44 protein-coding genes, 1 tRNA gene and 2 pseudogenes (1 of these 47 running past the window's edge) are annotated in these 57,671 nt (G+C 62.2%); 19 read left to right on the top strand and 28 right to left on the bottom strand.

The window, feature by feature from the left end; genetic code table 11:
* From BM244_RS16960 to BM244_RS16920, 9 genes are all read right to left on the bottom strand, one after another.
* A protein-coding gene (locus BM244_RS16960) for a siderophore-interacting protein (protein ID WP_254784517.1) crosses the window boundary here: on the bottom strand, positions 1-269 show its start. It extends 493 nt beyond the left edge of the window; the window shows 269 of its 762 coding nt (coding positions 1-269); the start codon lies at positions 267-269; the stop codon falls past the left edge of the window.
* Between the two features lie 4 nt (positions 270-273).
* Positions 274-1,164 (bottom strand): substrate-binding domain-containing protein, encoded by an 891-nt coding sequence (locus BM244_RS16955; protein WP_093400121.1) that lies wholly within the window; start codon positions 1,162-1,164, stop codon positions 274-276.
* Between the two features lie 10 nt (positions 1,165-1,174).
* Positions 1,175-2,725: an acetolactate synthase large subunit gene (locus tag BM244_RS16950; RefSeq protein ID WP_093400120.1), complete on the bottom strand. Its 1,551-nt coding sequence runs from the start codon at positions 2,723-2,725 to the stop codon at positions 1,175-1,177.
* The gene (locus BM244_RS16945) at positions 2,725-3,582 is read right to left on the bottom strand and encodes an HpcH/HpaI aldolase family protein (protein WP_093400119.1); all 858 of its coding nucleotides are present in this window, start codon (positions 3,580-3,582) and stop codon (positions 2,725-2,727) included. Before BM244_RS16945 ends, BM244_RS16950 begins: the two co-directional genes overlap by 1 nt.
* Positions 3,583-3,631: 49 nt before the next feature.
* Entirely contained in the window at positions 3,632-4,654 is a 1,023-nt protein-coding gene (locus BM244_RS16940; protein ID WP_093400118.1) for a VOC family protein, read from the bottom strand.
* 12 nt (positions 4,655-4,666) lie between these two features.
* A complete protein-coding gene (locus BM244_RS16935; protein ID WP_093400117.1) occupies positions 4,667-5,950 on the bottom strand; it encodes an MFS transporter in 1,284 nt (427 codons plus the stop codon).
* A complete protein-coding gene (locus tag BM244_RS16930; protein ID WP_093400369.1) occupies positions 5,950-6,804 on the bottom strand; it encodes an amidohydrolase family protein in 855 nt (284 codons plus the stop codon). The genes BM244_RS16935 and BM244_RS16930 overlap by 1 nt, the downstream gene beginning before the upstream one ends.
* A 104-nt stretch (positions 6,805-6,908) precedes the next feature.
* Complete coding sequence (locus BM244_RS16925; protein ID WP_093400116.1) at positions 6,909-7,931, bottom strand: amidohydrolase family protein; 1,023 nt, start codon at positions 7,929-7,931, stop codon at positions 6,909-6,911.
* Between the two features lie 16 nt (positions 7,932-7,947).
* Entirely contained in the window at positions 7,948-8,934 is a 987-nt protein-coding gene (locus tag BM244_RS16920; protein WP_093400115.1) for an ABC transporter substrate-binding protein, read from the bottom strand.
* A 310-nt stretch (positions 8,935-9,244) separates the two neighbouring features.
* Here BM244_RS16920 and BM244_RS16915 point away from each other — a divergent pair, with 310 nt between their 5' ends.
* From BM244_RS16915 to BM244_RS16905, 3 genes are all read left to right on the top strand, one after another.
* Positions 9,245-10,477, top strand: a complete 1,233-nt coding sequence (locus tag BM244_RS16915) for a LysR family transcriptional regulator (RefSeq protein WP_093400114.1) — start codon at positions 9,245-9,247, stop codon at positions 10,475-10,477.
* A 60-nt stretch (positions 10,478-10,537) separates the two neighbouring features.
* Positions 10,538-11,323, top strand: coding sequence for a dienelactone hydrolase family protein (locus BM244_RS16910; protein WP_254784516.1), 786 nt, complete (start codon positions 10,538-10,540; stop codon positions 11,321-11,323).
* A 68-nt stretch (positions 11,324-11,391) separates the two neighbouring features.
* On the top strand, positions 11,392-12,876 hold the full coding sequence (locus BM244_RS16905) for a DHA2 family efflux MFS transporter permease subunit (RefSeq protein WP_175518267.1): 1,485 nt from the start codon (positions 11,392-11,394) through the stop codon (positions 12,874-12,876).
* Here BM244_RS16905 and BM244_RS16900 read toward each other — a convergent pair.
* Together BM244_RS16900 and BM244_RS16895 are read right to left on the bottom strand one after the other, a co-directional pair.
* Positions 12,849-14,612 carry a tannase/feruloyl esterase family alpha/beta hydrolase gene (locus tag BM244_RS16900; RefSeq protein ID WP_217649145.1) on the bottom strand — a complete coding sequence of 588 codons (1,764 nt, stop codon included), beginning with the start codon at positions 14,610-14,612 and terminating at the stop codon, positions 12,849-12,851. The two genes, BM244_RS16905 and BM244_RS16900, sit on opposite strands and share 28 nt — an antisense overlap.
* A gap of 37 nt (positions 14,613-14,649) precedes the next feature.
* Positions 14,650-16,527, bottom strand: coding sequence for a PD40 domain-containing protein (locus BM244_RS16895; protein WP_093400113.1), 1,878 nt, complete (start codon positions 16,525-16,527; stop codon positions 14,650-14,652).
* Between the two features lie 215 nt (positions 16,528-16,742).
* Here BM244_RS16895 and BM244_RS16890 point away from each other — a divergent pair, with 215 nt between their 5' ends.
* Entirely contained in the window at positions 16,743-19,133 is a 2,391-nt protein-coding gene (locus BM244_RS16890) for a TonB-dependent receptor (protein ID WP_093400112.1), read from the top strand.
* A 130-nt stretch (positions 19,134-19,263) separates the two neighbouring features.
* On the opposite strand, the gene BM244_RS16885 is transcribed toward BM244_RS16890, so the two are convergent.
* The 7 genes and pseudogenes from BM244_RS16885 to traA all read right to left on the bottom strand — a co-directional run bounded on the left by BM244_RS16885 (position 19,264) and on the right by traA (position 31,233).
* The gene (locus BM244_RS16885; protein WP_175518266.1) at positions 19,264-20,409 is read right to left on the bottom strand and encodes a lactonase family protein; all 1,146 of its coding nucleotides are present in this window, start codon (positions 20,407-20,409) and stop codon (positions 19,264-19,266) included.
* 80 nt (positions 20,410-20,489) lie between these two features.
* Positions 20,490-21,974, bottom strand: coding sequence for a prolyl oligopeptidase family serine peptidase (locus tag BM244_RS16880; protein ID WP_217649144.1), 1,485 nt, complete (start codon positions 21,972-21,974; stop codon positions 20,490-20,492).
* 147 nt (positions 21,975-22,121) lie between these two features.
* On the bottom strand, positions 22,122-23,555 hold the full coding sequence (locus BM244_RS16875) for a neutral/alkaline non-lysosomal ceramidase N-terminal domain-containing protein (protein ID WP_093400109.1): 1,434 nt from the start codon (positions 23,553-23,555) through the stop codon (positions 22,122-22,124).
* 14 nt (positions 23,556-23,569) lie between these two features.
* Positions 23,570-25,840: a TonB-dependent receptor gene (locus BM244_RS16870; protein WP_175518265.1), complete on the bottom strand. Its 2,271-nt coding sequence runs from the start codon at positions 25,838-25,840 to the stop codon at positions 23,570-23,572.
* Between the two features lie 283 nt (positions 25,841-26,123).
* Positions 26,124-27,380: pseudogene (locus BM244_RS16865) on the bottom strand (IS3 family transposase).
* Positions 27,381-27,633: 253 nt separating this feature from the next.
* Entirely contained in the window at positions 27,634-28,287 is a 654-nt protein-coding gene (locus BM244_RS16860; RefSeq protein ID WP_139226960.1) for a DUF6118 family protein, read from the bottom strand.
* Between the two features lie 9 nt (positions 28,288-28,296).
* Entirely contained in the window at positions 28,297-31,233 is a 2,937-nt protein-coding gene (gene traA, locus BM244_RS16855) for a Ti-type conjugative transfer relaxase TraA (protein ID WP_093400106.1), read from the bottom strand.
* A gap of 171 nt (positions 31,234-31,404) precedes the next feature.
* Here traA and BM244_RS16850 point away from each other — a divergent pair, with 171 nt between their 5' ends.
* Positions 31,405-31,731: a conjugal transfer protein TraD gene (locus BM244_RS16850; protein ID WP_093400105.1), complete on the top strand. Its 327-nt coding sequence runs from the start codon at positions 31,405-31,407 to the stop codon at positions 31,729-31,731.
* Positions 31,709-31,984 carry a conjugal transfer protein TraD gene (locus BM244_RS23385; protein ID WP_254784515.1) on the top strand — a complete coding sequence of 92 codons (276 nt, stop codon included), beginning with the start codon at positions 31,709-31,711 and terminating at the stop codon, positions 31,982-31,984. Before BM244_RS16850 ends, BM244_RS23385 begins: the two co-directional genes overlap by 23 nt.
* A 5-nt stretch (positions 31,985-31,989) precedes the next feature.
* Here the strand turns inward: BM244_RS23385 and BM244_RS16840 are convergent, their stop codons facing one another.
* Entirely contained in the window at positions 31,990-32,640 is a 651-nt protein-coding gene (locus BM244_RS16840; protein WP_139226959.1) for a hypothetical protein, read from the bottom strand.
* A 466-nt stretch (positions 32,641-33,106) separates the two neighbouring features.
* Between BM244_RS16840 and BM244_RS16830 the strand changes: the two genes are divergently transcribed.
* Positions 33,107-33,316 carry a helix-turn-helix transcriptional regulator gene (locus tag BM244_RS16830; protein ID WP_093400102.1) on the top strand — a complete coding sequence of 70 codons (210 nt, stop codon included), beginning with the start codon at positions 33,107-33,109 and terminating at the stop codon, positions 33,314-33,316.
* A 489-nt stretch (positions 33,317-33,805) separates the two neighbouring features.
* Positions 33,806-34,027 (top strand): annotated as a pseudogene (locus BM244_RS23810) (zincin-like metallopeptidase domain-containing protein); the annotation flags it as partial.
* An 89-nt stretch (positions 34,028-34,116) separates the two neighbouring features.
* Here BM244_RS23810 and BM244_RS16820 read toward each other — a convergent pair.
* Complete coding sequence (locus BM244_RS16820) at positions 34,117-35,025, bottom strand: LysR family transcriptional regulator (protein ID WP_217649143.1); 909 nt, start codon at positions 35,023-35,025, stop codon at positions 34,117-34,119.
* 225 nt (positions 35,026-35,250) lie between these two features.
* Between BM244_RS16820 and BM244_RS16815 the strand changes: the two genes are divergently transcribed.
* From BM244_RS16815 to BM244_RS16780, 8 genes are all read left to right on the top strand, one after another.
* Positions 35,251-36,267 (top strand): NADP-dependent oxidoreductase, encoded by a 1,017-nt coding sequence (locus tag BM244_RS16815; protein ID WP_093400101.1) that lies wholly within the window; start codon positions 35,251-35,253, stop codon positions 36,265-36,267.
* 31 nt (positions 36,268-36,298) lie between these two features.
* The gene (locus BM244_RS16810; protein ID WP_093400100.1) at positions 36,299-36,718 is read left to right on the top strand and encodes a hypothetical protein; all 420 of its coding nucleotides are present in this window, start codon (positions 36,299-36,301) and stop codon (positions 36,716-36,718) included.
* A gap of 53 nt (positions 36,719-36,771) precedes the next feature.
* Positions 36,772-37,635, top strand: coding sequence for an N-acyl homoserine lactonase family protein (locus BM244_RS16805; RefSeq protein ID WP_093400099.1), 864 nt, complete (start codon positions 36,772-36,774; stop codon positions 37,633-37,635).
* 124 nt (positions 37,636-37,759) lie between these two features.
* Complete coding sequence (locus BM244_RS16800; protein ID WP_093400098.1) at positions 37,760-38,329, top strand: DsrE family protein; 570 nt, start codon at positions 37,760-37,762, stop codon at positions 38,327-38,329.
* 72 nt (positions 38,330-38,401) lie between these two features.
* Positions 38,402-39,208 carry an alpha/beta fold hydrolase gene (locus tag BM244_RS16795; RefSeq protein ID WP_254784514.1) on the top strand — a complete coding sequence of 269 codons (807 nt, stop codon included), beginning with the start codon at positions 38,402-38,404 and terminating at the stop codon, positions 39,206-39,208.
* Positions 39,205-40,128 carry a CPBP family intramembrane glutamic endopeptidase gene (locus tag BM244_RS16790; protein WP_175518263.1) on the top strand — a complete coding sequence of 308 codons (924 nt, stop codon included), beginning with the start codon at positions 39,205-39,207 and terminating at the stop codon, positions 40,126-40,128. Before BM244_RS16795 ends, BM244_RS16790 begins: the two co-directional genes overlap by 4 nt.
* Positions 40,129-40,171: 43 nt before the next feature.
* On the top strand, positions 40,172-41,392 hold the full coding sequence (locus BM244_RS16785; RefSeq protein ID WP_217649142.1) for an alpha/beta fold hydrolase: 1,221 nt from the start codon (positions 40,172-40,174) through the stop codon (positions 41,390-41,392).
* Between the two features lie 117 nt (positions 41,393-41,509).
* Positions 41,510-42,412: a fumarylacetoacetate hydrolase family protein gene (locus tag BM244_RS16780; protein WP_093400095.1), complete on the top strand. Its 903-nt coding sequence runs from the start codon at positions 41,510-41,512 to the stop codon at positions 42,410-42,412.
* Positions 42,413-42,431: 19 nt separating this feature from the next.
* On the opposite strand, the gene BM244_RS16775 is transcribed toward BM244_RS16780, so the two are convergent.
* The 6 genes from BM244_RS16775 to BM244_RS16750 all read right to left on the bottom strand — a co-directional run bounded on the left by BM244_RS16775 (position 42,432) and on the right by BM244_RS16750 (position 49,409).
* Complete coding sequence (locus BM244_RS16775; protein ID WP_093400094.1) at positions 42,432-43,547, bottom strand: epoxide hydrolase family protein; 1,116 nt, start codon at positions 43,545-43,547, stop codon at positions 42,432-42,434.
* Between the two features lie 214 nt (positions 43,548-43,761).
* Positions 43,762-44,190, bottom strand: coding sequence for a helix-turn-helix domain-containing protein (locus BM244_RS16770; protein ID WP_093400093.1), 429 nt, complete (start codon positions 44,188-44,190; stop codon positions 43,762-43,764).
* A gap of 25 nt (positions 44,191-44,215) precedes the next feature.
* Positions 44,216-44,623, bottom strand: coding sequence for an ester cyclase (locus tag BM244_RS16765; RefSeq protein ID WP_093400092.1), 408 nt, complete (start codon positions 44,621-44,623; stop codon positions 44,216-44,218).
* 559 nt (positions 44,624-45,182) lie between these two features.
* Positions 45,183-45,839 carry an HNH endonuclease gene (locus BM244_RS16760; RefSeq protein WP_093400091.1) on the bottom strand — a complete coding sequence of 219 codons (657 nt, stop codon included), beginning with the start codon at positions 45,837-45,839 and terminating at the stop codon, positions 45,183-45,185.
* Positions 45,832-47,031, bottom strand: a complete 1,200-nt coding sequence (locus tag BM244_RS16755) for an ATP-binding protein (protein WP_217649141.1) — start codon at positions 47,029-47,031, stop codon at positions 45,832-45,834. Before BM244_RS16755 ends, BM244_RS16760 begins: the two co-directional genes overlap by 8 nt.
* A gap of 740 nt (positions 47,032-47,771) precedes the next feature.
* A complete protein-coding gene (locus tag BM244_RS16750) occupies positions 47,772-49,409 on the bottom strand; it encodes a CHAT domain-containing protein (protein WP_175518262.1) in 1,638 nt (545 codons plus the stop codon).
* A 95-nt stretch (positions 49,410-49,504) separates the two neighbouring features.
* Here BM244_RS16750 and BM244_RS16745 point away from each other — a divergent pair, with 95 nt between their 5' ends.
* The 3 genes from BM244_RS16745 to BM244_RS16735 all read left to right on the top strand — a co-directional run bounded on the left by BM244_RS16745 (position 49,505) and on the right by BM244_RS16735 (position 55,718).
* On the top strand, positions 49,505-50,686 hold the full coding sequence (locus BM244_RS16745; RefSeq protein ID WP_139226958.1) for a hypothetical protein: 1,182 nt from the start codon (positions 49,505-49,507) through the stop codon (positions 50,684-50,686).
* Entirely contained in the window at positions 50,676-54,347 is a 3,672-nt protein-coding gene (locus BM244_RS16740) for an ORC-CDC6 family AAA ATPase (RefSeq protein WP_139226957.1), read from the top strand. Before BM244_RS16745 ends, BM244_RS16740 begins: the two co-directional genes overlap by 11 nt.
* A gap of 111 nt (positions 54,348-54,458) precedes the next feature.
* Complete coding sequence (locus BM244_RS16735; RefSeq protein WP_217649140.1) at positions 54,459-55,718, top strand: DNA cytosine methyltransferase; 1,260 nt, start codon at positions 54,459-54,461, stop codon at positions 55,716-55,718.
* 424 nt (positions 55,719-56,142) lie between these two features.
* Here BM244_RS16735 and BM244_RS16730 read toward each other — a convergent pair whose 3' ends face one another.
* Entirely contained in the window at positions 56,143-57,390 is a 1,248-nt protein-coding gene (locus BM244_RS16730) for a tyrosine-type recombinase/integrase (RefSeq protein WP_093400087.1), read from the bottom strand.
* Between the two features lie 186 nt (positions 57,391-57,576).
* Positions 57,577-57,653, bottom strand: a tRNA-Met gene (locus BM244_RS16725).
* Positions 57,654-57,671: the final 18 nt, after the last annotated feature.

Here is a 57,671-nt window from a genome sequence, read left to right as displayed (position 1 = left end):
TCGCCGTGCAGCGCGAACTCGATGGCGAGCGTCTGCGCTGCCGCGTCGAACCGGCGAGGCGTGTAGTCGCGGGCCACGACGCCGCCTTCGCCGTCGGGCAGGAACAGTTTGACGTGGTCGTCCGGCGCGTCGCTGACGAAACCCGCCAGATCGTCGCCGACGAACCAGATGCGGAGCAGGATGTCGCCGCGCGGTTCGACGCTGGCGACCGTCAGCGTCCTGCGTCGCGTCTCCCGCCGGACTCGCGAGATCAGGTGCCTGTCCGCCACGACGTCAGTTCAGCGCGCGCGTGGTGTCGTCGAAAAGTGACTCGACGCTCACCTTTTCAGGGATGATCTTCTGTTCGAACGCCCAGTCGATCGCGAGCTGGATACCCTTCCGATTGGCCTCGAAGCCCATCGGCGGAAAAGGATCGGGCACGCCCCCCTCGGCCAGCGCCCTGCTCTCGCCGATCATCCGGTAGATCTCGCGAACGATATCCGGCCGCTCGCGCGACAGGTCCTGGTGGACGACGAACAGGTGATTGATCGGCACGACGCCTTCGCGCGCATACCAGTCCTTGGCCGCCTGGTGCGGGTCGGGAACGAGATGCTGGACCCGCGGATCCTTGGGCAGGTCGACGCCCTGCAAGGTAGCGGCAAGCTCGCCGTCGAGCATCATCTGGCCGATGTCGGAGCCCTTGGGCAGCCGTTCGCAATTCGACGGATCCGCGTATTCGGCGAGATGCCCCTCTCCCACCGTGCACCACGTCACCTTGTCGAGATCGACGCCGTATTCGTGTTGCAGGATACCGCGGATCCAGAGCCCCGTCGTCTGCGCGTAGGTTCGCACGCCGATGCGCTTGCCCTCGATGTCCTTGGGATCCAGGTGCCCCAGCTCGCGATTGAAACCAGCGCAATGGTGCTGGAACCGGCCCGAGATCGGCGCCGGCAGCGCGACGTACGGTTTTCCGTAGGCCCGCGCCTGAAGGTAGGTGACGATCGCAAGCTCGCCCGCATCGAACTTGCCCTCGCGCAGCATCGCCTTGAAGCCGTTATGCGCCTGGTCCGGGCCACAGATATCGAGCGTGACGAGGTCCGACGTGACGCGCCCGTCGCGGATCGCGCGCGTGACGGGATAGTCGGCCAGGTTGGTCTTGAGCGTGGTGGGGGGTGTCGTTGCCATCTGCACGTCCTTAATAGAGTCTGACTTCGATCAGCGATGGACCGGGTTCCTGCGCGGAGCGGGCCAGCGCCTGGTGAAACCCTTCGGCGGTGTCGACGCTGACGCCGGGGACGCCCATCGACTTTGCCATCGCCACCCAGTCGATCGTCGGGCGATCGATATCGATCATCGCCATCGCCTGCGGTCCGGGCGTCGTCCCCGCCCCCATGTTGGCGTATTCCGCCTTCAGGATCGCGTACTGGTTGTTGGCGAAGATGATCGTGGTGATCGGCAGCTGCTCGCGCGCCTGCGTCCAGAGCGACTGGATCGTGTACATCGCCGATCCGTCGCCAACCATGCAGATGGTCCGTCGGTCGGGACACGCCAGCGCCGCCCCGGTCGCGACCGGCGTGCCATAGCCGATCGAGCCGCCCAGATTGTTGATGAGATCGTGCGGCCGGGCGCCCATCGTGTAGCCCATCGACTCACGGCCGGTGGTGAGCGATTCATCGACGACGATCGCGTTCTCGGGGATCGCTGCGGCCAGCGCATGCGCGATGCTGGTCGGGTTGAGCGCGCCCGATGGCACCGCCGTTTCGATCCGCGGCTGAAGAATTGGCGCGGTGTCTCGCAGGCCGAGCGCGTCGGCGAGCATCTCCAGCCCGAGGATGCTGTCCTCCTCGACTTCGACGAGCGCGTGGACCTGCGTCCCTGCGGCCTTCAACAGGCTCGGCTTGTCGGGATAGCTGAAGAACGCGACCGGTTCCTTGGTTTCCAGCGTCACGAGATGCTTGAAGCCGGAAAGGAATGCGCTGCCGGGTGCGACCGCATAGGGAATGCGCTCGAGCGGCACCCGCCCGGCACCGCGCTCGATACGCGCGGTGAAGAATTGCGAGCCGAGCCGGCAACCGGTCCCGGCGGCGATCCTGCCGGCGAGTTCGAGCGCACGCCCGCGCGTAGCCTTGTTGGCCAGGATCAGCAGCGTCGGTTCTCCCGACCGCAGCGCCCGGGCGATCTCCTCGACCCGGGCGGCGTCGGGCGCCTTGCGACGCGGCGCGACCGGTGCCGCCACCGCGGCGTCGCCGGCATCCTGCCACGCCGTGTCGCCCGGCAGGATCAGCGTCGCGATCTGGCCGGGATGCTCGGAGGCCTTGGCGACGGCGGTTGCCGTATCCCAGGCGATCGTCGTCGAGGATTCCGCCCGGCGCACCCAATGCGATAACGGCCGTGCCAGGCCTTCGATGTCGCTGGTCAGCGGCGGATCGTATTTCAGATGGCTGGCCGAATGCTCGCCGACGATGTTGACCATGCCCGACGACGCGCGCTTGGCATTGTGCATGTTGGCCAGCCCGTTGGCGAGGCCAGGTCCGAGATGAAGCAGCGTCGAGGCCGGCGTATCCTTCATCCGGTACCAGCCATCGGCCGCACCGGTGCAGACGCCTTCGAACAGGCACAGCACGCTTTTCATCCGCGGATTTTCCAGCGCGGAGAGGAAATGCATTTCCGACGTGCCCGGATTGGCGAAGCAGATGTCCACGCCCCGGTCGACCAGCGTCGTGACGAGACTTTCGGCGCCGTTCATCAGTAACCTGCCAATTCGCGGCCCTGGCCGACGACGCCGTAGCTCCGCGACGGGGCGGACATGAGGAACTTGTAACCTTCGCCCAGCAGCCGCTCGACGTTCTTGGCGCCGGTGTGGGGATTACCGACTACGACCTTGTGCCTGTGGCACGTCTCGACGATCCGGCGCATCGCATCGAGGACTTCGGGATGCTCGTATTGCCGCGCATAGCCCAGCGCCTGGCTCAGATCGCCCTCGCCGATCAGGCAGAAGCCGATACCGGGCACGTTGGCCAGCATGTCGTCCAGGTTCTCGATCGCCTCCGGGCTCTCGATCATCAGGCCGCACAGGAGTTCACCATGCGGGGCGAGCGGCCAGACGTCGGCTTTCGCGTAATATTCAGGCTGTGTGAGACCCCAATAGCGTGCGGCTGTTGCAGGCCCATCGCCGCGGACCCCCTTGGGTTCGTAGAGCGCCGCTCCGGTCGGCTTGGCATAACGGCACGATGCGACCGCGTTATACGCCTGTTCGACCGTCGCGACATGCGGCGTGATGACGCCGTAGACGCCGCGATCGAGCACCTGCTTTGCGAAGGACTGGTTCATCTCGACGCCGTTCGCCGGAATGCGCGCGATCGGCGTGACCGCGGGCGCGACCGAGCCGCTTTCCGCGATCTTCTTGCGGTTGAGCATGTACTGGAGCGCATCGCCGAGCCCGGCCACGTCGTACGGATTATGCTCCATCTCGAACACGATGCCGTCATACGGTGCGTCCGTCATTTCCTGTGCCGACAATTTGTCGACCTTCGCGAAGCAGGTGAAGGCAGGCTTGCCCGCCTCCCACGCACGGATGATGCCGTTCAGGCGTTCGCTGCTCATGATCTGTTCCCTAATACTACAAGACCGCGGATGACCGGCCGGTTGACCCTTACGCGCCGTTTTCGCCGCCCTGCTTTGCGGTCCCGCCGCCGAGCGAGGTCCAGCGCGCCAGCGGACCACCGGCCGGCTCGATCCCGTCGAACAGCGTCATCTCCTCGCGCCAGCGCTGCGGCGGGCCGCCGCCCCATGGCACCAGGCTGATGCTCTGCGTCGAGTTCCAGGCGTTCGGCGCGTCCTCCGGATCCATGAACTGCATCGGCGGCAGGATCAGCTCGATGCGGTTGCCGTCGGGATCGCGGAAATACAGGAAGATGCCGTTGGGCGGGCCATGACGACCCGGCCCGTGTTCGACGTTGCGGCCCCATCCCATGTTCCCGGCGACGTCGGCTGCGCGGATCATCGCCTGAAGATCCGACACGACGAACGCCGCATGATGCAGGCGAGGACCGGCGGCAGGCGCGAGCACCAGATCGTGCGGGTTGTTCTTCCGCGTGAGGAAGATGCTGAGCACCCGCCCGCTGTCGATGTCGGTCGTGTATTTCGACGGACGAAAGCCCAGCGCCTGGAACTTGTCCACCGCTGTCGGCACGTCGGGTACGACGCACTGGTAATGGTCCAACCGCAGGGCACGTCCGCCCTTCTGGGAAGCGAAGTCGTTGAGCATGCGCGGACGGGTTTCCATGCCCGCTACCAGTTCGATCGGCGGCATCCCTTCGCCGAACGACGTGAGCAGGCTCGGTCCCTGGTAGGGCCGTTCGATGAATTCGGCGGTCCCGCCCGCGGCGATGAAATGGTCCCGCGCGACGTGGAGGTCGTCTTCGGTACGGACGCGCATGCCGAGACATTCCGCGGTCGCGCCCTGCACGCCCTTCTGGGTCAGCACGATACTATGATGCGCCGCCTCCTCGATCCCGCGAAGATAAGCGACATCGCCGTCCCGGTCGCTCAGGACGAAGCCAAGCACCTCAGTATAGAAGCGCAGCGATTGATCGAGGTCGCTGACCAGATAGCGGACGTGGCTGGCGCGCGTGATGTCGAACGGTGGGTTCTGTGCGACGTTGGGCTTGAACACGGAAAGGCTCTCCTAGGAGGTCTGGTGATCGGCGGCGCTTGGCACGACGCTGATCTTTGGTGCCCATTTGGGCTGCAGGAGGATCAGCGTCGCCAGCGCGCCGATGATGAGGAACACGAATATCACGAGCATCGGCAGGTCGTAACTGCCCGAGACGTGCAGGAGCCAGCCGGACAGGCTCGCGGCGACGCCACCGGCCAGGCTGGTCGCGACCTGCTGGACGCCCGTAACCAGGCCGACCGCGGGCTTCGGGATCAGGGTGAGCCGGCACAGCGCCAGATTGTTGGCGGTGGCGAGACCAAGGAACGACAGCGAGAACACGTTCCAGAACAACGCCGCCGACAGCGACGTCGCATAGGCGCCGAGCAACACCGTACACGCACCGATGAACCCGGCGATCACGAAGGCCTTGCGCACGAACACCGGGTCGCCGCCGCGCGCGATCAGCCTGTCGGCCACCCAGCCCGCGATGACCGCGACGATCGCGATCCCGGCGAAACTGAAGAAGGTGTAAAGTCCGGACTGCTGCAGCGACAGCCCGCGCTGCTCGACGAGATAGGCGGGCATCCAGGTCATGCAGTAGAAGGTGAAATAGCCGTAGCAGAAATTGACGATCATCGCGCCCCAGACCACCGGGCTGGACAGGATGCTGGCAAAGCTGACCGCAGACGCATTACGCCGAGCGGTCGCCTTCTCCTCGGCACCTCTCGGCAAGTCGTTCTTCACCAGCAGCATCCACGGGAGAAGCCAGATCAGGCCCGCCGCGCCGGTCAGGATGAACATCAGGCGCCAGTCGTAGTTGACGATCAGCCACGCGGCGAGCGGCGCGCCGAGCGCCGGCCCGAACTTGTTGCCCATCGTGAAGATCCCGACGGCGGTACCGCTCTCGCCTTCGCTGAAATGGTCGCGAATCCAGCGATAGCTCGCGGGCATCACGATCGCCTCCGCGGCACCGACGATCACGCGCATGAGGATCAGTGCGAACAGCGTATGGATCAGTCCGGTCGCGGCGGTGGCAAGGCACCAGAGCGCGAAGCAGATCGTATAGGGCGTCTTCACCCCGTAGCGGTCGACCGCCCAGCCCGCCGGAATCTGCACCAGCCCGTAAGACCAGAAGAACATGGCGCCGATCATGCCGCGATCGGTGTTCGACAAAGCGAAATGCTGTTTGAACGGCGCGTCGGCAAGCGCAGACGAAATGCTCGTCCGGTCGACGAAGGCGATCAGCACGCCGATCGCCAACAACCCGAGAACGGTCCAGCGCTTAGCCGGGGTGAGTCCGTTGTGCGTAATCATCAGTCCGCCAGCTTGGGATACAGGACCTGTGCGGTCTTGCCGAAAATCCAGGCACGATCGTCTTCGGACAGCGTCTTAAGGCGATCCTCCGCCGTTGCCTTGATTTCTGTCAGCGTGCCCGGTGAAGTCGGGAAGTTGGAACCCCAGGCAAGCCGCTTCGCGCCGAACGCGTCGACGAGCTTCGGGAAGAACGTCTCGGGGCTCGCCGCACCTTTGGTGCTGTCGCCCATGATCCGCGGCGTGAGCTTCAGGTAGATCGACGGCACGTCGGCCAGGTCGAACAGCGACTGCGCGGCGGCATAAGGCGGGCCATCGGTCACGTCGGGACGCCCAAGATGATCGAGGATGATCGGCACCTGCGGAAACCGTTCGGCCAGCGCACGGACCGCGCCGAGGCCCGCTGGCCCCGTCTGGATGCACATCGTCAACCCGAGTTCGCCGAGCAGTTCCCATGCGGGATACGCGCGCGGGTCGTCGAGTTCGCTCGCATCGAACTCCTTGGTCGAACCGCCGGTGAAGATGCGCAGTCCCGCAAGCCCCTTGTCGACCCAGTCGCCGATCGTATCGACCGCGTCCGGCGCCAGCACGTCGACGGATCCCACTGCGACCAGGCGATCGGGGTACTGGTTGCAGGCGTCGACGACATAGGCATTGTCGAAGCCGTAGGTGGTCGAGGAGTGCACCACCGCCGCCTTTGCGACACCGGCCTCGTCCATCGCCGCGATCAGCGTGTCGACCGTGCAGGGCCGCTCCTGCGACCAGTCGGACCGCGTGCCGAACAAAGGTGCCGGCGGATAGCGATCCTCGTTGTCCGAAATCACGTGGGGATGGATATCAACGTACCGCGATGTCATCGATGCTTCCTCTCCGGCGGACGTTCCGTCCGTCATACCGCGTCTTCAAGCACTCCGTGGACGGCGCCGACCAATCGGTTCGCCGTCCGAAGCGATAGGTTTCGTCAGTGGCCCCGCGCCGTCAACAGCGCATCCAGCCGCGGGTAGACTCGTCGAGCGTTGCCCTCGAAGATCTTGGCCTTGTCCGTCTCGGACAGCGGCAGCGCATCGACGTATTTCTTGGTGTCGTCGAAATATTCGCCGGTGTTCGGATCGCGACCGCGCACCGCACCGATCATTTCCGAGCCGAACAGGACGTTGTCGGCGGGAATGACCTTGGTCAGCAGCTCGACGCCGGGTAGATGATAGACGCAGGTGTCGAAGAAGATGTTGTCGAGCAGCCCTTCGAGCGGACGGTCGACCATCTCGAGCGACATGCCGCGATAGCGTCCCCAATGGTACGGCACCGCACCGCCGCCATGGGGAATGACCAGCCGCAGCGTCGGGAAGTCCTTGAACAGGTCCGACTGGAGTATCTGCATGAACACGGAGGTATCGGCATTGATGTAATGCGCGCCCGTGCCGTGGAAGTTCGGATTGCACGATGCCGCGACGTGAACCATGCCGGGCACGTCGAGATCGCACATCGCTTCGAACAGCGGATACCATTCGCGATCGGTGAACGGCTTGCCCGTCCAATAGCCGCCGGTCGGATCCGGATTGACGTTGCAGCCGACGAAGCCGAGCTCCTCGATACAGCGACGCAGTTCCGGGATCGAGTTGGCGGGCGGGACGCCGGGCGACTGCGGCAACTGGCAGACCGGCACGAAATTGTCCGGGAACAGCTCGCAGACGCGCTTGACGTTGTCGTTCGACACCCGCGCCCATTCCAGACTGGTGCGCTCGTTGCCGAGATGGTGGCTCATCAATCCCGCGATCGGCGAAAACAGCGTCAGGTCGCTGCCGCGCTCCTGCTGCAACCGGAGCTGGCCGCCCTCGATCCCTTCCCGCAGGGCGTCGTCGGAGAGGATCGCGTCCTTGGGATCGGGCGCGTTGGCGGGATCGTCCGCGGCTGCAACCTGGAGAGCACGCCAATCGCGGAACGACTTGGGAACCGTCGTGAAATGGCCATGGCAATCGATGATCATCTGTATACCTTCTCGGTCAGACGCGGTCGGCGACGCGCGCCGGGTCGACGAACAGCTCGTCCATGCTCATTCGGCGCGGCGTCAGCCCCTGGTCGAATGCGGTCTTTTCCAGTGCTTCGATCGTCGCGCGGTTTTCCTCAATGCCATAGGGCAACGGGTCGGGACCGACGATCTTCTGCAGCGCGCGATACTTGTCCGCACCAGCCCCCGTCGCCTCGCCGGAATCAAGCTTGGCGAGCCACTCCTCCTTTGCGCGCGTGAAGGCGTCGTTGAGCGACTTGGCCACCCAGGGATGCGCTTCCAGGACCGAGTCCTTGACCACGATCGTGCCGTGCATTGGGTACACGCCGGTGCGCGCGAAATAATCGGCTTCGGCCGCTTCGGCATCCGGCATGAGATCGGGGTAATTCGCTTCGACCTCCTGCCAACCGCCGGTCGGCGCACCGGTGCGGCCTATGCCCGCAGCGGCTTCGACCCCGGCATCGAGATCGGCGGTAGCGATCATGTCCGCCAGGCTGCGCCCGTTCGGAGCATGGATGACGTTGGACGGCAGTGCGAGTTCGGTGACGTGCTCCTCGTCGTCGACCACCCAGGTGACCTTGCTGTTGTCGAGCCCGTATTCGTCGATGAAGACCTGCCGGATCCATACGCCGGTGGTCACCGAATAGGCACGCACGCCGACCCGCTTGCCCTCGAGGTCCTTCGGGGTTTTGATGCCGGCGTCGGGGCGGACGAGCATGCCCGAATGGTGGAAGCGGCGGACCACGAAGATCGGCAGCGCGACGAACGGCTTCCCGTAGGCACGCGCGATGATGTAGGTCGTCGGCGCGATCTCGCACACGTCGAATTCGACGTCGCGCACCATCCGGCGAAACGCGCCGATCTGCGGCTTCACCGTCACGAATTCCGCATCGACACCTTCGATCGGTATCTCGCCGGACTTGATGGCCAACGTATGCGGATGATCCGCGATCGCGATCTTGAGATGCACCTTTTCGGCCATTTTCGGCGTCCTCTTCCTGTTCCGGCTTTGCGGTGCATTGGGGCGGCGTCGCCACGACGGTCAATGCGGCGGATCGTCGAACCGACAGGCGCGAGCGCAGAACTTATCACCGTTGCGCCGTTGTGAAGGTCCTGCATTTGGCGGACGCCCATTTCCCGGCCGTGTCTGATAAGATGCACTCTCCGCAGGCGATAGGTTTACCGGCCTGGACACAGCGCAGGCTCGGCCGGATCACTTGGCAAACCGCTATTCGCGCGATAACTACGCGACAGTGCAGACTGCGGTACAAGCAGCGCCTGGAGGATAAGAGATGGCACTTTCGACCGAAGATCGCGCCGCCGCGATCAGCCTGCGCCAGCTTCGCCTGTTCGTCGCCATCGGCGACCTGAAAAGCGTGCGACGCGCCTCCGAGGAATGCGGCCTGTCGCAACCGGCAGTGACCCAGGCGCTCGCAAAGCTGGAAGATCAGGTCGGCGTCACGCTCGTCAATCGCCGGGCCGACGGAAGCTACCTCAACGAACTGGGCTCGATCTTCCACGCGCGCGTTCGGCGTTTTCTGGATCAGACCGAACGAGCGCTCATCGACGCCGGATCGGTCGCTTCTCCACGTGCTGCCGAGGCGATTGCGAACCGGCTTACCAGGTCGCAATTGCGCATGCTGGTCGGCGTCAGCGAGGCGGGGTCTTTCGAGCGGGCGTCGGAGGCGCTCGGCATCTCGATATCGTCGCTGCACCGTGCGGCGCGCGATCTGGAGAGCAATATGCGCGTGTCGCTGTTTTATCGCACGGCGGTGGGCATGATCGTCGGCCCGGTGGGCGTGACGTTCGGCAGGCGGATCAAGCTCGCGCTGCAGGAGGTCGAGTGGGCGATCGAAGAGGTCGAGGCCGCACTCGGCCGGTCGAGCCGCCAGACGGTGATCGGCGCGATGCCCTTCGGCGGGAGCCTGCTGCTGTCGTCGGTGCTGGACGAGTTTCTCGCGGCCCATCCCCGGGCCGATATCCACATCATCAACGACAGTGCGCCAAAGCTGATGAAGAGCCTTGGCAATGGCGACGTGGATCTCGTCATCGGGTTGCTTCCCGAACAGATCGACGACGACATCACCGCCGTCCCGCTTGCTCCCACGCCGTATTCGATCGTGGCGCGGCGTAGCCATCCCCTGCTTGCCCGACCGAAGGTTCGCCACGACGATCTCGTGGCCTGCGACTGGGTGATCGGGACCGAGGGCTCTGGTCGACGCGCCTGCTTCGATCGGCTCTTCGCGGACGGGACGACGCCACCCGCGCGGATATCGACCTGTGCGCAGACCGTGTTGCAACACCTGCTCAAGTCCAGCGACAGGCTGGCCTTGATGACGGAATACGAGATCGAGCACGGCGACGACGATCTACGCCCGGTCCGGTTCGACCCGATCGCTCCCGTGCCGTCGATCGGCATCATGATGCGGACGAACTGGCTACCGACGCGGCTGCACGACGATTTCGTCGACATCGTCCGCCGACGCGTGCGCGCGCCGCGACTGCAGCTCAGCCAGGTCGTCTGACGACCGCACTTCCGATCGGACATCTGCCAGGACTTATCTCCCGCGTCTGCCGGACGCGCTATGGATCGTCTTCTGGTCCCGGAGGTGCACATGGCGGTTACGACGATGCGAGAGATCATCGTGGGGACGCCCGACGGCGACTGCCCCGTACGCCTGCACAGGCCGGTGGGCGCTGGTCGCTGGCCCGGCGTGATCGCATATATGGATGCCCCCGGTATCCGTCCGGCACTGGACGAGATCGCTGCCCGGCTGGCTTCGGCGGGCTATGCTGTGGCGATGCCCGACCTGTTCTACCGGGCAGGGCGCTATGCGCCGATCGATCCCGCCGTCGTCTTCACCGATCCCGCCCGACGCGCCGCGCATCGGGCGCGCTTCAACGCCACGATCGACGCGACCAAGGTCATGGCCGATACCGGCGCCGTCATCGCCGCAATGACGACTTGGCCGGAGGTGACGGCGGGGGCTATCGGCATGGTCGGCTATTGCATGGGCGGACGCTTCGCCCTGATCGCGGCGGGATCTTTTCCCGACCATGTCGCGGTCGCGGCATCCTACCATGCTGGCGGCCTGGCCGACGATCGGGCGGACAGCCCTCATCTGCTCGCACCCGCGATCCGCGCCACGGTCTATGTTGCGTGCGCGATCGACGACTCGAATTTCCCCGACCTCATGAAGGACCGGCTGGTAACCGCGCTGAGCGACGCCGATGTCGAGCACTGCGTCGAGACGTATCCGGCAAGGCACGGCTGGGTACCTCGCGACATGCCCGCGCACGATCCGGCCGAAGCGGAGCATCACTGGAGGACGTTGATCCCTCTGCTCGACCGTGCGTTAAAGCGATCGTGACGTCGCCCCGTTCAGCTCCCCGCCTGCTCGCGCGGCTCCGACGCGTCGACCGCGAACCTGCCCCGGTGATGGCCGACGTCGGCGATGGCATCGTACCGGCCAGCGACACGATCAAACGCGCGCCCGAAAACCGTGGCGGTCGGCTGCGCGGCTATCGCCTGACAGCCCTGATCGTCGCGACCGCCTTGTTCATGCAGAATCTCGACGCGACCGTGCTTGCCACCGCATTGCCGACGATGGCGCGTGAGTTCGCGGTACAGCCGACCGCGATGAGCCTCGCGCTGACGTCGTACCTGCTCGCGCTGGCGGTGTTCATTCCTGCCTCCGGATTCACCGCCGACCGCTTCGGCGCGCGAACCGTGTTCCAAGCGGCGATACTCGTGTTCGTCGCCGGATCGGTGGCGTGCGGGTTCTCGACCAGCCTGGAGACGCTGATCGTCGCGCGGTTCTTCCAGGGGATCGGCGGCGCGATGATGGTCCCGGTCGGCCGCCTCGTACTGCTGCGCTCGGTCGACAAGCGCGACCTCGTCTCGGCGATGTCGTGGCTGGCGATGCCCGCACTCGTCGGCCCGATCCTGGGGCCACCGGTGGGCGGTGCGATCGTGACGTACCTCGACTGGCGCTGGATATTCTGGATCAACGTGCCGATGGGGGCGCTCGGCGTTGTGCTGGTGTACCGCCATATCGCCAACGTCCGCGAGAACACGGCGCGCCGGTTCGATCGGATCGGCTTCGTGCTGTCGGCGATCGCGCTGGGGTCGCTGCTGTTCGGGCTGCAACTGTCGGCACGCGCAGGGCATGCCTGGATCGCGCTCCCGCTGCTGGCGATCGGCGTCGTCGCAGGTTCGCTGTATCTGATCCACGCGCGACGTACGCAGGCACCGATCCTCGACCTGGCGTTGCTGCGCATTCCCACCTTCCGGCTTTCCGTGATGGGCGGAACCTTCATCCGCATCACGCAGGGCGCCCAGCCTTTCCTGATGCCGCTGTTGCTGCAACTCGCGTTCGGGCTCAGTGCTGCGGCAAGCGGCGCGGTCACCGTGGCGACCGCGCTGGGATCATTCGCGATGAAGGGCGCGGCGCGGCCGTTGCTCAAGCGCTTCGGCTTCCGGACCGCCCTGACCGCGATCGGCGTGTTGTCGCCGCTCGCCTATACGGTGACGGCGCTGTTCCGCCCGGGATGGCCGATGCCGGCGATCTTCGTCGTCCTGCTGGTCTGCGGCTTCCTGACCTCGCTCCAGTTCACCGCGTACAACACCGTCGCCTATGCCGATATCGACCAGTCCCGGATGAGCCGGGCGACCAGCTTCTACGCGACGTTCCAGCAACTCTCGCTGTCGCTCGGCATATGCATCAGCGCCAGCGCGCTGACATTGGCGATGCGTTGGCACGGGCATAGCCATCCGGAATTCGACGATTTCTCGATCGCGATCGGCTGCGTCACCGCCATTTCGCTACTCGCGGTGTTCGTCAATACCCGCTTCGCCGTCGATGCCGGCGCCGAGATGAGCGGCCACGACGCCCGTCAGTCGAGCCGCGCCTCCCCGGCATAAGGGCGGAAATACCAGCTTCCTGCCCAGACCGGAATCGCCACCGGCACGGCACCCCCGCGGCTCCAGTTGACGGCGTCGTTCGGATCGCCCTTGCCGGAATAGGCGGCGACGTAGGGATAAGGGTAGATCGGCCGAGTGCGCTTGGGTCCGGCGAGAACTGCGGGCATCATGCCCGCTGGCCGGCCCACGTTTGCACGTCCATTCGAACCCGTCATACCGCCCGAACGATCGCCTATGGGCGATCCGGACCGTGTCTGCGCCGCCGTCCGCGTCGCGATCATGTCCGGCGCGCGGTCATGCTCCACCCAGTCGATGACCGGCGTCAGCAGATCCAGCGCGCTGGGCCCCTCCCCGCCCGAGCAATGGCTCATTCCCGGCAGCAGATACAGCCGCTCGAACCCGTCGGCGACGCGCGCGCCCATCTGGCGGCGTACCGCATCATGGTACGCGATCGTGTTGAGCGGCGAGATGTGCGGGTCCGCCCAGCCGTGATACAGGATCAGCTTGCCGCCATGACGCTGGAAGCCCGTCAGATCGGGGCTGGTCGCATCGTAGAAGGTATGATGGGTCGCCAGCTTTTCGAAGGTGGCGCGGTTGAAAATCAGGTCGGCAGCGGTCGCAGGGGTGCCGTCCGGTGAGATCAGCGGTCCCATCGCACCGCTAACGATCATGTTGCTGAGGATCGGCTGTTTAGCGCCCTGCGGTACATAGACGCCCGCCCATTGCAGTTCCGAACCATATTGCGGGCCGCCCTGCGTCAGCCGCACGCCGGTCTTCGCGTCGCGCGGCCCCTCGTAGAAACGGCGCGCGACCGTCGCCTCGTCGCGCGTGAGGCATGTGTCGGTCGACTGGCCCGCGCGGCAGACGGTGCTCACCGGATCGAACCGGCACGTCGACGGCGTCGCGACGATACCATCGGCCAGCCCGTCGCCGGCGTCGCAGGCGGCCAGTACGGCCGCGTGAAGGATCGGCAAACGCCCCGCCAGCAGGATCGGCTTCCCGCCCGCATCGGTGTTCGCGTGCGCCTGCCAGCCGTGGAACATGCTGTTCTGCACCGTGAACGCCATTGCCGGTGCGCCGGCGACGATACCGTCGAAATCGTCCGGAAACCGCTGTGCCTCGACCAGCGCCTCCCGCCCGCCATCGGAACAACCGCTGAAATACGCGTACCGCGCGTCCCGCCCGTAGAAGGTGCGGATGAGCGCCTTCGCAGCGACGGCGGTCAAATGGACGCCGCGGTACGCGAAATCGGCGCGCTTGCGTGGATCCTTCGCCCAGGCGCTATCCATCCCCTCATGGCCCATGTCGGTGGAAGCGAGGACGAAGCCGCCTGCCGCCGCGATCGGACAGCCGTCCGCAGCACCGACGGTGATCCGCAGGTTGCCGCACAAGCCGCCGCAGCCGGTCTGGAGATAGCGCTCTGTCCAGCCGCGCAGGGGCAGTTCGACGCGGAAACGGATCGCGGGCGCAATCACGCCTTCGACCACGCACATGGTGCCCGGCTGCGCGCCCGTTCCCTCGGCCGCCGTCGTAACGCTGCTGCCGGCGCCGCCGACGGCCGTGAGATCGATGGTCTTCAGCGCGTCACAAGCACGGGTCGGAACGATAGCGGTGGTCGGAACGATAGCGGTGCTGACCGCAGCCGGCCGTCGGGCGTCAGTCATCGACGAACCCGCCAACAGCATCAGCACCAGCAGCCATCTGGTCAGGAGCGTCAGGGGCGTGAGGGTCGTCAAAATGCAGCCTTTCAGACGTTAAACCGGTTGCCCCAGCCTACAAAAACATACCCGGAATATACAGTGGCATCGAATCTTCCCACTTGCTGTCGGTCAGCAGGCGATAGTTTCCGCCATCCGCATCCATGATGTAGATCTGGCCATATTGCTGGAACGTGTTGTCGTAGAGCGCGGCCTCGTCGCGGAAACCGTGCTCCGACCCGCTCCACATGATCCGCCCGTCCGCGGTCCATACCGCGTGACCGTTGCTCGACTTGCTATGTGTAAGCTGTTTGGGATCGCTACCATCGGGCCGGATGCTGCAGATCTGGAAGGTCTTGCCGCCCACGTTGCGGGTGAAGACGATACGCTGGCCATCGGGCGACCAGCCCGGCAAATTGTCATGCTCGGTCGTCAACGTGCGAACCTGGCGCGTGTCGAGGTCGAGGATCCGAAGCCCGCGCTCGTCATCCTGTCCCCAGACGCGAAAGACGATCTGCTTGCCGTCTGCCGAATAACTCGGGAAGCCCGAATGGACACGGCCGTCGGTCAACGCTTCGGCACCGCTGCCGTCGGGCCGCACGCGCATCAGCGTAGCCTTGGTGAAGGACCGCTCGTTGAACCAGCCGCCCAGGCCGAACGCGATCCACTCGCCATCCGGCGACCATGCCGGCTGGAACGCGCCTGCGAGTCCCTGCTTGATCTTGACGGGGTTGAGCCCTTGCTTGGCGGCATCGAACACCAGTTTGCGACCAGTACCGTCGGGCTTCATCGTGACGATCGACGACGACGTCGCGCCGGTCTGCTTCTCGGTGATCGCCAGCACTCCCTGACGCGACAGCGTCGGAAAGACGTCGGTGAACCGGTAATCCCAGTCACCGTCCCAGCTCCACAGGGCCTTGTCCATCTTGCGGGCCGGATAGAAGGACACCGCTTCGTACAGGACCGACCTGCCGTCGGGCGTCCAGCTCGGGTTGCGCATGTCCTTGCGCTTGAAGCCGGGTCTGCCCGACGTGTAGCCGACCCCCTCGTCCGCCCCGCCCTTGATCAGATACCCGATCTCGTCGTTGGTGATGAACTGCGGCGCGACCTTGAGGTTGGCGACGTTGGTGTGTTCGATCCGTGCGCCGCTGGCGACGTCGACCGATACGATCTGCGAATCCACGCGGCCGATCCATTCGGGCCGGCGCGCACCCCATGTCGCTTCGACGGTCAGTTCGTAGAAGGCGATGCGCTTGCCATCGGGCGACCACGTCGGCGATCCCTGGCACCATCCCTTGCGAGACGAAACCTGCCGGAAGCCGGTGCCATCGGGCTGGATGACGTAGATCGAGAGTTCCTGCGTATGCTCCCATCCGTGGCCGCCGTCATGTCCGCGCCAGACGGTGTCCCGGTCGCTGGAAAACGCGATCCACTTGCTGTCGGGCGACCACGCCGGACGGAAATACGTATCCGGGCCGTCGGGATTGCCCTTCACATTACCGGTGCCGGTCAGTTGCCGCAGCTTGCCGTTCTTGAGTTCCAATACCCAGATATTGGCCTTGAAACCGTTGCGGGTCGAGACGAACGCCATGTAGCGGCCATCGGGAGAGACTGCGCCGACATCGTCCATCGACGGCGCCGCGACCAACGCCCGTACGCCGGTGCCGTCGGGATGGGCCATGAACAGATCGGAATTGCCGTCGCCGTTGCGCTCCGACGTGAAGACGATGCGATCGCCGCGTGGCGAGAACGAGGCGTTGTAGTCGTACGCCGGTTCAGCGAGCAGCTTGCGCTCGCCCGTTCCGTCCAGATTGGCGATCATCAGGTCCGACGTCGCGGGGGCGATCCGGTTCATCAGCATCACGCCCTTCTTGCCGGATGCGGCCTTGGCAATTCCAGCCTGCGCCAGCAAAATCGCGGCGGGCACCGCGCCGATCACTTCACGACGGTTCACTGTTTCTCTCCTATCGCCCGGCCGTCCCGGCAAACACCGGGCAACTCTACTTTAATCCTCGCATAGACCAGCCGCGACCCGTTGCCATCGAGACGAGCGCAGAACTTATCGGCCAACCGCAACTGCGAATGCCTGTATTGCGAGATCGTCTGCCTATGAATGCCGCAAATTAAAAGGCGCCGGAACACGGCGTCGCACAGGTAGAGGATGTTGATATGCGGCACACCGCACCGTTGGGAATCCGTCACCTTCTGACCGTAAGCGCCAGCGCCCTCGCGCTGGCCGCGACCTGTCCCGCTTTTGCCCAGACGGGTGCAACCGTACCGTTGCCGGCCGAACAGGCGCCGCCATCGAGCAGTCCGACGGAAACCGCGACCACGCAGGCGCCCGCGACCCAAGACACCGGCGGGGTCGAGGATATCGTCGTCACCGCCCAGAAGCGGTCGCAGAATGCGCAGAACGTGCCGATCGCGATCACCGCGCTCGGCAGCGACCAGCTCCGCGCCGCCAACATCACCAGCACCGAAGACCTGAAGGCGACGGTGCCGGCACTCAACATCACCACGGCCACCGGCGGCATCGGCCTTCCGCGTATCCGCGGTATCGGCGCCACCGGCCAGGGCCCCGGCATCGAGAACCCGGTCGCAGTATATGTCGACGGCGTCTATTACGGCGCGTCGTTCGGCATCCTGCAGTCGCTGTACGATACCGAGCAGGTCGCGGTACTGAAGGGCCCCCAGGGCACGCTGTTCGGCCGCAATGCGACCGGCGGCCTGATCCAGATCACCACGCTCGGACCGAGCTATGCCCATACCGCGCGTGCGGAGTTCGGCTTCGGCAATTACGATACGACGACCGCAGCCGCCTATGTGTCGGGCGGACTCAGCGAAACCGTCGCGATGAGCCTCGCGATGCAGTATGAAAACCGCGACAAGGGGTACGGCACCAACCTGTTCACCGGCAACGAGGTCCAGACGGCCCGCACCTGGGGCGGTCGCGCGAAGCTGCTATGGGAACCGGACAACGCAACGAAGATCACGCTGGCTGCCGATTTCAACGGCCGCGACGCAAGCGATCCGGCATTCCGCAACATTGACGGAAATGCGCTCGGCCAGAACGTCACAAACCAGATCACCGCGCTCGGTGGCGATCCGGACCACGATATCTACGCGGATGTCGATCCCAACCTGACGACGCGGGCGTATGGCGGCAGCCTGACCGCCGCACATGACTTCGGCAGTATCTCGCTGAAAAGCATCACGGCGTATCGCAAATCGGATTTCGACTATTCGTTCGACCCCGACGGCACCACCCAGCGCCGGATCGTCATCGCCAACAGCCAGTTCGACGAGCAGCTGACGCAGGAGGTGAACCTCGTCGGCGAAGGGAGCGGTCCGTTCAAATGGGTTCTTGGCGGCTTCCTGCTGCATGCCAAGGCCGGGAACAACCCGGCGCGGACGACCGGTCTCTTCACGTTCGGCGGCAATGGCTATGTCGACAACATCAACCAGCAGACGCTGGATTCCTATGCCGGATTTGCAGAAGGAACCTATACCCTCGGCGAAAGCACCAACCTGACGGCAGGGCTGCGCTACACGCATGACGACCGCGAACTGACCGCCGACACCGTATCCTACAACGGCAACACGCGCGTCACCACGGTATCGCCGACCGTCAACGAGGACCGCACCTTCAAGAAGCTCACATGGCGGCTGTCGCTCGATCACCGCTTCTCACCCGAACTGCTCGCCTATGCGAGCTACAATCGGGGCTTCCGCAGCGGCGCCTATATCCCACAGGCGACGCCGATCGTCATCCTCGAGCCGGACGTCGTCGATGCCTATGAGATCGGTATCAAATCCGACCTCTTCGATCGCCGCGTTCGGCTGAACGTCGCGGGCTATTACTATAACGAGAAGAACATCCAGGTTCAGCAGGTGATCTCGGGCGTCAACAGCGCCTATAACGCCGACGGCGCGCACATCTACGGCGTCGACGCCGACTTCACGGTCCGCGTGACCCGCAACCTGCGGGTGTTCGGCGGCGTCAACTGGACGCATGCGCGCTACACCGACTTCTCGAACGCGATCCTGAGCGTCCCCTTCCCGCTCGCCGCCGGTTTCACGCTGACCCGGCTGCCCGCGACGAACGCGACCGTCAACGCGATCATCGCACCAGGGCAGACCACCGCGCAGGCCTGTCAGGGTACGCTCAGCCCGCTCAACACCACGCTCGGCGGCAATTGCCTGTACGTCGGCGATGCGTCCGGCAACCGCCTTCAGAACACCCCGGCATTTACCGCCAGCATCGGCGGATCGCTGGATATTCCGACTGCGACTGCGGGCAAGTTCACCATCTCGGGCAATTATTACTATAATGACGGCTTCGTCGGCACGCCGGACGAGCGCGTCCGCCAAGGCAGCTACAACACCGTGGACGCGTCCGTCACATGGCATCTGCCAGGGGACCGCACCTTCATCCGCGCATGGGGTCGCAACCTGACCGATGCCGTTTACCGGACCCAGATCGGCGGCACCAACAGCGGCGACAACGGCGTCACCGCCGCCCCGCGCACCTATGGCGCGACGTTCGGGTTCGATTTCTGAGGGGAGCCAGGGATCGCCACCTCACTGGTCGAGGTGGCGATCCCGACGCATCGATCGCGCGCGACGCGGTATGCATGACGATGCACCGCGTTAAATAGCGGTCGTTCTGCCGCGCGACAGAACATCCGCCTCAGGGAAGGAAGGTCACGGCAACCGGCTTCGGGACCGCCAGGCTGTTGCTGGTCGCGGCGAGTGTGCCCTTGGCACGATCGACCGCGAAGACCGCGAGATTGCTCGATGCTTCGTTGGTGACGATCAACCACCGACCCGACGGATCGAACCCGAAGCTCCATGGTGACGTCCCCCCGCAGGCGATCCGCTGTATCTCCCGTAGCGCACCGCCGACGCGGTCGATCGCAAAGACGTGCAACAGGTTGCTGCCGCGGTTGGAGACGTAGAGAAAGCGTCCATCCGACGAGGTCGCCAGTTCGGCGGCGCTTCGCGTGCCGGTATAACCGGGCGCATCGAGCGCTACGTGCGATACCGCTGTCAACCTCCCCGCGTGCGCGTCCCAACGCAGCGTATGGACTTCCCCCGTAAGCTCGGTGTCGACGAACACGAAGCGTCCGTCGATCGAGAACACCAGATGCCGCGGGCCCGACCCCGGCGCGAAGGCGATCGACGGCGTCGCCGCCGGCGTCAGTGCGTCCTTGCTCCAACGATAGACGAACACCTTGTCGGCACCCAGGTCGGGCGACAGGACATATTGGCCGTCGGGCGACACGGTCACGCCGTGCGCGTGCGCGCTCTTCTGACGGGGATGCGGGCCGGATCCCGAATTGACCTGCGTCGAGACGACCGCGCTCAGCGTACCGTTGCGCGCGACCGGGATCGCCGTCACCTGACCGCCGCCGTAATTGGCGACGAAGACGGTCGAGAGGCGTGCGTCATAGGCGAGGTTCGTCGCACCGCCGCCGCCCGAAGCCACGCGGCTGCGCATCGATAGCCGCCCCGTGCCGCGATCCACCGCGAGTGCATAGACCCCGCCCTGCGACTTGCCGTCGTTCCCCGTCTCGCTGACCGCATAGATCTGCGAACGGCCGGGATCGCGCGTCAGCCAGGTCGGCCGCTCGACTTCGGCAGCAAGCCCGAGCGCGGTCAGCGCGCCCGTCTTGGGATCGAGCTTTGCCGCGAATATCCCCTGCCCCGGCCCCCCGGTATGCGTACCGACCAGCACTAGCGTGCCGTCGCAGGCCGGACCGGCGCAACGCGGGGCCGCCATGGCCGATGATGTCAGCAACGCTGCCATGCCGGCCACGAACACGTAATTCTTCATCATTCTTCTCCCGTATCGCCGCCACCGCCATTCCGCCTGCCGGCTAGACGTCTGGGCTGGGCTGGTCTGGTTAGGTTTGGTCAGGCCTTGACGTGGCTGAACAGCCAGTCGCGGGCGGCCTGGATATGAAAGAACTTTCGGGCCGATCCCATGTGGTCGACATCCTGGAACGTCAGGAAGGTGATGTTGCCCCCCTTGGATAGATACCCGTCCATCTGCTCGGTCAGCTTTTGCTGACGATCGATCGGGAAGATCAGCGTCGCATCCAGACGCGCGGAGGGACGGGTCACCTTGCCGCCCGCCTGTTCCCACAAGGGGACGCATCGCTCGTTCCACGGCGTGGCCTTGTTATCCTGCGTTCCGGTGATGATCAGAAGGTTCTGCTTGGCGAGCGGGACGACATCGGCAGGTCGCTGTTGGCCGGCGATGATCAGCCCTGCCGCGAACGTCTCCGGATGCCGTGCCATCAGCCACAACGAGGTCATCGCCCCCATCGACCAGCCGGTGCAATACACCCGCTTGGGATCGATCTTCAGGACCTTGTCGCGCCGGTCATCCAGGTTGGGATTGCCGTAGTTCCACGTATTCTGGAGCAGGGACTGGACGAGCTTGTAGGTATTCTCGACATCGGCCGTATGCTCCCAATAGTCGTTCATCGTGGTCCGCTCGTAGCGCGGTGTGATGACGACGCATTCGTGCCTGTCCTGCTCCTCGGGCAGGCTCCAGATGCTGGCGATGCACTGTTCCGTGAGCGTTTCCGCACAGGTGCCGTCATAGCTCGTACCCGAATGCGTGATCGCGAGGACGAGCGGATAGGAGTGCCGCTCGCCGCCTTCCTTCAGGAAGGATTTCGGGAGGTAGATGCTGTATTCCAGCCAAGCGGACCGCGTATCGTCCCACCACCAGTGATTCTGTTCCCAGGCATCGACACCGCGGATGACGACGCTGTTGCCGCGCCGGCCGGCGTTGCTCCAAATCGTGTCGCTCGCCGCATAGGCAGCGCCGGCAATGGTTTTGACGCCCTTGACCTGTTGCAGCATCACCTTGTCGCTGTCGGTGGTCGGCAGACTGAGATCCGGATCATGTGCGAATTCGACGATGACGTACCTGCCGGCCGCGCTCTTCCGATCCGCTCGCAGGGCTGGCCGGGCATTGGTGTAGAGTGCCGCTATGGCTCGGGGCGTGGGCGCGGCGGCGGTGGCGTTCTTGTCCGGCGTTTCGGGCATGCCGGGGAAAAAGCCCTTCGCCGCCGGAACGACGCTTGCGGTATAGGTATCGAGAGACAGGGTGGCGGTGTCGATATCGGCATCATATTCGACCGCGATGCCGTAGACCTTCTCTCCGCCGCCGGTGACTTCGCAGAGTGCGGCGATCCCTTGCAAGCCCGGAACCTTCGGCTTGCGCCCCTCGGGGCCGTCGGCCGCGCCCGGAGGAACCGCGGAGGCCGCCATGAACCCGTTGCGGTCCTGCGCCGCACGCGCCGTCTGGGCGCCGAACGCAAGGACGGACGCGCCCGTCCACCCTGCACCGGTCACCATTACGTCGCGTCTCGACAGATCGTTCACGGTCTATTTCTCCTGAGTATCGAAGGGGGCCGCAGCATCCCTTATGATCGGGTATCTACTGCAAATGACCGGAGTGTTTCCGAACGCCGGCCTGTCTGCCGGTCCGGCGGCGATCGCCGCAAGACCCTATCGAGGAATCCGTCCCGCCTAGTGATCGGCGCCGGCCTTCAACCGGTTCAGCCCTTCATGGATGGCAGATGCAAACGTTTCCGCCGCCCCCGGACCGAATTGCGCGTTCATGGCCTGATAGGTGATGGCCTTATAACTGGCCGCGTCGGGCATGTATTTGGCCGCGCCGTTCACCATCGTCACCACCATCGTATGACAAAACGGGGAGTGGTCGCGGATATATTTCCCGGTGATCGCCGATAGTTCCGCCTGAACACCGACGATGGCGGTATCGCCGATCTGCATAAGAAACCACGGTGCTTCCACTGTTCCCGCAGGCTTGAAAAGATAGCTTCGCGAGGGCCGGATGTCGCCAAGGTTCCGCGGGCGCTCCTGCCGGTCGAGCGGCACGGTGCCGGATAGCGTACGCAAGACCGGCGAACTGCTTGACGCAGCAGCGCCCTCGGTCAGGCGGATCGCTTCCTGTCCGAGCCGTTCCCCCTGAAGGTCGACGAGCGTCCAGGCCTTGTCCCCGAGATCCTCGCCCCGGAAATGGCCATCCTTGTCATAGACGTTCCGACGCGCCGTATAGCCGGGCGCCTGATCGCCCGCGGCACCGGTGAGGAACAGCGCGACCGCGCCGTCATATTGCCCTTCCACCTGCCGTGCGGCAGCGCCGCCCAGATCGGCCGTCACACCCTTCGTACCGTCCGACCCGATCGAATGATCCATGATCGCGGACTGGACCGCATAGTTCATCAGCACCGCGATCGGGCGGCGGTCCGGAGCCTCCAGCCGGAGCACCGCGAGTTCCTTGTCCGACGGTCCCGCATCGTTGGCCCCCAGCCATGATCCATCGGCCGACGGTACGTTCCGGTTGACGTTGACGTCGCTCTGACCGTTGGCAAAGCCGATACGGGCTTCCCGCAAGCCTTTGACGGCATCTGCGGCGGCTTGCGCCACTGCCGTTGTGACCGCGTCGCGATAGGCACGAGATGCGCTTGCCTGTGCCACCGACATCGTCATTCCCGGGGGTAGATGATCCGGCGAGACCATGTGCGGAGCAGAGAATGTATGGCTGGCGATAACGAAGACATTGTCCGCACCGGTGCGCGCGATCTTCGCGACCGAATCACGCATCTCCGTCACCGCCTGGTCGAAGATCGAGGTTTGATCGACTACCACGATCGCCAGACGCGTGACGCCGTTGTCGACGACCACGACCCGAGCCGCCAGCGGATCGTGGATTTGGCCAAACCCGTCGATCGGCAGCATCGCGGGCGTTATCTCGATCACCGACTTTCCGGCACCCGCCATGAGGCGCGTCGTCGCGGCATGGGCCGGACTGCACAGCAGCGCAGCCGCCAACACCATTCCCGCAGCTTTTGTCATCATGCCGGCAGTCTTCACCTCGAACAGAGTCTTTACGTCGGGCGCAGTCTTCGCATCGAACGCAGTCCTTACATCAAGCATCGTGACGTCCCGCCTTACCAGTGGACATTAACGGTGGCGCCAACGGTCAGAGGGTCGCCGATGATCGTGTACGGCAGCGTGGATTGCTTGACGGCATAATTGGACAGGTTCCGTGCATAGGCGGAAAGCGACCATTTATCGCTGGCGGGTGAATAACTCGCGTTCAAATTATACTGCTCGTACCCAGGCTGATAGCTGTAGCCGCTCGAGTCCTGGACGGGATGGACGAGATACGCCGCGCTGTGGAACACGTCACCGCCAAGGGTCAGATGCGCGCCGGATGTGAAGCTGAACGTGTGATTGTATGTGATCGTCCCTGCGAACTTCGGCGAGTGGGGCTGTACGGCCCCTGCGATGTCGACAAACAGCAGCGCGTCCGTTCCCTGGTCGTTGTAGCCGATCAGGCAAGCGCCGCTGCTGGCCGGGGCACCCAGCGTTGCGCAGGTCCCCTGTTTGTTGCGAAAGCGCGCCTTGAGATAGGTCGCCGACAGACCGAAGACATCGCTGCGCGTGGGGCTGTATCGGATCTGCGCCTCAGCTCCCAAGCTATAGGCGGCAAGGCCGAACGTCTGCGCCGCGCACGCAGGGCGCTGATCCCCAGGAGCACAGGCGGTCGTTTCCCCTGGCGCGAGATAGCCATGATACGCATCCTGAAACTGGTATCCGCTCTGATCGTAATAAAAGAGGTCGGCGTTGAGCTGGAGCGTATTGCCGAACAACCGGTTCTTTATACCGAACTCATATGCCTTGTTGACCTCGTTGTTGAAACTGTAGGACGAGTTCGTCACTGCGTTGTATCCGCCCAGCCCGCCGGGTCGATACCCGGTAGTCAGCGTGAAATACTGCATCGATGTCGGCGACAGGTCGAACTCTTCACCTACGCGGTAGTCGGTATGGTTCGGGTGAAGCGTAAACGCCTGTTCGAGGCCGTTCGGGCGAAGCCGCCGCTCGTCCCAACTCTGCCGGGCACCCGCAATAAGCCGGAGCCTGTCGACGACCGGGTAGGTGACGTCGGCGAACAGCGCGTTCGTCGTGGTCCCGCTGGTCGAACCGAGAATGGACCCCGCCGCATTGCGGGTCGTGCGGGAATAGTCGAAATAATAATATCCGACATTCCAGACGACCGCGCTTCCGGCGGCGTTGTGCAACCGGACTTCAGCCGAGTATTGGTTGAAGGGCGCAAACTCATTATACTCGTAACACGTCTTGTCGCCACCGATGAGCCAAGGCGGCCCCCCGGCATAGCATGACGTCTGCTTGCCCGACGTCTTGACGTAGGATGCGAGAACGTCGAGCGCGGCCCAGCTGGAAAACCCATAGCTCAGGCTGCCCAGCACGGTCTGCTGATGAATGCTCGCGGTGTTGTCGTCGGCATCGACGCCATTGGTCGAGAAGTCGCCATGGTTCCAGGGATTGCCGTAAAGATCGTTGATGCTGTCCCCGGAATAGGGTGCGACCTTGCTGATCCCGTAGGGCTCGACGCCTGCACCAGTCCCGCCGATGTGATCCCACTGATATTGAAGCTTGATCTTCAGCGCGTCGCTCGGCTGATACAGCAGCTTGGCGCGTACGGACTGCCCGATGGCGTTTCCGCCACCGGGTTCGAGGAAGGAATTGCGGTGGATGGCGGCGCCCGCGACACGCACTGCCAGCGTATCGCTTATGGGCACATTCTGCGAAATCTCTCCTCGGACGAGACCGTAATTGCCCACCGTGAGGGCAGCGTTCCCGGCGTAGCTACCCAGGACGGGATCATTCGTGATGACGTTCACGACCCCGCCATCCGCGTTTGGACCATAACGCGTGCTCTGCGGCCCAGGCAGCACTTCGATACGATTGACGTCGAAGAAGCCGACAGTCGTCGCCTGCGACAGGACATTGTAGACGCCGTCGAATTCCAGTGCGACCGATCCTTGCGCCGATCCGGACGGCAGATCGCCGCCCTGTCCACGAATGTTGATACTGTAGCCGCCCGGTTGAGAGGTCGCGTTGATGCTCGGCGTATTTTGAAAGATCTGACCGATGCTTGTTAGCGCCTGATCCTTCAGCTTTGTGCCGTCGATGACTTGCACCGCAGCCGACACCTTTTGAAGATTCTGCGCCTGTCTGTTTGCGGTAACGACGATATCCTGCAGACCCGTGTCGGTGTCCACCTGCGCGGGTGGCACACCTTCCGTACCGGTCATATCGACCGGAGCGGGAGCGACCTGCGACCACGCGGCGGGAACGGCCAGCAAGGATATCGCCGTGCCAAGACTTAAAAGGATCAGTTTCGAACTGCTCACGACATACCTCATCCTATGCCGGCACTTTCTCTGGGAATGCCGGTCGTAACGAGGTGTGCTTTGCGCTGGGCACAGGCCAATCGCCATGGGACATTTGCATTACTTATTGCTGGGGAGGCAAAATGAAACCCAAGGCGAAGGCCGTCACATCTTGCATTGTTGCATCAGTAATATAATGCGACAGATATTATTTTCACCAGAGCTGATCTACTTAAAGATGCTTCATGCGCGTGCGCTTCCTTAGAGGCGAGGCAAGGCGAGGGCGAGCCGGAAAGTCATGTCTTCATTTGTGTTGTTGCCCCCTAAAGGCCTGACAGGGCCTCGCAGGTTTGCGCGATGAACTCGCGGGTGATCGATAGCGCAAAGCGCGGTGCGGATGCACCTCGTTATAATGGGCGAACCAGCCGGGCAGTTGGTCGATGACGCTCTGCGCATTCGGCCTGGGGTTCACACGGACATAATCGCGCTTGAGAGTGCGAACGAACGCCTCGGCCATGCCATTCGATTGAGGACTACTGACCGGGGTCGTGCGCGGGATCAGCCCGATGCCCCGGGCGAACGCACGTGTGTTGCGAGCGGTGTAGCAGCTGCCGTTATCGGTGAGCCACTCGATCGGTTCGGGCACGCGGTTCACCTGTCCGTAGCGATGCTCGACCGTGGCGACCATCAGGTCCTGGACGTCCTCGGCGGTGATGCCGCCCATCGTCGCCACGTGGCCCATCGCCTCGCGGTCGCAACAGTCGAGCGCGAAGGCGACACGCACCTTCTCGCCATTGTCGCAAGTGATCTCCAACCCGTCGGAGCACCAGCGGGTGTTGCGGAGGTCGACGGCGACCCGGCCGTCGTGACGTCGTTCCTCGCGGCGTTCGCCGTCTCGCTGTAGCAGCAGCCCGTGCACCTTCATGACGCGGTAGACGCGTTTCGGATTGGGCGCTTTGCGCCCGGTCTTTTCGGCCTGCCGGCGCAGCAAAGCATGAACGCGGCGATAGCCATAGGTCGGCAGATCGGCGACGAGCGCGCGGATGTCGGCGACCAGCTCGGCATCCGGCAGCGGCGGTCGTCCGCGTGGTCGTGACGCTGGGCGATGGTGCCTTGCGGACAGGTGTGGGCGAGCGATGCCGACCGCCTCTGCGACCGCGCTCACCGTCCATCCCGCGGCAACGAGGTCGGGCGCAACAGCAGTTTTTTTGGGCCTGCGGCCCGGGACACGGCCTCGCGGAGCAGCTCGTTCTCCATAGCCTTTTTGCCGAGCAGCCGGTGTAGTTCGCGCACCTGCGCCTCGAGCGCACGGTACTCGGACGCCGGCACCACTTCCTCGCCCGCTGCCGCGGCGGTCAACGCATCTTGCGCCGTCAGGCGCCGCCAGGTGAAGATCTGATTTGCCACCAATGCCGTGCCGGCCGGCGACGAGCGACACAATTCCGGGCAGATACGTCTCCTCGACGATCCGGACCTTTTCCTCCGGTGTCCACCGCCTCCAGCGCTGACCACAGGAAGGGACCTCGCCAGCATTGTAACGCCTGATCGTACCGTCAGTCATATGCCTCACTCTTATCTAAGAGCGGGGCCCTGTCAGGTCATTTAGGGGGCCACCTCAATTTGATTCAAGTGTGGACGGCACTCCGATGGCAAGCTTGAACAGTGGCGTTGCAATGCTGATTGGTGCGGCCATGTGTCCGACCTGCTGATGCGGCTCATAGCGCCGCTGGCCATAATGGCCGATTATGATCAGTGAGCCAGTTATCGGGCGAGCGAGCATCGAACGGCAGAACTAAGTTCGAGTTAAGTCTTGGTCACGGACGCGCGACAAATACGGCTTCCCTCCCTGGTTGTGAAACCTGCATCGCACGTTGACGCTCATGACTGACGATCCGACTCCATCGAGCCGGATCGGCCTTGAACATCATGTTCTGACCAGCCTGCCACATATCGGTGCCCAGCATGCGCGCAGCAATCCGCTCGGGCACGGCCCAGCCCACCGGCAGCGAGCGGGCAACAGCCCCCGGCAGGATCGCCCATAGCACCATCCCCGCCACGCCGAATGCGATACGGTTCCGGTTCAGTTCGCGGTCCTGCTCGGCAGCAGAGCGCGCCCGCGCGATGATCGCATCAATACGACTACCAGCGTCGTCCATTCTCCTGCCAGCGCGATCGAGCATATCCCTGTCGCGGGTACGGACAGTTTCGCCTGCCTCGGCAATCTGGCGCGCAAGGTTGGCAGGTGTAAGCCCCAGCGCCGGCCGTTCGGACACGCGCTTCGCCCAGACGCAGACATCCTCAAGCCGCTTTGCAATGGCCTCCAGGCTAGGCGCATAGTCAGGCTGCGCGGTGCGCTCATCGGTAAGCCGTTCGACCGCACGGCGTAGCAGACTGATCTCGGCGCGAACCTCACCGAACGCGGTCGCCGCGTCGTTCTCAGGCTCATTGGGGCTGCCGATCTGATCCATATTCAAGACTTACCGCCCCAGTCCGCGGCGGCGCGAGAGGTCGAAATAGTCCTGGATGCTGTGGGACAAGGAGTCTGTCTCGCGGGCCGGGATGCCCAGCTCTGGCAGCCTCTTGCGGATCAGCGACTCGGCCTGCGCGTCACGCTCCAGGCCTTTGCCGAGTCCGATCATCTGCTGACCGATTGCGCGGGCGCCAACGTCATCGCCCACATGGCGTAGCGCGCGATGCGCCCTGGCGAGCTTCTGCAAGTCGTCGACGAACCGGTCGGCGCGCCGTTCGGGGCTGGCTCTCAGTTCGGCCTCCAGCACCATAGCGCGGATCGCGGTCGCGGTCCGACCTTTCGCCGCTTCGTCAACCAGCCCCGTGTCACGCACGAATGCGGCGCGCAGATCACGCGCCGCCTCGGGACGCACGGCGTTGAGTGCATCGCGCGCCTTGTCGAACGCGATGCGCTGGTGCGGCAGTTCGGTGTAGCCGTCCTTGCGCATTCGCATGATATCCGCGGTCGCCCGCGCATAGCGCTGTACGGCGTTGTTCAGCCCCGTAGGCTCGACAGCCTGCAGGGGTGGTTGTGATGGAAGCGACAACCCGTCGAACATACTGCGCGTCGGCGCTGGCTTTGCGGCCCGCAGGTCGAGACCGGCGAATGGATCACGTGCGCGCGTCGGCGCTGGTTTCGCTATCTCCGTCACCGGCGCGGACAAGCGTATCTCGCGCCGATCGGCAAAGGCTCGGTCAGGCGAAGCCGAACGCTCACGCCCATGGTCCGACGCCATATCCTTCGTCCGTTCGCGCGACAGCGTGCGAACGAGTTTGCCCTGATCGGCGAAGTCGTCACGGCCATAATGGAGGTCGACGCTGTCGCGATGCCGCGACAGCGCGACATAGGCTGCGTGCCGGTCGAGACCCGGCGTTGCCAGCACATGCACGCGGTCGATCGTCACGCCCTGCGACTTGTGCACGGTGGCGGCGTAGCCGTGATCGAGCTGGGCATACTCCTTGATGTCGAACGCGACATGGCGACCATCATCAAGCATCACCGCCATGCGGGCGGTCGTGACGCTCTGCACGGTGCCCAGCGATCCGTTCTTCACGCCGAGACCGCGTTCGTTCTGCAGGAACATGACGCGGTCGCCCGCGGCAAATGCCCGGGCACCACGCTCGGTCTGAATCGTAACGTCCTCGCCCAACTGGTCGGCAAGCCGAAGCCGCTGCCGCGCGGCCCCGTTCAGCGCCTGCACCTCGTCATTGGTGTGGGTAAGGATCATGCGGGATGCGCTCGGTGCGGCGGTGCGGTCGCGGTCCCAGCGCTCGATCAGATCGGCGCGCGCCTGATCGCGTGTCTCGGCGACATGGACATGGCCGTGCTCCTCATAAGCGCGCACTGCTTCGCCCGTCCGGTCGGTTGCCAGTTGGCGTGTAGCCAAGCGTTGCCAGTCCTCACGCTGGCGACGAATGTCGGTGATCTCAACGGAGCCATGACGCTCGGCAACCGACCGGAATGCTGCCCCCGCTTCGATCGCCTGGAGCTGTTCGGGATCGCCAACGAGCACGACCTTGGCACCGCGCTTCTCGGCTTCCGCGATGACGCGTTCCATCTGCCGCGTGCCGACCATTCCAGCCTCATCGATGACGAGCACATCGCGCGATGTGAGGAGTTCGCGGTCCTGCTTCCACTGATGTTCAAGGCTTGCGATCGTGCGCGACGCGATACCCGATCCGCCTTCGAGGTTCTCGGCGGCGATACCCGACAGCGCGGCACCACGGACGGTATAGCCGGCACTCTCCCAGGCGTCGCGCGCAACGCCGAGCATCGCCGACTTGCCGGTACCGGCATAGCCGACGACGACACTGATCCCCTGCCCTTTGGTCACATGATCGAACGCGCTACGCTGTTCGGACGACAGGACCATCCCGCGCATCTCGGCGCGGGTCAGTGCGAGCTTGCGATACTGTTCGTCGACGCCGTGGCGGCGGTCTGCGTCCAGCCGCACGGCGGCATTCACGAGCCGCTGTTCGGTCTCGATCATGTCGCGGCTGGTGAAGCGTTCGTCGCCGCGCCCGTCCTTGCCGAGCGCGACGATATCCGGACTGGCGTGGACCGCTGCCAGCGCGGCGTCGAACTGGTCCTTGCCATCGCTATGGCGGTGAACGAACATCGCCAAATCGCGGCGGGTAAAGGTTGCCTGCGTCCGCGTGATCGCATCGAGCGCGATCCCCGGCTGCGCGATGATCCTGTCGCCGTTCGATCGCGCGATCTCGACATGCTCGTCGAGGCGTTCGCTCTCCAGTCCCTGCCCTGGTCGGCGCGATGCAGCCGGACCGATCTTGTGCTGCGGCTCGAGGTCGATCCCGTGTCGTTCGAACGAGCGATGATCGACGCGCGCATCGATATCCAGTTCGGCCAACCGGCGGTTGACGTGTTCGCCCCAGGACTCGCGCCACCGCTCGAGCAGATCGGTGCGGTTCCAGTCGCGCACCTTCGGTCCGAACCCCTCCTCACCGACGCTACGCGTGGTGAGCATCACATGGGCATGCGGCTTGGGAAGTCCGTCCGCACCGATATCCCAATGCACGTTGAGATCGGCGACCATGCCGCGGTCGACAAACTCGGCCTTCACAAACTCGCGCGCCAGCCGAATGCCTTGCGCCTGATCCAGCTCGCGGGGCAGCGCGAACTCGATCTCGCGGGCGAGCTGCGCGTCCTTGCGCACCTCTATTGCCTCGACCTCGTTCCACAGTCGCTCGCGGTCACGCAGATGCTCCGGCGCGCCGTCCGGCAGCATGACTTCGGAATGGACGACACCGGCCTTGTTCGAAAAGTCGTGGGCGCGGTCGAGCCGCTCATCGCGCAGCCGCGACGCCGAGCGATACGCCGCCGCGGCGAGCGCGCTCGAGCCGTTTGCGCGGGAGATCATCTTTGCCGAGAAGTGGTAGATCGCCATGACGGCGATCCATCTACACTACACAAGCGACGTCGGCACGACGTATAAGCGCGCCCTTCGAAGATTTCATCTATCTCGGGACGACTTCGTCCCACTGCATTTCAGGCTATTTACGCTGATCGACTGCCTCTCTAACTGAACCGTCCTCGATATACCATTGAGGACGGTTCAATGCGTAAACCCCGTGACTATGATTCGGACATGAAGGCGCTACGCGACCGCGCCCAGTTGCTGAAAACCCGCAAGGTGCAGCAGCTCGGCGAGCTGGTGATCGCGACCGGCGCCGACGTCCTGCCGGTCGAACAGCTTGCCGGTGCCCTGCTCGCAGCCGTCGACATGGAGGACGCGGTTACCCTGAAGGAATGGGATGAGCGCGGCGAAGCGTTCTTTCAGTCGAAGACGCGGAGCACTGCGCCCGGCAATCGCGACAACATGCGTGGCGCTTCGCCGGACGGCGGCAGCGCGAAACCGACTGGTGGCGACGCAGGCACGCCGTGACCTGCGCCACTGGCAGATGAAGCGCCGCGAGCGAACGCACGAGCTGATCGAACTGGGCGGCCTGATTGCTAAGGCGGGGCTGGTCGAACTAATCGACGACGATCGCGCCGTACTCTACGGTGCGATGCTCGAGGTTGCCGCCGCTCTGCGCAGCGAGCGCCGCGATCAGGTGCTGGCGCTATGGCGGCGGCGAGGCAAGCGCGCGTTCGCATCTTCGGATAGTGCAACAGTCCCCGATCCAGAAACACGGTGAGGTGCCTACTGCCAGAGCCGTTCGATGTCGGCGAAGATCTTCCGTACGACGCCGTCATGATCCTCGGGGCGGAGGATCTCTTGGTAAGCCAGCCGCATCTTGAGCAGCGCGCCCTCACGGTTGGGTGCCGGAGTGGCGATTACTCGGAAAAGCGCATCGCCTCTCGCCAAAGCAAGATCGTTGCCGCGTTCCTCTAGCTCGAAGACGCGGTGACGGCGCATCAAGCGCCCGCGTACCCGACGGTTCGACAGATGATGCGCGAGCCGTTGCCGAGCAGCAGCATGGTCCGGATTGACTGCACGCAGGGCGAGGATCGCGGCACGATCTCCACCTGCATCGACGATGCAACGCTCGGCCTCCTGAACGGCCGCGTTGACATCTCTGAGGCTGACCGCTGCGGCGTCACCGCGATCGTTGCATCGCAAGGCGGGCAAATCCGCGTCGAACCGGCGATACGCAGGGCGGAGCGTTGTCGAGAGAAATCCCTCGTGGGCGTGATATGCCGTCGCATAGGCGTGGATGGCATCATCCCAAGTGAGCGGCTCGAAGCCGCCCTGGATCGCGCTTGCTATTGGCGCTGTCGCGATCCCACCCAACAAGGCGCGACGCGACACTGTTGCCGCGCGACCGCGCGGCGCTAAAGGGTCCTCAGCCATGTCGTCTCCAACCAGACGGTGTGGTCAGGCTCGGCTGGGAGGTGCAACTTCCGGTCGAGCCGACTTTCTGTTAGCACCTTATATGGCACGGCGAAACATTTTGCTAACAAAAAAGAAGATGGGGCGCCCGCCCACTGGTATCGGTCACCTCGTTGGTGTTCGCCTAGCCCCCGATCAACTCGCCGAGCTTGACCGATGGATCGCGTCGCTGCCCGATCCAAAGCCTTCGCGACCGGAGGCGATCCGTGTGCTGTTGAGGGAGCGACTGAAAGGATCGTAGCGAGGCGGCAGATTAGAATCGGCGTCGCTGCATCTGCGCATAGCGGGCGAATGTCATTCTCGAACGCGCCGCGGCTCCGCCCATTGCCCCTGAACAGGCCCCCCAGAACCCCAGAGAGTTACTCTCTTTCAGCTCAAGACAGCATAGAAGGTCCGTCGAAGTTCACCGCATCTGCAAGAACCTTCGATGTCCGAAAAGCCCGATAGCATCATCCGTATCGCCGAGGTTCGCCGCCGCACCGGCCTGACGTGGTCGACGCTCTATCGCAAGGTCAGCGCCGGCACGTTCCCCGGCAACGTCAGGATCAGCTTGCGCTGCGTCGGATGGCGAGAATTGGACGTCGAAGCCTGGCTGCGCAACAACTTCTTCTATTCCGTCGCTGATAACGCTGGCTGAAGGCAACGGCCATGCGTAACGTCGGCACGTGGGACAAAGCGGTCACTAAAATCGTCGGGCGCGAACGGCGGGATCGGATAGAAGCCGACGCTCGCAGCGCGGGTCTTCAGACGGCAAACCCTTGGATGTGGCCGCCTCAGGGCCTTTGAGGGCAGGTGCGCTCGGGCCTATTTCGCTTTGCCGATCGCTCGGGTTGAACCGTTCACAAGCCCCCGTTTGTTGAACGATCGCCCTGTCTAACTATTTGAGAGCGCGTGGTTTTTTCTGCATCTGAGGGGACGGGAAGCACCTGTCCAGAAAACGTCCGTTTGTTGAACACGTAGAGTGGCTTCGGCCGGGGCCGCCCTCCGATGGCTACTCCTTCTCATAACTCCCTATCGGGAGCGAAAATTTTGAGAATTCGAATTGGGAACGATTTTGGGAAAACCGTACCGAGGCAGGGCCCGCATAGCCGAATGAGCGACCTTCCCGTGCCTAGTTTCTTATCGGGAAGGTACCTCCGCGCTGCTTGGTGCGGATCTCGGCCTTCCCACTTCGCGCCTCGATGACCACGCCGCCTATATCGCCTCGTGGCTGAAGGTGCTGCGCAAGGACAGCCTCGCGATCATGACCGCCGCCGCCAAGGCCGAAGCCGCTGCCGGCTATCTGCTCCGCGCGACGGGGCTGGACGTTTCGACCGAGCCCGAGGACGAGATCCGTCAAGCGGCATGATCGCTCCGGCCGCCTCCCCGACGTCTTCGCATTTCGCTGCGGACCGTGCGATCGTCACGAGACTGCACGCCTTTCCCCGGAGCCGTGCTTTAACGAATCAAATCGCTGATCGCATCGCCCATGAAGTCGGCCACACGTCGAATGCGAGCGTTGCTACGAACGTCTTCGTGCATGACCAACCACACCGGCATCGGCGCGATGATGTCGATATCAACGCGCTCAAGTTCAGGGTAACGATCGGCGAGCATCACCTGCGCAAAGCCAATCCCGGCGCCGGCCAGCAGGAGGTTCCAGCCCACCATCTGATCGTCGCATCGGATAGGGAAGGCCTCGCGAGCGACAGGATACCCCGCCGCTGCATAAAGCTTGAGGATAACCTCACTGCGATCGAAACCAATGACATCGTGCCGCAAAAGGTCTTCCATCATCGCGATCCGGCCGTGGCGGTCAAAGTAGGAGCGAGTCGCAAACAGTCCGACCGGCACGTCCCCCAACTTTCGCGCGATCAACGCGTTTTGGGTTGGATCAACCATCCGTATCGCGATGTCGGCGTCGCGACGGAGTAGGTTCTGGTTCAGGTCGGACGGAACGAGCTCAATCTGAATGCTCGGCTCAGCGACGCGCAGCGAGGCAAGAATGGGCGGTAGCCACATATTAGCCACCATCACCGACGTCGTTATGCGCACCGTTCCCGTTAAATGCTGCGACCGGCCCAACGCCTTCAACGTCAAAGCCTCGGCTGCGTCGCCCATCGCACGGGCGTCGCCGAGAAGTCCCAACGCTGCTTCGGTAGGCTCAAGTCCGCGCGAGGAACGAGAGAAAAGCGACACGCCCAAAATCGTCTCAAGTTCCCGAATGTGGCGGCTGAGGGTTGGTTGTGCAGCATCGACCTGCTGCGCAGCGGCTGACAAAGAACCCGTCTCCGCCACTGCGAGAAACGATCTAAGCAATGACCAATCAAGAGGATTCATGGAGCGCGCACATTGGTCGAAATCCATCTGACGGATGAGAATGCGCCAGATTATGACGTTCGGACCGCCCTATTCAAGGCTTGCATCGGCGTCCGCCATCCAGAAATGAATAGCCACTATAACATTTTATTGCCCTCTCTGTTTCGATGTATTGCGCTTAGATGAGGGTGCGCCCGTCGCGGCCGAAACGACCTGCCGAACAGTTAGCAATTTCTGTCAGAGAATTTTCCCCATGTCCGCAAAGGTAGAGCAATGGCAGAATCAATGAAGGCCGTTCGACAGTTCAAATTTGGCGGTCCAGAAGTCCTTGTTTATGGTGAGGCGCCCAAGCCTGAGTTGAAGGCAGGGGAGATACTGGTCCGGGTTCACGCAGTGGGCCTCAATCCGCCGGACTGGTATTTGCGTGAGGGGTTCGAGGCGCTTCCACCCGAGTGGCGACCAGAAGGAGATTTCCCGATAACGCTGGGCACGGACGTGTCTGGGGTCGTCGACAAGATTGCCGATGATGTCGAGGAGTTCGCGATCGGCGACGAGGTCTACTCGATGGTCCGTTTCCCGGAAGGCATGTTCGGCGACAGCCGGGCGTATGCGGAATTTGTCAGCGTCCCTGCAATACAGGCTGCAAAGAAGCCGTTCGGCATCGATCACGCTCACGCCGGCGCTGTGCCAATGTCGCTGCTGACCGCGTGGCAGTTCCTGATCGCGGAAGGGCATGACGTGCCCAACCCGATCCAGTCGTTTCCCCATGTACCTGTGCCGCTCGAAGGCAAGACCGTCCTCGTCAACGGAGCGGCAGGTGGCGTCGGCCACTTTGCAATGCAGATCGCCAAATGGAAGGGAGCGCGCGTGATCGCGGTAGCGTCCGGCGAGCACGAATCCTTCCTTCGGGACCTGGGTGCCGACGAGTTCATCGACTACACCAAAACGCCGCCCGAGGATTTTGTTCGCGACGTGGATCTTGTCGTGGATACGATCGGCGGACCGACAACAAGTCGCTTTTTGCGCGTTATCAAAGCAGGCGGTGCGCTCTTCCCAATCTTCGGCCTGGGAGCCTCGGGCGGCGAAGAGGCAGGTCAGCGCGACATTACAATCTCAACGACGCAAGTCCGCTCCAGCGGCGCACAGCTCGCGGAAATCGGTCGGCTGCTCGACAACGGCACGATCCGTGTCGCGATCGACAGCAGTTTTCCGCTCGCCGACGCGCGCAAGGCGCACGAGCGGGCTGCGAAAGGGCATATAAGAGGCAAGATCATCCTCACCGTCGCGTGATCGTGTCCTTGAGCAAACCAGGAGTTCCAGGATGCCCACCGAGAAGCTGCTGCAGGGTACCACCGAATGGTTCGAGATGGTTGGGGATCTGCTCGTTGCGGCAGCCTCTCGGGCGCATCTTCCCCGCGACATGAACCTGTCGCTCGTCGAGCGCTACACCGATGGGGCCGAACTGGCCGACGGCTCCAGACAGGGCATCCGGCTCGACATCCGGAACGGTGTGATGACGTTCCGTGTCGGCGTTCGCGAGAACGAGCAAGCGGACATTATTAACAATTTGACCACTGCGGCCGCGCGGACGCTCAACCTGTTGTACAGCGACGATCCAGACTTCGCCAAGGCCCGCGATCAACTCCTGACCACCGGCGAGATGCGAATAAGCGGTGATCTTGCACAATTCGGCGCCTGGTTCGACGCGACGCATGACCCGATCGTTGATCGCACGAAGTAGCCAGCTGCTGCCCCCTGCCGGAATTTATCATAGATAATCTGAAAGATGTAGCGATGAAGCACTTCAAGCTGACGGCGATGGCTCTAGCGATCGGGCTCGCTTTCGGCGGGGTGGTGCCGTCACGCGCACAAACAACCGGTGAAGCGGCATCCCCGCCCGCGATGAAGATTTACACCCTCGATTGCGGTCTGACCGAATTCAAGAATGCTGCCGTCTTTTCGGATACCGGCGAGTATGATGGCAAGCCACTGGCTCTCCCAACTCCCTGCTATCTAATCCAGCACGGCCGTGATTGGATGCTGTGGGACACCGGGCTCGGCGATCAACTTGCCGCCTTGCCGAATGGCGTGGAGAAGTTTGGCGGCCACTTTACGGTCCGACGGACGCTCGTCTCGCAGCTCGCGCAGCTCGGGCTTAAACCGGACGACATTCACTATGTGGGCCTGTCGCACATCCATTTCGATCATGCGGGAAATCTCGGCTTGTTTCCAAATGCCACCTTCATCATCCCCGCGATCGAATTAGCCGCAGCGCGCAGCAAGCCCACGCCGTTCGGTGTAGACACTGCGCAAATCGCACCGCTCGACCAGGCCAACATCATCCCCGCGGATGGCGATTACGACGTCTTCGGGGACGGCTCGGTCGTGACGCTCAAGACACCTGGCCATACACCCGGCCATCATTCTCTGATGGTCAAGCTCCCCAAGGCCGGCGTCGTACTGATCACTGGGGATCTGTATCACACGCGCCTGAACTATCAGAAGGGTTTGGTTCTACGGATCAACGATCGCCCCAACACGATCGCATCTATGGATCGGTTCACCAGGCTTCAGGTAAACACCCATGCTCGTGTGGTGATCCAGCATTCGCCGGAAGATTTCGCCGGGATGCCGATATTTCCAAAGTTCCTTGATTGACCGTTCTTCGCGTTATTTCGAGCAATCAGTGATACTTGTAAGAGAGACGCGAGTAGGCGGGCGCGCGGTGTTAAGCAAGTATCCTGCACTGCACTTATAATGACCTCTCAGCGGAAATACCCCGATGCTCAATAAAAGCAGTTCGCAACCTCACCGCTTGGCCCTATTCTTCTTTCTCTTGCCGTTGATCGTGGTAGCACCAGGGGCTCGCGCGCAACCGAGTGGGTTGCCTGCCGTGCCGTCGGTCGGCGTCATGAAGGATATACCGGACGCCCATGAGAAGCCGGATCCCGCTCTTCAGTACCGAATGGTGTTCGATGTACAGACGATGGCCGACAGCTCAGATGATGTTAGCCCGGCCCTTCAATCGATTGGCGGCCTGCTGAATACGTTCCGCAAATACGGCGTACCTGCGGATCATATTCAGGCGACCGCTGTTTTCCACGGACAATCCATCGTCCTTGTTACGCGAGATGAGACCTATCGACATCGAACGGGCAGCATTCGAAATCCCAACCTGGATTTGCTTAAGGAATTGGCATCCGCGGGCGTCGAACTTGTGGTGTGCGGGCAGTCGGCCCGGGCGCAACATTACCTCAAAGACGACCTGATTCCCTCGGCCCAGCTCAACCTGTCGGCGACGATTACATTCATCAATCTGCAAACTCGGGGGTTCGTAAAGGTAGTAGAGTAAGCGCCTTTACGGCAGGAATAGACTGCCGTTAGATTATTTAGAAAACAACAATCGTGCTGGACGGTCATTTGAATGACGAAATATATGCCCTATTCTTTTGACGGTCTCGCCCCAATCAGTCGGCGATCCGTTAGTGCTTTGGCCGTTTGGGGTGTGGCAAGCATGCTCGCGCCAGCGATCGCTCGCGCTGCACCACTTCGGGCAGCGCGCAACGTCGTGCTCGTCCACGGCCTGTTTGCGGACGGATCGAGCTGGTCGGATGTGATCCCACTTCTTCAAGCCGCGCACCTCAACGTAGTCTCGGTGCAGAATCCCCTTACAACACTGGCCGACGCGGTTGCAGAGACGCGCACGGTGCTGGCCCGTCAAGACGGGCCCACCGTCCTCGTTGGGCATTCCTTTTCGGGGATGATCGTGTCTGAGGCCGGCGTCGATCCCGTAGTGTCGGCGCTGGTCTATGTTTCAGCGCGTGCACCAGATGCGGGCGAGGACTATGCAGCTCTCGCCAAAAGATTTCCTGCGCCGCCCGCCTCGGCCGGAATCGTGTTCGATGGCGATGAAGGGCGGCTGTCCGAAGACGCATTCCTGCGCGATTTCGCCAGCGATTTGCCAACGACCAGAGCTCGAGCGCTCTACGCCGTTCAGCAGCCCTTTCATAAAGCGCTTTTGACAGGCCGAACAACGCAGGCTGCCTGGCGTTCGAAGCCCAGCTTCTACGCAGTATCGACCGAGGATCGAACAATAGATCCCGATCTTGAGCGATACATGGCGAAGCGGATGCGCGCGAGGACGATAGAGATAAAGGCGGGCCATCTGTCTCTGATTTCGCATCCCCGCGAGATTGCAGACTTAATAATGGAGGCATGTGGCCAGCAATGAAGCAGTTCAGTTTGCCAGGCGATAATCGCAGCATAGCCCTATTTCTGATTCTGACGTGTGTCTTAACGACCCCGTTTTGGGCTCTGGCGATCGCAACGGGCGATAGCGCTGGCGGTCGTGGCGCCTATTCTGTCGGCATCATGTGGGGGCCAGGTGCAGCAGCACTTTTTACCTGCTGGTTGCGCCAACGATCTGTCGCGGGACTAGGCTGGAAGTGGGGAGAGAAGCGATGGCAGTTGCTGTCGTATACGTGGCCGTTGGCCGTATGCGTCGTGGTCTACGGGCTGATATGCGTTCTCGGCCTAGGCAGCTTTCCAAACCCGGTGGGCGTATCATCCATTAGGACCTCTCTTGCTTGGCCAAATGCTGGTCAGTGGACCGTTGTGTCGGGCTGGTTTCTACTTCTCGCCACAACGGGAGAAATCAGGGGGATCGCCTCTGCATTGGGCGAAGAACTTGGTTGGCGCGGTTTTCTGGCACCAGTCCTGTGCCGTCGGCTTGGCTTCACGCAAGGCGCGTTGCTAACCGGTGCCATCTGGGCCGTATGGCACTTTCCAATCATTTTTTTCTCGAACTACGACAGCGCTACACCTTGGTGGTTCTCTACACCTTGCTTCGTAATCGAGGTTCTGAGCCTGTCCGTAATCATGGCATGGATCCGCCTGAAGTCAGGAAGTCTTTGGACCGGGGCGATCGCGCATGCCAGCATCAACCTTTTCAACCAAGGCTATTTCGCGCCGCTTACAGCACCACGCGGTCACATCACGGCTTACTTCGTGGATGAGTCTGGCGCGGGCTTGCCGATTGTGCTGCTCGTAACGGCGATCTTCTTCTGGACGAAGCGACGCAAGGTCGCCCTGATCAAAATGCCTCAAGGTACGTCTCAGGAGTCAACAGACGCTCCTCGACATACCGTTTAGGCTTATCGTCTCGCCACGGTGCTCACGATCTCTGGCCAGCAAAGTGCTGGCACAGGCAACATTCAAGGAAGGACCTGACGTGACCGCATTACCATACGGCAACGGAACGCTCCCCGCAGGCATTCGCTCGCGTATGATTCGTGGCGTCAACGGCCTTGATATGCATATCCTTGAGGCCGGGTTCGAGGGCTCTGGCAGACAACTCGCGTTATTGCTGCACGGCTTTCCTGACTTGGCCTATGGCTGGCGACACCTGATGCCCCTTCTAGCCGAGGCCGGCTATCATGTCGTGGCACCCGATCAGCGGGGCTTTGGCCGAACCACCGGTTGGGTAAATGATTACGACGCACCGCTAGGGCCCTTTAGCCTTTTAAATGTGACCCGGGATGCCCTTGGACTTGTTTTCGCGTTGGGGTATAAGCGAACGGCCATTCTAGTTGGGCATGACTTCGGCTCGCCCGTTGCGGCGTATTGTGCGCTAACCCGGCCAGACGTGTTCCCCTCCGTCGTCTTGATGAGCGCGCCGTTCCCCGGCCCGCCTGAATTTCCTTTTGATACAGCGGATAACAGCGCGCCCCCAATACAATTCAGCACCAGTCAGCAGAAGCTGTCTGCAGCGCTTGCTGAACTCGATCCACCACGAGCGATCTACCAACAGTATCTGAGCACGCGCGAAGCGAACTACGATCTGTTACATTCCCCGCATGGGTTGCAGACATTTCTTCGAACGTTTTTTTATGTAAAAAGCGCCGATTGGTCCGGCAACAAACCGCATCCCTTAAAACTGCCGAGCGCCGAAGATTTCGCCCAGCTGCCCAGTTATTATGTTATGCAAAGCGGCAAGACGATGCCTGAGAACGTTGATCCGTTCCAGCCATCTGCCCCTGCGATAGCGGCCTGCCAATGGCTCACCGAGCCTGAACTTGGCGTCTATGCGGAGGAGTATGGGCGAACCGGTTTCCAAGGCGGTTTGCAAACTTACCGTGTCTATACCGATCCTAACCTGAATGCCGAGCTGCGCCTTTTTTCGGGTAAGACGATCGATGTCCCATTGCTCTTTGTTGGCGGCAAGAGCGACTGGGGCCCCTACGTGTCACCGGGCGCGCTCGATCTGATGCAAACAAAAGCGACTACGAAAATGGCCGGTATTCAGTTCGTCGATGGCGCAGGTCACTGGATCCAGCAGGAACAGCCGGCTCGGCTCAGCGCGCTTCTTCTCGCCTTCGCGAGTGATGGGGCTGGCACGGTTCACACGGGCTCATAATTCGAGTGCGCGACTACTGAGATATCGTCGGGCACACGTCGCAGTCATTGCGCCCCTTTCGCTACAAACTTTTTCAGGGGTACCTTCTTCGGTCGCTATGGGTGGAGCGCGAAAGATATGAAGCTGAAATGGGCTAACACCAGGCAGCCGAGAGCTCTCTGTGTCGAAGTACACGGCGCATGGGTGCCTGTTGAAGAGAGCCACCGGATCGAGGAATCCGAGTTAATAGAAATGCTGGAGAACAACTCGCCTGACACACCGGCTTGGGAAGGTGAGCCTCTCGCGCTTCAGCCTAAATCATATCGCGACTTCATGTTGTTCGAACGGCACTTCGTTCAAGCCGGTCGTGGTTATATAAAGCGATATCGGCCCGGTGTCGCCCGGATCGCACGATATTTCGAGGCTGCGACCGGAAAGACCTTCCCGCCGCTTCGTCCTCCACCGTTGTGGTTCAAAGAGCCAATCTACTACATGGGTAATCATCTGGCCTTCGTCGGCAACGGTGCGTCGATCGTGTGGCCCACTTACACAGATGCATTGGACTACGAGCTAGAGCTAGGCTTCTTTCTCAAACGACCTCTGCGCGACGCAACTCCGGAGGCGGGGCTGGCAGCCATCGGTGGCTTTGTAGTCTTCAACGATTTCACTGCTCGCGACGTGCAGCGTCCAGAGATGCAAAGCGGCTTCGGTCCGCAGAAATCTAAAAGCTTTTGCAGCGCAGTATCATCCATCGTGGTATCCGCCGATGAAATCCTCCAAAATATAGACCGGTTGGAAGGCCGCGTCATCATCAATGAACAAGTCGTGGCGCAATGCTCCTCGGACGGAATGCAATTCACTCTCGGACAGGCCATCGCCCATATCTCGCAATCGGAAACACTTTATCCTGGCGAATTCTACGCAACTGGAACTTGGCCCAACGGGTCTGGATTAGAGAATGGGCACTGGTTGCAGCGTGGCGACACTATCCGGCTCGAGATCGACGGAGTGGGCTATATTCAAAACGTGATAAGTAATTGACGCGATGATTTGATCGCAGTCACCGTACGGCGACGCTACTGGCCGTTTGTCGTAGATCGTTCGCGTATAGATCGGGAGCTTCCCAAGCCGGAAAATGCCCTCCCTTGCACATGACGGTGTAGCGCTGCACGTTGTAAAGCCGCTCGGCAAGTTCGCGCGGTGCAAGAGCGAGATCGTACGGCCACATCGTCACCGACGTCGGTACGCGTACATAGTCATCGGCTAAAAGCGGAGGACGAAGCCGCGATCCCTCATAATAGTATCGGATTGACGATCCGATGGTGTTGGTCATCCAATAAATCATCAAGTTGTCGATGAGCGTCTCCATAGGCCACACGGAGAGCAGATCTCCGCCACAGTCGGTCCAGCCGTGGAATTTCTCTACAATCCAGCTCGCCATGCCTATCGGAGAGTCTGCAAGGCCGAACGCGAGCGTCTGCGGCTTCGAGCTTTGGATCGCCTGATAGCCGCCCTCGTCCTTGCCCCAGGCCGCAGCGCGACGGACATACGTCGCCTCGGCGTCAGTTGCCGGTCTATCACTTGCCCGATGGGGCTTTGGCGCGACCGCAGACACGTGCAAAGCAAGGACGCGATCAGGATAGGAGAGCGCGATCCGCGTTGCCACGCCGGATCCGATATCCGTACCCGCCGCGATAAAGCGGTCATACCCAAGCGCGGTCATCAGCTTTGGATAGAGGTCGGCAGGTTCAATCTGATAGGGCCGGACAGGCTTGTCCGAGTAGCCGAAGCCGGGGTGAGTTGGGATTACGATGTCGAACGAGGGGCTACCGCTGAGGAGCAGGGGGACAAGACGCTGATATTCGACAAAGCTCGAGGGCCAGCCGTTCATCAGGAGCATCGGCATGGGCGTGTGGCTCTCGCTGCGGAAATGCAGGAAGTGTATGCCATACCCATCAATCATTGCGCGACGATGGGGAAGCCGGCCGAGCGAATTACAGCGTTCCTGCCAAATATAGTCGTTTCGCCAATAATCGACCAGCCCTGTGAGAAAGCTGCTTTGAGTTCCTTGGCTCCAATCTTCTGTTACGGCGTCATTCCACCGTACAGCGTCGAGACGTCGATGAAGGTCTTGTGCCGCGTGACGATCAAAAGATAACTCGAACTGCTCAATCATGCATTGCCTTTCTTGCGTCTCTCAGGCCCTAGAATCGTCTCGCTGGAAATGCCTTCAATCTCGCGCGCTTGCACGTTAGGGTGAAGGCGGGCTTCCATGCTGGCGTCCATTTTCGTCCTCTATTGCCGGGCTGTGCGTGAAACGACCGTTTGTTGAACGGTTCAGCGCTGGTGGCATAGCCGTCGCAGCATCGCCAGAAACTGCCCGTGAATGATCAGGCAGCAAGAGCCAGCCGATCAATCAGCGGAATTGCGGCCCGGAGGAGGCTCTGCTCAGTAGACGACAACTCCGTCCGGATCGCATCTTCGATCCGGGATGCACGCTTATCCCGTTCACTCGCGAGTGCATCTAGCCCGGCGGGAGAGATCGACACCAAGCGGCTACGGCGATCGGCAGGGTCGGCATCCTGCCGCACCAGAGCGGCTACATCCAGTTGTGCCACGACCAAGCGCATCGTCTGGTGCGTGACGCCGCGCTTCTCGGCCAACGTTGCAACGTTCATCGAGCCCAAGCGATCAAGGAGGTCAAGCGCTTCCGACTGCGCGGACCTCGTCGTACCCGCATCTTGCCGGATTGCCCGCACAAAGGAACCGATGCTGCGTCGGAGATCGCGCGCCAATAGGCTTGCTGCTTCGGCCGTCACGAGTGCTCTCCCGCCAAGCTCAAGCCTACTTCAAGCCGGCCAGGACCGTTGCAAGGTTGTTGATACCCCAGTGTTCCGCGTAGCGGCCATCTTCCACCCGTACGATATCGATCACCTCGATGCTGACCGGCTTGCCCGTCGCTGCGACGCCGAGAAGCGCACCGACATGGGTTCCCGAGATGGTTTTGCGCGTAGTCACCTTTTCGCCCTCGCCGACCTGATCGTGGATCGTGACTGTCAGCCCGGCCAGCGCCGGGCGCAGAACGTTCTCGAAGGTGTTCCACATGGCTTCGGGACCGGTGGGAGCGCCAGGCGGCGCCGAACGGTTCACGAAGCCCGGCGCCATTAACGTATCAAAGGCGGCTCGATCGCCGCCAGCGATGACCTGCTCGTTAAAGCGTTGAACCACCGCTTTCATATCCGGTGCCGACATAATGCCTCCGTATTCCGGAACTCAACATATACAGTAATACTGTATAGGCAAGGGCGGAGCGGCTCAGGGAATCCCCCATTCGACGATAAACCAAGCAGCAGGCGGCTGTACAGAAAACGGCCGTTTTCCGAACATCGGCATACGGGCCGGCCAGAGCCGGTCCTTGCTGCGGGCCAACGTTCATCAACCGGTTCGAAAAACAACGTGCAGGAAAGGCTCATGTACGTCAGCTATCCGCACAGAGGTGCCCGAGAGCTGCCCGTTGGCAATGGCCCCTCGCCAGTCGGCTTGATGCTGGTGCCGAGTGACCTCAGGAACGATGGTGTTCAAGACCGGTTACCGGACGCGCTCGGTTGCAAGGACAGGCGACCGCCGATCGTTTTGGCCTCGTCGAATGACGGGTTCCGTCCGAAGCTGCCATTCGCAACTCGCTTCACGAACGGCTTTTGTTGGTCGACACCCGCCGCACCAGCGACGACCCAGAATGCGACGTTCGGGCTGCCTTCACGACTTCCTTAAACCGGCCGCTCATTCATGTTCGGCAGCCATCAACACAATGTTACTGGCTAAGGCTGTCGGCGAGCTGCCTGACCTTGTAGCCGGCTTCGCTCGGTTCCTTGACGATCGGTGCGCCCTGCGCCTCGTCAAGGATTTCCCGTTCGAGCCCGGCGAGATTGAAGTAGTCGTAGGTGAAGGCGCCCTTCTCGCTGCCTTCCTTCTTCGTGAACCGCACAACGACGATGTCGTCATCCTCCGATGCCACCCGGGAGATGTGATCCTTGTAGCGATCGAAGTTAGGATGAATGAAACGGTAGTTGGCACCGTCCTGTAGCACGTCCGCGTCGTCTGTTGTCACGACAAAATCGATCTTACTACCCTTGTACTCCATATTGCACCGCTTGCACGACGCGCCGAGGTTCCACTTTGTGAAGGCGAGCAGCTTGAACGCCTCGATCGACTTCGGCAGCACGTGCTCCCGATCGATCATGAAGTGACCGCCGCCCTTCAGATCCCGCCGGCAGTAGCAGCACCGGTGATTATGACGAACCAAGTGGAACTCACGAATCCTGTTCTTTATCGCCTTGAACGCCTCGCCCAGCTCGCCCTTGGGCTTCCAATCCCAAGGCTTGGCCGTTGCCATGGCTTGCTCGATGACAGCCTGCTCCTGTTGCGTGAACTCGAAGGTGTTGAGCCCGGGCTCGTAAGGATCAGGCATCGCTCGCGTCCGCTTCGTCGTGAGCTGCCTCGACCTTATCAGCGAGATCCCTCACGGCGCCGAAGAACCGCTTCTGGCGATCGTCGAAGCTCTGCGCATCCAGGTCGTCGACGAGCGCCAGAAAGTCCGATTTCGAACTTCTGCCCTCCTCGAATTCCGTCATCGCGGCGACGATACTTTCGCTGACGAAGTGGTTGGCCGGCGTCACGATGTCGAAGGCGCGCCAAAGCACCTCCTCGATCCCGCTTGCTGGGCTACCCTCCGGATCGATGTCCAACAGTCTCGGCAGACCCTTCAGGACCTCATAGACGTTGACCAGCTTCTGATTGCTTGCCAGCGCGCCGGTGACGACCATGGGCGCATGTGTTGCGATTAAGACCGTGGCGTTGCGGTAGGTTAGCGCATCCATCAGCTTTCCGACATAGTCGCGCTGCCAACTTGGATGCAGACTGTTCTCGGGCTCATCAATGACGATCACCGGATTTTTGCCCGCGGACGCGATGATGAAGAGGAGCGTCGAGATGAGCGAGAGCTGCCCAGAGCTCGCGTGCTGGAGTTCGATCTGCTCGCCATCGTCATACCGCTCTAGGTAGACCTCGATCCCGGTGAGCATTCTTTCCGAGCGAAGCGCGCGCTCGCAACGAAGAACCGCGGCGAACTCCCGCGCCCGGCTAAACTCGTAAAGCGAGCCAGTCGTGTCGATCCAAAGCGTCTCTGAAGGATCGAACCGCGTCAGGAAGTGGACGGCCTTCTCCATGTCGTCGGGATCGGCTCGGCGAAGCCCGCGATTGGGAGATCCGAAGCTTGCGTCGAGAAGCACCTCGTCCACCGGCCTCCCGTACCGCTTCGCGGGCTTAAGACGGAAGCCGAAGCGAGGTGTGTACCCGCACTGCTCCAGGATGGCGCTGATGAAGTGGAACTGCGAGTTGTCGGCGTCTAGCGACTGGGCGATCGCGTCCTTGACAACCGCTTTCGGTGAACCGTTCAGCCGACCGAGGGACATCCGCTTAACCCGCTTCACTCCTTCAAAGCGGTCGTGCGGCGTGTTGCAGACTACCGTAACGCTCCGATCGTAACGGTGCATTGTCGCTATGTCGCGAAGATACGAGCTTTTTCCGGAGCCGTTCGGACCGACGAGTATCGAAACGGATTCGCCTTCCGGCAGAAGCATCTCAGGCTTGACGAGGAACATCATCCGGGCGCTGAGCGCCGAGCACTAGCTTCGGTCAAATTTATCCTCCAACTTCATCGCCTGCGTTTGAGTGCCTTAGCCGGCCGTGCGTATTACGCTCAAACCTGAACAAGTGACAATCGTCACTGCCTCGCATGAACGAGCGTCAGAGCAAACGGTAGTTTGCGGGATTAGCTTCAGCAACCAATGCCCAAAATAAGCACGAACGCCTGCGAGGTGGCCTTTCCGTCATCATGTACGCTATGCGTGGTGGCGCCTCGACCAAATCTCGGCCGATCGCGGCCTGCTTTCACCTCCCCAATCTCGTTCATTGGTTCATCTCAAGTGAGCGACGTTATCGGCCGCACGAGCCGGCTAGGATTCGGACATTTCTGCCTATCTTTCCGAGTAACAGGTCGAACGGCGGCGCTCTCGTTAGAAGCCGACATCCAGCATATGCCCGAACGGAGTCGAAGAGGAAGGAAGTCGGGGCAATTGCGGAATGGTGGCTTGCAGATTCCACGTTGGCCACAGCCGACATGGCTGTATCGTGATGCGGACGGTTGCACCTCCACGCAGTAAAAGCCGGTTCCGGGTTCGGCCAGCCATCCTTCGGGTCTGGTGTATCGATCGCGACGAGCGGTGACCGGGTCCTACGGCCCGGGCGCGTAGCGAACGATCAGTAGCAGCCCGCTGTGCGGCCCGTGGCTTAAGGTTTCTGCTGCCTTCAGGCAGCAAAAACCTTCTCGCGACGCGTCTTGCTACTTCCGGCGCAGGCGGGAAATGAGATGGGGATTAAGATCCTTCGTCCGGACACTAAGTATTCCTTCATCATAGGCCTCATCAGCCGACCTGCCCGCCGCCACCGCATCATAAAAGCCGGTGGCAAACGCGATCGCCTCGTCGTCGTCAGTCTCGTCCATCATGCCGACAATGACTGGTGCGAACGGGTCCGAAATGCCTTCCATCGTGTGGCAGGCATTCAGCAGGACACACTGAATCGTCTTCTGCCGCCCGATAAGCTCGCCGAGTGAGTGGTAGGTCATAACAACTTCGTTCCCGACCTCGTCGAGCAAGGATATCCCCTCAAGGTCGGCATGACCTGCGAAGTGGACAATATCGAAACGCTGGCTGGACAATGCTCGACGAAAATCATCAATAGTCGCTGCCATTAACGGCTCAATGTGGACGCTTCCGGGCGACTGCTTGAATGCCTCGCGGATAGCCCGGATCTCGCGGTCAATCCTGAGGGCCGGTTTCGACTCCCGTTCCGGATTTGCGGTAACGACAAGGATTCGCTTCTCGAGCAGGTGCGAAATATCGCCCGAAGTTCCCCCCTCGTTACGGATTTGCTGTTTCACGCCGGTGTCGAGCGCGCCCCAGGCCTGCTGCAACAGTGCCATGACCTGCATGGCACCATCCTCGCGGGACGCGGTGCCGCGTTCGGCCCGTCCAATCCCCGTGGCCTGCCCACGCAGCTGACCAGCAAGCTCGCTGTTGGTACCATCGAGCGCATTTGCCAGACGAAAAGACAGCTGGGTCAGCGCGACATTGAGGTCGCCGCGATCAAATGGCAACCTGCGGGCGATCCTCGCGTCGAACCCGGCTCCGTCGAAGACACGTTTGGCAACGGCCTCGCCATCGGACGAGAAGGCGTCATAGTCGATTATGCGGCGGTCATTCGTACCAATCCGCATTTCCTTTGCCATGCGCCCGACGGTGGCCGCCGGAACTGACGGGCACATGCAGGTTCGCGAACCACAGTTGATACAAAGGCCGGGATAGCGGGACAGGAACTCGGCATCGAGATCAAACGTCTCCTCGTCCTCAAGAGTCAGCACATACTCGTTTGCGACCCCCATGATGTAGGAGAAGACGTCCGCGGCCTCTCCGTAGAAATAATGAGGATAGCGATCGAACACTCGGATCGCTTCCGCCAGCTCACCGAGTTCCTCGAACAGTGCCACTGAACTGAATCCGGGCTGCGCATTGAGCGAACGGGGATAGATGGAGGCAAACATCAATCGCCATTCGTCGAGCGATGCCGGCATCCGGCTCCTGTTGCGCTCCACAAGCTCCAACACCTCGGCGTGGGACACGGTCTTTTCCGCCCCCTTCACGAGCTTGCACTGGCCATCATTGTGCGGCTTCTGACGGCAGTACGGGCACGCATCGGGGTATTTCAGGAACAGCAGTTCCTCAACGCTTCCTACCCCCATCTTGGCCAGGAGGGGAAAGTACCAGCCGAGCGCCTTGCAGATCGCCGAAGCCGGATCGACCTTCACCCGCTTTTTCTTGCGATCGAGCTGTGTCAGCATCCCGCAGACCTCAACAAAGTGAAGGAAGGTCGCCTCCTTGCTTCGCGTCAGGTTTGCGTCCTGATAGATGAACGCAGTCATTTTATAGAGATCGTCAAGCCGCATCGATTCCGCTTCGCTGATTGAGGGCGAACGCTAACGTGCGGTTCTGACATGGTCCAGCGGAGCAATGCGGTATGGTGTCGAGCGAGGACAGGTTCAGTTCATCGTCGTTTGATAGCTGGATCCACCATGCCCGGACGGGAACGCTGACGGACGACGGGGTTACCCGACTGGCGCAAACGCTCGCGGAATCGGGTGCCCGACTTGAATCACGTGACCGGAGCGCGGATCTGGCTTCTACCGGCGGACCGGGCTCGATCTCGACAATCTGGGGGCCAGCAGCACTGGTCGCAACGGGTTCGTCGGTGGCCAAACTTGGCGTGCCCGGCCGGCCGGCTGGCGGAATCGATGTCCTCATGCAGATCGAGGGCTACCGGTGCGACCTTGACGAGCGAGCTGCGGAGAAGGTGCTTGATCGGTGCGGCTACGTTCACCTCTTGGCCGGCACCAGATTCGCTCCAATGGATGCGGCAATGTTCGCCTACCGGCAACAAAATGGCGCCCAGCATATCCCGTCACTGGCCATCGCCAGCCTGCTGTCGAAAAAGCTCGCGACCGGCACAATCAATGCCGGACTTGAGGTACGCGTCGGCCCCCACGGCAACTTTGGCACCGATCACCGTGCGGCTGTGGAAAATGCGGAACGATACTGTCGCGTGGCAGGCCTGCTCGGTTTGCGCGGCGTGTGCTTCGTGACAGATGGCCAGCACCTCCAGCAACCATACCTCGGCCGCGGCGAGGCGCTCTTAGCGCTCTCGCTGCTGCTCGATGGTGCGGAATGCAACTGGCTGAGCCAACACGTGAACGACTGCGAACGCTGGTGCGAAATGCTTGTGGGTAGAACGCGCGCATCCCGCTTGGCGGTGGTCCAAACGATCATCGACAACATCTCAGCACAGGGCGGCGACGTGAATTTCCTCAAGCGCCGGGCTAGAACTGTGTTGTCCGGGCATCGCTCGACCGTAACGGCTAGCGCCGGGGGAATAGTGGAGTACAACCCTGGGGCGCTGCGGCAGGCAATCATGGCCGCCCGTCGACCCGACACTGCAGGAGCCTTTGACGACTCCGCTGGCCTGATTTTGGCCGCCCGCCCCGGTTCTAAGGTGGATCAGGGCCAGCCGCTCATTACTGTCCGCTGCGAGGATGCCTTGAGGGACAAACTGATCCGCGACGTTGAAGATGCAATCAGCGTCCGCCAGATAGGATCAGTCGGCGAGCTCGCGAATACTGCCGTGGTGGAGGTGATTGGTGTCTGAGATTGGGAAATTCTGCTGCTTCACCTGTCCCGACTACAACCAGGACATTAAACGCATCGATGCCGCCTGTCCGGACTGCGGCAGGCAATATGATTTTCCACTGGTTTCCTCGCCGACCGAAATTGGGAATTTCGATGTAGTGCAGTCTCTTGGCCGGGGCTTTTACGCAGCGACATTCATCGCGAAACCGAGAACCGGACTCAACCGGGCGCTCAGGGTGCTCAAGGTCTCACCTGCCGCGATGTACACGAAGTTCGGGAAGGACTTTTCTGCCGAGGCTGAACGCCACGCCGCAGTAGCTGACGGCGCAGACCATGTTGTCGCCGTCGATGACATTTTCGACGCCGTTATCGACTTCGCCGGCCTGTCCCTGCCGTGCCATGTCGCGGTGCTGCAGTTTGCCGATGGAGATACGCTCAGCAAGTATCTCTCGGGGGCCAGGCCGCTGACGGCGGCGGAGGCAGCGCAGATTGCCTGTGATCTTTTCCGTATGAAGGAAGAATTTGAGAACAAGCTAGTCAATCATAACGACCTTCACGCATCAAACATCATTGTCGAATCGCTGCCTCCCGGCCGGCGCCGCGCCGACGCGATAGAGCCAGCAATCAGAGCTGTTGCAATCGATCTGGGATCGGCCGCCGGCGACCGGCGCTCCGGCGACGGATATACCGGCGACCTGCACTGGATTGGCCGGCACATCAACGCGATGGCTGACCGTCTGCTGGCCCGCGGGGACGCAGCGCCCGATCTCGACAAACGGATCGGCCTCAAGCTTCACGGAATCGCCCAAGGGCTGGCGGCCGCCACGGTCCACCAGCGCACACCGTCGGCTGCCGATGTCATCGCGGAGATCCGGGAGCAATATCATCGCACCGCGGAGGCGTGGCGTCCATGGCGCAACCAGACGATCCTGCGAACCTTTGCGGAATCGTATAATGCTCAGACCCTCAACGCTTGGTATGTTCCGCAGCTGATTGTCGATCCCGACGGAGCATGGCTGAAGAAGGTCAGCTCTCCCGGCCCGCTTGTGATGACGGGGATGAGGGGATGCGGCAAGACGATGCTACTGCACTCGCTGCAATTCCATGCGCGCGCTGCCGTTCTTCCTAAGGAGGAGGATGTCGACGCGTTGACCCGGGTGACGGAGGATGGCTACGTCGGCCTCTTCGTGTCCGCGCAGCGACTGATACCGGTCGACCCAAGGGCCGACAGGCCGTCGACAGAGGAGCTCTTTGCAAGGCTACTGGTGGCCTACGCGGCGCAAGCTGCCCGCGCCATGGCACATCTCCGGGATCTTGAGAGCGACGCACTGGCACTGGATGCGGGAGCGAGCCTCCTCCACGCCGTCTCGGAGTCCCTTGCGCCAAGGCCCTCGCTGTCGCAGCCGGCAACAGTTGAGCAGCTCGAACGGTGCCTGAGCGACCTGCTCATCAAAGTCAGCCGGAGTGACTCCGGGCTGAGGCTCGCGACAAATCCGAACACAGCGTTTCCGCTACTCGCAGAGGCGATCCGGCGGGCAACTCCGATCTGGAATAACTCGCAGATCCTGTTTCTTCTGGACGACGTATCAACCCGCTATCTGGATCCCGATCGCATCGAGGACCTGCTGTCCGCGCTGCTTTTCCAGCATGCGCACTGTGCCTTCAAGCTCACGTCAGAGGCACAGACGATCTTTCTGAGCCTCAAATCGCCGGGGCAGGTCCATCCGGCCGCTGCAGGCCGCGACTTCACAACATTCGATCTTGGCGCGGAGGTGCAGACGAGGCTCAAGGACCGCAGCGGTAAAATGTTTGTGACCCGGATCCTCGACGCCCGGGCGCAGCTCTTCCCGGGTCATCCAGGGCAGAGTTCGGCGGATGTGCTCGGAGACACTGACCTCGAATCCATCGCCCGGACAATCGCCGAGACGCAGACCCGGTCGCGCGAGCGCAAACGCCTTTACCACGGCCTTCGTGCCCTAGCCGGCGTATGTGTCGGGGACATTGGCGCCGTGATCCAGATCTACCAAGAAATCCTCACCGGGAGCAGGAACACGCTCCCGGTTCAGCCGGAGCGACAGCATGAGGTTTTTCAGGACTTCTGCGCCCGCCATCTCTACAGCCTCGACCGTCGAGGAAGTGATCTCAAACTGGTCGCGCTGCAGTTTGCCGAGGCTTCGCACCAGCTGCTGATGGAATCTGGCAGGGGGAAACCGACCGGCCGAATCCGCCAGTACACCTCACTGTATGTCCGTGTGACCGGCGGCAAGGTGCAGGAACAGATGAGCCGCCTGCGCGAACTGGTCGACGCCGGTGTGTTTGTTTTCACGGGCGGTACCGCCCGCACTAAGACGCACGATTCCGACCCGGTGCAGCAGTTCAAGCTGACATTCCGTAAGCTCTATGGTCTTGCCAACTTCATCGGACTTTCAGACCGGGACAGGTTCGAGCTCTCTGGCGAGGATCTTGAGCGATGGCTCGGAGAGCCGCAGGCTGGAAAGGAGGTGCTGCTGCGCAACCTATCTACCGCCGGGCCAGAGGTCGACGGCGAACAGCCGAATGCAGATGAGGATCCGAGGCCGTTCGAGACAGCGCCGAGGGCGGTTGCCGCCATTCCCACTCAGATGGATTTGCTAGACGGCCTTCAGGAGCCCCCAGCAGCGCGCCCCGGAACCGCGCTGTGCACGATCGTTCCGCTGGCGCCATCCGTCAGGGAGATCGGCGCGGCCGAGCTCGCCGGTATCACGGTGGACGATATGGTAACAGGTCTGGGATTCGAGGACAGGACGCCGGAGTCACTCCGTCGAACCCTCGAGATGACCCGGCCGTCGCGCATCATCGCCATTGCCTATGACAATCCGGGTCATGGTGACGAGATGCGAACGATGATCAGCGACCGTGGTATTGTCCTCGAGGAAGTGACCTACGCGGATTTTGTGCAGGGCGCTGGTCCCGTACCGCGCGGACGCACGCTGGTGGATGTAACCGGTCTGGCAAAGCCGGCCTTGTTTGGCGCAGTCCGCGCGGGCCTATGGGCACCGGATGAGCTGATCGTCGCCTACACGGGTGCCAAGGAGTACTACCCCCTGGAGGAAGAGCTTCGTGTTGTCCTCGAAGCCTATAGCGCCTCGGACCATCACCTTCTTCTAACGGAATTGCGGAACGTGCTCACCGGCGAGAGCGGGCCATATCAGTCGGTCCCGCTTCTAGTGGCGGAAACCGATGGGACGCGACTGCGCGCACTTTCGGCTTTTGCGTCTCCGCGCCACGAACGGCTGCTACATCTTGCCGCGGCACGGGAATATGACGCTGTCCAGATCATCACCGATGCCGCAGAGACTTCGCGCGCACGGGTTGGCGGCATCGCCGCCCGCGTGGCGCTAGAGGATACGCCGGGCGGGATCATCGAGTCTGCGGATGCGAGCAATCTCGCCGAACTTGTCGCGATTCTTGCGCGTCAGCATGAGGGCTGGTTTGTCCACGGCGGTCTCGACTACGAAATAGGCCTTACCGGCAACAAGATGCAGGCAACAGCGGCGGCGATTGTGTCAGCGGCGTTGCCGGTCAGCCAAGTCTGGTATGTCAAGCCCGAAGCTTTTGACCAGCCTCGGTTTACAAAAGGCGTCGCATCTACCCGTTACTATTCCGTTGAACGAGGTCGTGGTCCCGGCAACCCTTCATGACGCTCGACAAGCTGGTTGGCTCTCCCGTATTGTCGGGAGTCTGATTTCAGGACCGCGACGACTGAAGGGGGTAGTACGATTGGAACGTGTGATCATCCAGCACTGAGGTGCGTGGACCTGTTTGCCGGGGCTGGTGGATTTTCACTAGCCGCCCAACATGCAGGTTTCGAGGTGTCGCTCGCAATCGAACATGATCGCCACGCTGCGGCAACTTATCGTCAGAATCTTGTCAGGGGCCGGAGGCCGACGCGACTGATCGAGGCGGATATCCGTACGCTGGATCCGTTTCTTCTCGCACGGCAAACGCTCCGTAGGCGCGGTCCGGTTCACCTAATGCTGGGCGGTCCTCCCTGCCAAGGCTTTTCGAGTCATCGCCTGAATGATGCAGGGGTGGCTGATCAGCGAAACGATCTCATTCACACCTATTTCGACTTCGTAAGAGCCTTCTCGCCACGCGCTTTCCTGATGGAGAATGTGCCGGGGATGCTTTGGCCTCGGCATCGCGGGGCGCTCGCGCGTTTCTACGACGAGGGAAAGGCGGCCGGATACCGGATGCTGGCCCCTGTGGTGCTCGACGCCCGTGACCACGGCGTTCCGCAGCGCCGCCGTCGTGTTTTTATCCTTGGCGTACTTCCGGATGCCGCAGATGATGATTTTGTCTGGCCACCGCCGTCAACGCACGGTCCGGGCGGGGTAGATGGTCTCCTACCCTGGCGGGACTGCAGCGCCGCCTTCCTGCCTGCTGCTGCAGGTGATCTGAACGATCTGCACATGAATCACAGCGCCGATCTGGTAGCTGCATTCGCCCGCACTCCAGCGAACGGCGGAAGCCGGCACCAGTCGGGGCGCGTGCTTGACTGTCACCGGGACCATGACGGGCACAACGACGTCTACGGTCGGATTGATCCGGCAAGGCCCGCGCCCACGATGACCACGGCCTGCATCAACCCGTCTAAAGGTCGCTTTGTTCATCCTGTGGAAAATCACGGTATCACACTCCGGCAGGCCGCGAGAATTCAGACTTTTCCTGACGCCTTCAGCTTTACCGGTGGGCTGATGGCTGCAGGCAGCCAGATCGGCAATGCCGTTCCCGTCGGTCTAGGTCATGCGCTACTCGAATATCTGCAGGATCGGATCAGCTTCGCTGCAAACGGACCGCGATCCGGCAATTTGTCATACCGTCGGTCCAGTCCGGACCAGGGTGACGAATTTTTATCCGGGATGACTGCGGAAGGGCAGCTGCCGTCTGTTGCCGGACTATTCGAGCTCGCAGTCAACCCACGACCGGACGCAGGATACGAGTCCGCTCCCGCGGCCGGCGGGACCGTCGCGGACGATTCCTTATGTTGGGCAGCATCTGCGGACGCCTGACCATGGATTTTGACTGGTCGGAGATTTTGATGAATTCGGATTCAAGCGGGTCAGCCGGACCGAACTCGGAAAGAGCGCCTATATCCTCGACGAGGCACAACCGGATGCCCACGCCGCAGCAGGTATTTCTCGTCAGAAGGTGGGACCAACGCGATCCTCACCGTGGATACCTCAACTGAACGTTGAAAGGCGGACAAGCTACAATTCACCACTGCGTTCGGATCACGCTCCCTGCCGGGAACATGAACAATGGGCAGTGTACGGCGAACGCAGACCCGAAAGTGGCCGGCCATAATCCACCGGAAAATGGTTCGTCGGCCCCCTGCCGCGCTACCTGACTGAACGGCTGTTTACGATGATCGCCGCCCGAAAGCAGCCGGACCGATTTCCACCAGAAATGCGGACGGTCCGCATTCAAATACGTTCACGCCACGACCACGCTTTCGGGATTGATCGTTGCAGGGATTGAAGCTGCGTCTTGGTCGGACACGGCGTCGATCATCCCCATGACGGTGACCGTCCAGGCCTGAAGCATCCGCCTACGTGGGGTGAGGTACAGCGCGCTGTTATAGGCCCCGCGGACGTCGTCGCGCTCGACATGGGCAAGCGCCATCTCGATCCAGTCGGGGCGGTAGCATTCGGTCTCGTTGGCCCATGTCGACGCGATTCCACGAAACCCGTGGACAGTCTGGCGGCCACGATAGCCCATCCGGTAGCAGCCGTAGATCATGGTGTTCTGCGAGATGGGCTTGCCGAGCTTGTCGCCGGCAAAGACATAAGTCCCTGCGCTGATCTTCCGCAGGTCGGCCAGCAGCGCCACGACCGCCGGTGCAAGCGGTACGATATGCTCGCGCTCCATCTTCATGCGCGCAGCAGGCACCCTCCAGATCGGATCGGGCGTATCAAGCCCCTCGAACTCATCCCACGTCGCCAGCCGCGTTTCGTTCGTTCGCGCCCAGGTGAGCAGCGTGAACAACAACGCCCCGCGGGTGACCGCGCGCCGCTTGGGCGTCTCATCACCATCATAGCGGTCAATCGCGCGAACGAGCTGCGGCAGCTCGTCCATGCCCACTCTGGCCATATGGCGCGTCCGAGGTTTGGGCTTGAGCAGGTCGCTCAGATGCTCGGCCGGATCCCTGTCGGCCCACCCTTGCGGGATTGCGAAGCGATAGACCTGACTGACATGCTGCTTGAGACGGCGACTGACGTCGAGCGCACCGCGTGCCTCGACGCTGCGTACCATCGCCAACACATCAGCGCTGGTAACGCTGCGCAGGTCAACCTTGCCGAAGGCAGGAAAGGCGTCCCGCTCCAGCCGGGTCAGAAGCCGCGAGGCGTGGCCCACGTCCAGCGAGGCTAGCCGGTTGGCATGCCACGTGCGGGCAGCCTCCTCGAAGGTTGTGACGGCGGTTGGCTTATCCCTGGCCCCTGGGTCCAGCCCCTGCCCCAATGCGACCTTGGCTTCGGCGCGGCGCAGCCGCGCATCGGCAAGCCCGACGCCGGGGTACTGCCCGAACGACAGCAGCTTCTCTTTGCCGGCGAAACGGTATTTGAAGCGCCAGAGCTTGGAGCCGTTGGGCCGAACGAGAAGGTAGAGCCCTTCACCGTCGGCGAGTTTGTAGTCCTTGTCGCGTTTGGTGGCGTAGCGAGCTTCGAGGTCCTTGAGAGCCATGGGGGTATCTCCTGCCGAGGCCGGCATCATACCCCCGAAAATACCCCCAAAAGCAAATCGACGTAGTGGCATTCAGCGACACTCGCTGGCACGCTCGCGACGACCCTGAGACGCGCCAAGTCGCAGAAAAAAGGCATAAAAAATCCGCCACAGGATGTCCTGGGCGGTTGTGGGTATGTGGGAAGTTGGTTGCGGGGACAGGATTTGAACCTGTGACCTTCAGGTTATGAGCCTGACGAGCTACCGGGCTGCTCCACCCCGCGCCGAGATCCCATCAAAGT

Source organism: Sphingomonas sp. OK281 (assembly GCF_900115295.1).
In the GTDB taxonomy this organism is placed as follows: domain Bacteria; phylum Pseudomonadota; class Alphaproteobacteria; order Sphingomonadales; family Sphingomonadaceae; genus Sphingomonas.
The sequence above is the reverse complement of the archived record's forward strand: the minus strand, read 5'-3'. Positions and strand labels throughout refer to the sequence as shown.

What these genes read in the sequence shown, in the direction of transcription:
- BM244_RS16955 (WP_093400121.1), bottom strand. Translation starts at nt 1,164, where the DNA reads ATGGCAACGACACCCCCCACCACGCTCAAGACCAACCTGGCCGACTAT.
- BM244_RS16950 (WP_093400120.1), bottom strand. Translation starts at nt 2,725, where the DNA reads ATGAACGGCGCCGAAAGTCTCGTCACGACGCTGGTCGACCGGGGCGTG.
- BM244_RS16945 (WP_093400119.1), bottom strand. Translation starts at nt 3,582, where the DNA reads ATGAGCAGCGAACGCCTGAACGGCATCATCCGTGCGTGGGAGGCGGGC.
- BM244_RS16935 (WP_093400117.1), bottom strand. Translation starts at nt 5,950, where the DNA reads ATGATTACGCACAACGGACTCACCCCGGCTAAGCGCTGGACCGTTCTC.
- BM244_RS16930 (WP_093400369.1), bottom strand. Translation starts at nt 6,804, where the DNA reads ATGACATCGCGGTACGTTGATATCCATCCCCACGTGATTTCGGACAAC.
- BM244_RS16925 (WP_093400116.1), bottom strand. Translation starts at nt 7,931, where the DNA reads ATGATCATCGATTGCCATGGCCATTTCACGACGGTTCCCAAGTCGTTC.
- BM244_RS16920 (WP_093400115.1), bottom strand. Translation starts at nt 8,934, where the DNA reads ATGGCCGAAAAGGTGCATCTCAAGATCGCGATCGCGGATCATCCGCAT.
- BM244_RS16915 (WP_093400114.1), top strand. Translation starts at nt 9,245, where the DNA reads ATGGCACTTTCGACCGAAGATCGCGCCGCCGCGATCAGCCTGCGCCAG.
- BM244_RS16910 (WP_254784516.1), top strand. Translation starts at nt 10,538, where the DNA reads ATGGATCGTCTTCTGGTCCCGGAGGTGCACATGGCGGTTACGACGATG.
- BM244_RS16905 (WP_175518267.1), top strand. Translation starts at nt 11,392, where the DNA reads ATGGCCGACGTCGGCGATGGCATCGTACCGGCCAGCGACACGATCAAA.
- BM244_RS16890 (WP_093400112.1), top strand. Translation starts at nt 16,743, where the DNA reads ATGCGGCACACCGCACCGTTGGGAATCCGTCACCTTCTGACCGTAAGC.
- BM244_RS16885 (WP_175518266.1), bottom strand. Translation starts at nt 20,409, where the DNA reads ATGAAGAATTACGTGTTCGTGGCCGGCATGGCAGCGTTGCTGACATCA.
- BM244_RS16875 (WP_093400109.1), bottom strand. Translation starts at nt 23,555, where the DNA reads ATGCTTGATGTAAGGACTGCGTTCGATGCGAAGACTGCGCCCGACGTA.
- BM244_RS16860 (WP_139226960.1), bottom strand. Translation starts at nt 28,287, where the DNA reads ATGGATCAGATCGGCAGCCCCAATGAGCCTGAGAACGACGCGGCGACC.
- traA (WP_093400106.1), bottom strand. Translation starts at nt 31,233, where the DNA reads ATGGCGATCTACCACTTCTCGGCAAAGATGATCTCCCGCGCAAACGGC.
- BM244_RS16850 (WP_093400105.1), top strand. Translation starts at nt 31,405, where the DNA reads ATGCGTAAACCCCGTGACTATGATTCGGACATGAAGGCGCTACGCGAC.
- BM244_RS16840 (WP_139226959.1), bottom strand. Translation starts at nt 32,640, where the DNA reads ATGGCTGAGGACCCTTTAGCGCCGCGCGGTCGCGCGGCAACAGTGTCG.
- BM244_RS16830 (WP_093400102.1), top strand. Translation starts at nt 33,107, where the DNA reads ATGTCCGAAAAGCCCGATAGCATCATCCGTATCGCCGAGGTTCGCCGC.
- BM244_RS16820 (WP_217649143.1), bottom strand. Translation starts at nt 35,025, where the DNA reads ATGGATTTCGACCAATGTGCGCGCTCCATGAATCCTCTTGATTGGTCA.
- BM244_RS16815 (WP_093400101.1), top strand. Translation starts at nt 35,251, where the DNA reads ATGGCAGAATCAATGAAGGCCGTTCGACAGTTCAAATTTGGCGGTCCA.
- BM244_RS16810 (WP_093400100.1), top strand. Translation starts at nt 36,299, where the DNA reads ATGCCCACCGAGAAGCTGCTGCAGGGTACCACCGAATGGTTCGAGATG.
- BM244_RS16805 (WP_093400099.1), top strand. Translation starts at nt 36,772, where the DNA reads ATGAAGCACTTCAAGCTGACGGCGATGGCTCTAGCGATCGGGCTCGCT.
- BM244_RS16800 (WP_093400098.1), top strand. Translation starts at nt 37,760, where the DNA reads ATGCTCAATAAAAGCAGTTCGCAACCTCACCGCTTGGCCCTATTCTTC.
- BM244_RS16795 (WP_254784514.1), top strand. Translation starts at nt 38,402, where the DNA reads ATGACGAAATATATGCCCTATTCTTTTGACGGTCTCGCCCCAATCAGT.
- BM244_RS16790 (WP_175518263.1), top strand. Translation starts at nt 39,205, where the DNA reads ATGAAGCAGTTCAGTTTGCCAGGCGATAATCGCAGCATAGCCCTATTT.
- BM244_RS16780 (WP_093400095.1), top strand. Translation starts at nt 41,510, where the DNA reads ATGAAGCTGAAATGGGCTAACACCAGGCAGCCGAGAGCTCTCTGTGTC.
- BM244_RS16775 (WP_093400094.1), bottom strand. Translation starts at nt 43,547, where the DNA reads ATGATTGAGCAGTTCGAGTTATCTTTTGATCGTCACGCGGCACAAGAC.
- BM244_RS16765 (WP_093400092.1), bottom strand. Translation starts at nt 44,623, where the DNA reads ATGTCGGCACCGGATATGAAAGCGGTGGTTCAACGCTTTAACGAGCAG.
- BM244_RS16760 (WP_093400091.1), bottom strand. Translation starts at nt 45,839, where the DNA reads ATGCCTGATCCTTACGAGCCCGGGCTCAACACCTTCGAGTTCACGCAA.
- BM244_RS16755 (WP_217649141.1), bottom strand. Translation starts at nt 47,031, where the DNA reads ATGTTCCTCGTCAAGCCTGAGATGCTTCTGCCGGAAGGCGAATCCGTT.
- BM244_RS16750 (WP_175518262.1), bottom strand. Translation starts at nt 49,409, where the DNA reads ATGACTGCGTTCATCTATCAGGACGCAAACCTGACGCGAAGCAAGGAG.
- BM244_RS16745 (WP_139226958.1), top strand. Translation starts at nt 49,505, where the DNA reads ATGGTGTCGAGCGAGGACAGGTTCAGTTCATCGTCGTTTGATAGCTGG.
- BM244_RS16730 (WP_093400087.1), bottom strand. Translation starts at nt 57,390, where the DNA reads ATGGCTCTCAAGGACCTCGAAGCTCGCTACGCCACCAAACGCGACAAG.